Annotated in this window: 58 protein-coding genes, 1 tRNA gene and 1 pseudogene; 11 read left to right on the top strand and 49 right to left on the bottom strand. The window is 71.4% G+C overall.

Features of this window, described 5'->3' with window-relative positions:
- Positions 1-286, bottom strand: a 286-nt coding sequence (locus IDM29_RS00625; RefSeq protein ID WP_223147807.1) for a hypothetical protein, incomplete at its 3' end; no start/stop codon positions are given.
- Positions 287-317: 31 nt separating this feature from the next.
- Positions 318-2,015: an ABC-F family ATP-binding cassette domain-containing protein gene (locus tag IDM29_RS00630; RefSeq protein ID WP_182112016.1), complete on the bottom strand. Its 1,698-nt coding sequence runs from the start codon at positions 2,013-2,015 to the stop codon at positions 318-320.
- A 60-nt stretch (positions 2,016-2,075) separates the two neighbouring features.
- On the opposite strand from IDM29_RS00630, the gene IDM29_RS00635 reads away from it, so the two are divergent.
- The gene (locus IDM29_RS00635) at positions 2,076-2,570 is read left to right on the top strand and encodes a DUF5709 domain-containing protein (RefSeq protein WP_182112017.1); all 495 of its coding nucleotides are present in this window, start codon (positions 2,076-2,078) and stop codon (positions 2,568-2,570) included.
- 75 nt (positions 2,571-2,645) lie between these two features.
- On the opposite strand, the gene truA is transcribed toward IDM29_RS00635, so the two are convergent.
- Entirely contained in the window at positions 2,646-3,566 is a 921-nt protein-coding gene (gene truA, locus IDM29_RS00640) for a tRNA pseudouridine(38-40) synthase TruA (protein ID WP_182114283.1), read from the bottom strand.
- Positions 3,567-3,655: 89 nt separating this feature from the next.
- On the opposite strand from truA, the gene IDM29_RS16930 reads away from it, so the two are divergent.
- On the top strand, positions 3,656-4,453 hold the full coding sequence (locus IDM29_RS16930) for an ROK family protein (RefSeq protein WP_223147808.1): 798 nt from the start codon (positions 3,656-3,658) through the stop codon (positions 4,451-4,453).
- A gap of 59 nt (positions 4,454-4,512) precedes the next feature.
- Here the strand turns inward: IDM29_RS16930 and IDM29_RS17095 are convergent.
- From IDM29_RS17095 to IDM29_RS00860, 44 genes and pseudogenes are all read right to left on the bottom strand, one after another.
- Positions 4,513-5,181: pseudogene (locus IDM29_RS17095) on the bottom strand (alpha/beta fold hydrolase); the annotation flags it as partial.
- Between the two features lie 108 nt (positions 5,182-5,289).
- Positions 5,290-5,832: a 50S ribosomal protein L17 gene (gene rplQ / locus IDM29_RS00650; protein ID WP_182112018.1), complete on the bottom strand. Its 543-nt coding sequence runs from the start codon at positions 5,830-5,832 to the stop codon at positions 5,290-5,292.
- A 64-nt stretch (positions 5,833-5,896) separates the two neighbouring features.
- Positions 5,897-6,898 carry a DNA-directed RNA polymerase subunit alpha gene (locus IDM29_RS00655; RefSeq protein WP_182112019.1) on the bottom strand — a complete coding sequence of 334 codons (1,002 nt, stop codon included), beginning with the start codon at positions 6,896-6,898 and terminating at the stop codon, positions 5,897-5,899.
- Positions 6,899-7,070: 172 nt separating this feature from the next.
- Positions 7,071-7,475: a 30S ribosomal protein S11 gene (gene rpsK / locus IDM29_RS00660; protein WP_182112020.1), complete on the bottom strand. Its 405-nt coding sequence runs from the start codon at positions 7,473-7,475 to the stop codon at positions 7,071-7,073.
- A gap of 92 nt (positions 7,476-7,567) precedes the next feature.
- Complete coding sequence (gene rpsM / locus IDM29_RS00665; RefSeq protein ID WP_182112021.1) at positions 7,568-7,948, bottom strand: 30S ribosomal protein S13; 381 nt, start codon at positions 7,946-7,948, stop codon at positions 7,568-7,570.
- 205 nt (positions 7,949-8,153) lie between these two features.
- Entirely contained in the window at positions 8,154-8,267 is a 114-nt protein-coding gene (rpmJ, locus tag IDM29_RS00670) for a 50S ribosomal protein L36 (RefSeq protein ID WP_003956441.1), read from the bottom strand.
- A gap of 86 nt (positions 8,268-8,353) precedes the next feature.
- Positions 8,354-8,575, bottom strand: coding sequence for a translation initiation factor IF-1 (gene infA / locus IDM29_RS00675; protein ID WP_012867920.1), 222 nt, complete (start codon positions 8,573-8,575; stop codon positions 8,354-8,356).
- A gap of 235 nt (positions 8,576-8,810) precedes the next feature.
- Positions 8,811-9,632, bottom strand: a complete 822-nt coding sequence (map, locus tag IDM29_RS00680; protein WP_182112022.1) for a type I methionyl aminopeptidase — start codon at positions 9,630-9,632, stop codon at positions 8,811-8,813.
- Positions 9,633-9,645: 13 nt separating this feature from the next.
- Positions 9,646-10,236 carry an adenylate kinase gene (locus tag IDM29_RS00685; RefSeq protein WP_255491637.1) on the bottom strand — a complete coding sequence of 197 codons (591 nt, stop codon included), beginning with the start codon at positions 10,234-10,236 and terminating at the stop codon, positions 9,646-9,648.
- Positions 10,233-11,531, bottom strand: coding sequence for a preprotein translocase subunit SecY (gene secY, locus IDM29_RS00690; protein ID WP_182112023.1), 1,299 nt, complete (start codon positions 11,529-11,531; stop codon positions 10,233-10,235). The genes IDM29_RS00685 and secY overlap by 4 nt, the downstream gene beginning before the upstream one ends.
- A 176-nt stretch (positions 11,532-11,707) precedes the next feature.
- A complete protein-coding gene (gene rplO, locus IDM29_RS00695; RefSeq protein ID WP_182112024.1) occupies positions 11,708-12,439 on the bottom strand; it encodes a 50S ribosomal protein L15 in 732 nt (243 codons plus the stop codon).
- 2 nt (positions 12,440-12,441) lie between these two features.
- Positions 12,442-12,624 (bottom strand): 50S ribosomal protein L30, encoded by a 183-nt coding sequence (gene rpmD, locus IDM29_RS00700; protein WP_182112025.1) that lies wholly within the window; start codon positions 12,622-12,624, stop codon positions 12,442-12,444.
- Positions 12,624-13,262 carry a 30S ribosomal protein S5 gene (gene rpsE / locus IDM29_RS00705; RefSeq protein ID WP_182112026.1) on the bottom strand — a complete coding sequence of 213 codons (639 nt, stop codon included), beginning with the start codon at positions 13,260-13,262 and terminating at the stop codon, positions 12,624-12,626. Before rpsE ends, rpmD begins: the two co-directional genes overlap by 1 nt.
- Before the next feature lie 43 nt (positions 13,263-13,305).
- Positions 13,306-13,677 carry a 50S ribosomal protein L18 gene (gene rplR / locus IDM29_RS00710; protein WP_182114286.1) on the bottom strand — a complete coding sequence of 124 codons (372 nt, stop codon included), beginning with the start codon at positions 13,675-13,677 and terminating at the stop codon, positions 13,306-13,308.
- Positions 13,678-13,679: 2 nt separating this feature from the next.
- A complete protein-coding gene (rplF, locus tag IDM29_RS00715) occupies positions 13,680-14,216 on the bottom strand; it encodes a 50S ribosomal protein L6 (protein WP_182112027.1) in 537 nt (178 codons plus the stop codon).
- Positions 14,217-14,240: 24 nt separating this feature from the next.
- A complete protein-coding gene (rpsH, locus tag IDM29_RS00720) occupies positions 14,241-14,633 on the bottom strand; it encodes a 30S ribosomal protein S8 (protein ID WP_182112028.1) in 393 nt (130 codons plus the stop codon).
- Positions 14,634-14,704: 71 nt separating this feature from the next.
- Positions 14,705-14,890, bottom strand: a complete 186-nt coding sequence (locus tag IDM29_RS00725; RefSeq protein WP_182112029.1) for a type Z 30S ribosomal protein S14 — start codon at positions 14,888-14,890, stop codon at positions 14,705-14,707.
- A gap of 1 nt (position 14,891) precedes the next feature.
- Positions 14,892-15,461, bottom strand: a complete 570-nt coding sequence (gene rplE, locus IDM29_RS00730) for a 50S ribosomal protein L5 (RefSeq protein ID WP_182112030.1) — start codon at positions 15,459-15,461, stop codon at positions 14,892-14,894.
- Positions 15,461-15,802 (bottom strand): 50S ribosomal protein L24, encoded by a 342-nt coding sequence (gene rplX, locus IDM29_RS00735; protein WP_182112031.1) that lies wholly within the window; start codon positions 15,800-15,802, stop codon positions 15,461-15,463. The genes rplE and rplX overlap by 1 nt, the downstream gene beginning before the upstream one ends.
- Before the next feature lie 2 nt (positions 15,803-15,804).
- Entirely contained in the window at positions 15,805-16,173 is a 369-nt protein-coding gene (rplN, locus tag IDM29_RS00740) for a 50S ribosomal protein L14 (protein ID WP_182112032.1), read from the bottom strand.
- Positions 16,174-16,312: 139 nt separating this feature from the next.
- Positions 16,313-16,615: a 30S ribosomal protein S17 gene (rpsQ, locus tag IDM29_RS00745; RefSeq protein ID WP_182112033.1), complete on the bottom strand. Its 303-nt coding sequence runs from the start codon at positions 16,613-16,615 to the stop codon at positions 16,313-16,315.
- Between the two features lie 14 nt (positions 16,616-16,629).
- On the bottom strand, positions 16,630-16,872 hold the full coding sequence (gene rpmC / locus IDM29_RS00750; protein ID WP_182112034.1) for a 50S ribosomal protein L29: 243 nt from the start codon (positions 16,870-16,872) through the stop codon (positions 16,630-16,632).
- The gene (gene rplP / locus IDM29_RS00755; RefSeq protein WP_182112035.1) at positions 16,872-17,291 is read right to left on the bottom strand and encodes a 50S ribosomal protein L16; all 420 of its coding nucleotides are present in this window, start codon (positions 17,289-17,291) and stop codon (positions 16,872-16,874) included. Before rplP ends, rpmC begins: the two co-directional genes overlap by 1 nt.
- Positions 17,292-17,293: 2 nt before the next feature.
- Positions 17,294-18,121: a 30S ribosomal protein S3 gene (gene rpsC, locus IDM29_RS00760; protein ID WP_182112036.1), complete on the bottom strand. Its 828-nt coding sequence runs from the start codon at positions 18,119-18,121 to the stop codon at positions 17,294-17,296.
- Positions 18,121-18,489, bottom strand: a complete 369-nt coding sequence (rplV, locus tag IDM29_RS00765) for a 50S ribosomal protein L22 (protein WP_182112037.1) — start codon at positions 18,487-18,489, stop codon at positions 18,121-18,123. The genes rpsC and rplV overlap by 1 nt, the downstream gene beginning before the upstream one ends.
- A 64-nt stretch (positions 18,490-18,553) precedes the next feature.
- Positions 18,554-18,835 carry a 30S ribosomal protein S19 gene (gene rpsS / locus IDM29_RS00770; protein WP_182112038.1) on the bottom strand — a complete coding sequence of 94 codons (282 nt, stop codon included), beginning with the start codon at positions 18,833-18,835 and terminating at the stop codon, positions 18,554-18,556.
- 15 nt (positions 18,836-18,850) lie between these two features.
- Positions 18,851-19,693 (bottom strand): 50S ribosomal protein L2, encoded by an 843-nt coding sequence (rplB, locus tag IDM29_RS00775; RefSeq protein WP_182112039.1) that lies wholly within the window; start codon positions 19,691-19,693, stop codon positions 18,851-18,853.
- 34 nt (positions 19,694-19,727) lie between these two features.
- The gene (gene rplW, locus IDM29_RS00780; protein WP_182112040.1) at positions 19,728-20,030 is read right to left on the bottom strand and encodes a 50S ribosomal protein L23; all 303 of its coding nucleotides are present in this window, start codon (positions 20,028-20,030) and stop codon (positions 19,728-19,730) included.
- On the bottom strand, positions 20,027-20,725 hold the full coding sequence (gene rplD / locus IDM29_RS00785) for a 50S ribosomal protein L4 (protein WP_182112041.1): 699 nt from the start codon (positions 20,723-20,725) through the stop codon (positions 20,027-20,029). Before rplD ends, rplW begins: the two co-directional genes overlap by 4 nt.
- A 1-nt stretch (position 20,726) precedes the next feature.
- Positions 20,727-21,389, bottom strand: a complete 663-nt coding sequence (gene rplC, locus IDM29_RS00790) for a 50S ribosomal protein L3 (RefSeq protein WP_182112042.1) — start codon at positions 21,387-21,389, stop codon at positions 20,727-20,729.
- A gap of 11 nt (positions 21,390-21,400) precedes the next feature.
- Positions 21,401-21,709 carry a 30S ribosomal protein S10 gene (gene rpsJ / locus IDM29_RS00795; protein WP_019146773.1) on the bottom strand — a complete coding sequence of 103 codons (309 nt, stop codon included), beginning with the start codon at positions 21,707-21,709 and terminating at the stop codon, positions 21,401-21,403.
- A gap of 413 nt (positions 21,710-22,122) precedes the next feature.
- Entirely contained in the window at positions 22,123-23,313 is a 1,191-nt protein-coding gene (gene tuf / locus IDM29_RS00800) for an elongation factor Tu (RefSeq protein WP_182112043.1), read from the bottom strand.
- A 119-nt stretch (positions 23,314-23,432) separates the two neighbouring features.
- Positions 23,433-25,535 carry an elongation factor G gene (gene fusA / locus IDM29_RS00805; RefSeq protein WP_182112044.1) on the bottom strand — a complete coding sequence of 701 codons (2,103 nt, stop codon included), beginning with the start codon at positions 25,533-25,535 and terminating at the stop codon, positions 23,433-23,435.
- 95 nt (positions 25,536-25,630) lie between these two features.
- Positions 25,631-26,101 carry a 30S ribosomal protein S7 gene (gene rpsG / locus IDM29_RS00810; RefSeq protein WP_182112045.1) on the bottom strand — a complete coding sequence of 157 codons (471 nt, stop codon included), beginning with the start codon at positions 26,099-26,101 and terminating at the stop codon, positions 25,631-25,633.
- A 1-nt stretch (position 26,102) separates the two neighbouring features.
- Positions 26,103-26,474, bottom strand: a complete 372-nt coding sequence (gene rpsL / locus IDM29_RS00815; protein ID WP_149204202.1) for a 30S ribosomal protein S12 — start codon at positions 26,472-26,474, stop codon at positions 26,103-26,105.
- Between the two features lie 394 nt (positions 26,475-26,868).
- Positions 26,869-30,747 carry a DNA-directed RNA polymerase subunit beta' gene (locus tag IDM29_RS00820; RefSeq protein WP_182112046.1) on the bottom strand — a complete coding sequence of 1,293 codons (3,879 nt, stop codon included), beginning with the start codon at positions 30,745-30,747 and terminating at the stop codon, positions 26,869-26,871.
- A 108-nt stretch (positions 30,748-30,855) separates the two neighbouring features.
- Positions 30,856-34,362 (bottom strand): DNA-directed RNA polymerase subunit beta, encoded by a 3,507-nt coding sequence (gene rpoB, locus IDM29_RS00825; RefSeq protein WP_182112047.1) that lies wholly within the window; start codon positions 34,360-34,362, stop codon positions 30,856-30,858.
- Positions 34,363-34,675: 313 nt separating this feature from the next.
- Entirely contained in the window at positions 34,676-35,062 is a 387-nt protein-coding gene (gene rplL, locus IDM29_RS00830) for a 50S ribosomal protein L7/L12 (RefSeq protein ID WP_182112048.1), read from the bottom strand.
- Positions 35,063-35,152: 90 nt separating this feature from the next.
- Positions 35,153-35,683: a 50S ribosomal protein L10 gene (gene rplJ / locus IDM29_RS00835; protein WP_182112049.1), complete on the bottom strand. Its 531-nt coding sequence runs from the start codon at positions 35,681-35,683 to the stop codon at positions 35,153-35,155.
- A gap of 368 nt (positions 35,684-36,051) precedes the next feature.
- Positions 36,052-36,774: a 50S ribosomal protein L1 gene (gene rplA / locus IDM29_RS00840; RefSeq protein ID WP_182112050.1), complete on the bottom strand. Its 723-nt coding sequence runs from the start codon at positions 36,772-36,774 to the stop codon at positions 36,052-36,054.
- 104 nt (positions 36,775-36,878) lie between these two features.
- Complete coding sequence (gene rplK / locus IDM29_RS00845) at positions 36,879-37,310, bottom strand: 50S ribosomal protein L11 (protein ID WP_182112051.1); 432 nt, start codon at positions 37,308-37,310, stop codon at positions 36,879-36,881.
- A gap of 64 nt (positions 37,311-37,374) precedes the next feature.
- Positions 37,375-38,184 (bottom strand): transcription termination/antitermination protein NusG, encoded by an 810-nt coding sequence (nusG, locus tag IDM29_RS00850; RefSeq protein WP_182112052.1) that lies wholly within the window; start codon positions 38,182-38,184, stop codon positions 37,375-37,377.
- A 113-nt stretch (positions 38,185-38,297) separates the two neighbouring features.
- Complete coding sequence (secE, locus tag IDM29_RS00855) at positions 38,298-38,582, bottom strand: preprotein translocase subunit SecE (RefSeq protein WP_182112053.1); 285 nt, start codon at positions 38,580-38,582, stop codon at positions 38,298-38,300.
- A gap of 66 nt (positions 38,583-38,648) precedes the next feature.
- Positions 38,649-38,721, bottom strand: a tRNA-Trp gene (locus IDM29_RS00860).
- Positions 38,722-38,880: 159 nt separating this feature from the next.
- Here IDM29_RS00860 and IDM29_RS00865 point away from each other — a divergent pair.
- The 9 genes from IDM29_RS00865 to IDM29_RS00905 all read left to right on the top strand — a co-directional run bounded on the left by IDM29_RS00865 (position 38,881) and on the right by IDM29_RS00905 (position 48,048).
- A complete protein-coding gene (locus IDM29_RS00865; RefSeq protein WP_182112054.1) occupies positions 38,881-40,125 on the top strand; it encodes a pyridoxal phosphate-dependent aminotransferase in 1,245 nt (414 codons plus the stop codon).
- Positions 40,126-40,242: 117 nt separating this feature from the next.
- A complete protein-coding gene (locus IDM29_RS00870; protein WP_182112055.1) occupies positions 40,243-41,145 on the top strand; it encodes an ABC transporter ATP-binding protein in 903 nt (300 codons plus the stop codon).
- The gene (locus IDM29_RS00875) at positions 41,142-41,996 is read left to right on the top strand and encodes an ABC transporter permease (RefSeq protein ID WP_182112056.1); all 855 of its coding nucleotides are present in this window, start codon (positions 41,142-41,144) and stop codon (positions 41,994-41,996) included. Before IDM29_RS00870 ends, IDM29_RS00875 begins: the two co-directional genes overlap by 4 nt.
- Positions 41,983-43,272 carry a sensor histidine kinase gene (locus IDM29_RS17560; RefSeq protein WP_182112057.1) on the top strand — a complete coding sequence of 430 codons (1,290 nt, stop codon included), beginning with the start codon at positions 41,983-41,985 and terminating at the stop codon, positions 43,270-43,272. The genes IDM29_RS00875 and IDM29_RS17560 overlap by 14 nt, the downstream gene beginning before the upstream one ends.
- Complete coding sequence (locus tag IDM29_RS00885) at positions 43,269-43,928, top strand: response regulator transcription factor (RefSeq protein ID WP_220457967.1); 660 nt, start codon at positions 43,269-43,271, stop codon at positions 43,926-43,928. The genes IDM29_RS17560 and IDM29_RS00885 overlap by 4 nt, the downstream gene beginning before the upstream one ends.
- Positions 43,929-43,981: 53 nt before the next feature.
- Positions 43,982-45,013, top strand: a complete 1,032-nt coding sequence (locus IDM29_RS00890) for an adenosine deaminase (RefSeq protein WP_182112058.1) — start codon at positions 43,982-43,984, stop codon at positions 45,011-45,013.
- Positions 45,014-45,070: 57 nt separating this feature from the next.
- On the top strand, positions 45,071-46,087 hold the full coding sequence (locus IDM29_RS00895) for a hypothetical protein (RefSeq protein ID WP_182112059.1): 1,017 nt from the start codon (positions 45,071-45,073) through the stop codon (positions 46,085-46,087).
- Complete coding sequence (locus IDM29_RS00900; RefSeq protein WP_182112060.1) at positions 46,084-46,491, top strand: GntR family transcriptional regulator; 408 nt, start codon at positions 46,084-46,086, stop codon at positions 46,489-46,491. Before IDM29_RS00895 ends, IDM29_RS00900 begins: the two co-directional genes overlap by 4 nt.
- 66 nt (positions 46,492-46,557) lie before the next feature.
- On the top strand, positions 46,558-48,048 hold the full coding sequence (locus IDM29_RS00905) for an HNH endonuclease signature motif containing protein (protein ID WP_182112061.1): 1,491 nt from the start codon (positions 46,558-46,560) through the stop codon (positions 48,046-48,048).
- A gap of 15 nt (positions 48,049-48,063) precedes the next feature.
- Here IDM29_RS00905 and IDM29_RS00910 read toward each other — a convergent pair whose 3' ends face one another.
- Positions 48,064-49,209, bottom strand: coding sequence for a UDP-N-acetylmuramate dehydrogenase (locus tag IDM29_RS00910; protein ID WP_255491638.1), 1,146 nt, complete (start codon positions 49,207-49,209; stop codon positions 48,064-48,066).
- Complete coding sequence (locus tag IDM29_RS00915; RefSeq protein ID WP_182112062.1) at positions 49,206-50,459, bottom strand: MFS transporter; 1,254 nt, start codon at positions 50,457-50,459, stop codon at positions 49,206-49,208. The genes IDM29_RS00910 and IDM29_RS00915 overlap by 4 nt, the downstream gene beginning before the upstream one ends.
- Positions 50,460-50,526: the final 67 nt, after the last annotated feature.

Raw genomic sequence — 50,526 nt, forward strand, 5'->3', positions numbered from 1 at the left:
GGGGCGCGACGCCGGCGGCGCGGGCCACCGCCGCGACCGCGAGCACGTCGGCGCCGTCCGCGGGCGACGGGACCCCGCCCGCGAGCGCGAGGAGGGCCGAGCGGCTCGCCGACCACGACCACACGAGGAGCGCGACCGGGCCGAGGGCGACCAGGGCGCCGGCGACCTCGTTCGCCGGCTGCAGCACGGGCATCAGCAGCGGCATGGGTCCGGCGGCGGCGAGACCCACGAGCCAGCCGAGCACGAGGCCGACCACCACGACCCGGAGCCAGCGCAGGACGACCACGGGGCGACCGTAGCCGACGACGGGGTCGCGGTCAGCGCACGCGCTGCACCCGTCCGGTGTCCCAGACCGGCTCGACGGTCTCCAGCACCTCGCCGTCGGCGCCGAACACCAGGAACCGGTCGAAGCCGCGCGCGAACCAGCGGTCGTGGGTCACCGCCACGACGGTGCCCTCGAAGGCGGCCAGCCCGCGCTCGAGCGCCTCGGCCGAGTGCAGGTCGAGGTTGTCGGTGGGCTCGTCGAGGAGCAGGAGGGTCGCCCCGCCCAGCTCGAGCAGGAGGATCTGGAACCTGGCCTGCTGGCCGCCCGACAGGGTCCCGTAGCGCTGCTCGGCCGCGGCCACGAGCTCGTACCGGTCGAGCGCCTTGCTCGCCTGCTCGCGTCCCATGCCCATGCGACTGCCCTCGCCCCGGTGCAGGATCTCGAGCAGGGTGCGGTCCGCGAGCTCGGGGTGCATGTCGTTCTGCGCGAACCACCCCGGCCGCACCCGGGAGCCGAGCGTGACGCGGCCGGTGTGCGCCACGGCCGCCGGCCGGGAGCCGGCGGGAGCACCCTCGTGCACCGGCGCGTGCTCGCGGTCCGGGTCGGTGCCGCCGGCCGCGAGCAGGCGCAGGAAGTGCGACTTGCCCGAGCCGTTGGAGCCGAGCACGGCGACGCGCTCCCCGAACCAGAGCTCCGCGTCGAACGGGCGCATGAGCCCGGTGAGCTCGAGGCGCTCGGCGACGACGGCGCGCTTGGCGGTGCGGCCGCCGACGAGGCGCACCCGCACGTCCTGCTCGCGCGCCAGCAGGGGCGGCGGGCCGGCCTCCTCGAACTTGCGCAGGCGCGTCTGCGCCGCGGAGTACCGCGAGGCCAGGCCGTCGTTGAAGGCGGCCCTGGTCTTGAGCGTGTGGACGAGGTCACGCAGCTTCGCGTGCTCCTCCTCCCAGCGGCGCGTCAGCTCCTCGGCGCGCGCGACGCGGGCCGCACGCGCCTCGCCGAAGGTCGCGAAGCCGGCTCCGTGCACCCAGATCGTCGAGCCGGCGACGGACGGCTCGATGCTCGCGACATGCGTCGCGGTGCGCGAGAGCAGCTCGCGGTCGTGGCTGACGAACAGGACCGTCCTGCCCGAGGCGACCAGGGCGTCCTCGAGCCACCGCTTGGCCGGCACGTCGAGGTAGTTGTCGGGCTCGTCGAGCAGGAGGACCTCGTCGGGCCCGCGCAGGAGCGCCTCCAGGACGAGCCGCTTCTGCTCCCCTCCGGACAGCGTGCGCACCTCACGGTGCTGCGCGCGCTCGAACGGCAGCGACAGGACGGCCTCGGTCACGCGCTCCCAGCCGACCTCGGCGTCGTACCCGCCGACGTCGGCCCAGTCGGCCAGCGCCTGCGCGTACCGCATCTGGGTGGGGGTGTCGTCGGTCTCCAGCATCGCCAGCTCCGAGGCGGAGAGCTCCGCGGCGGCGTCGCGGACCGCCGCGGGCGCGAGGGATGCCAGGAGGTCCCGCACCGACCGCTCGTCCGCGATCCGGCCGACGTGCTGCCGCATGACGCCGAGGCCGCCGCTGCGGGACACCGTGCCGGCGTGGGGCGCCTCGTCGCCGGCCGCGATCCGCAGGAGGGTCGTCTTGCCGGCCCCGTTCGGTCCGACGAGCGCGACCCGCGCACCCTCGCCGACCCGCAGGTCCACGCCCGCGAGCAGCGGCCGGCCGTCGGGCAGCACGTAGCCGATGCCGCTGAGGTCCAGGTGTCCCATGACGTCCAGTCTCCCGCAGGTCCGGATGCGTCAGGACGCGGCCGGTGCGACGGTAGGGCCATGAGCACGTATGGCGACACCAGCGCGACCATGCCCGACCCGGAGAGCGCGGCGGAGGGCGACACCAACCAGCTGCAGCAGGACGACACGCTCCTGGACCGCGGCGTCGACAGCATCCTCGACGAGGGCTACTCGCCGCCCGAGCGCCGGCCCCAGTACCACCGCCTCGAGACGGAGGTCGAGCAGCTCGAGGGCGAGACGCTCGACGAGCGCCTCGCGCAGGAGGTGCCCGACGTCTGGGAGACGCAGGACGAGCCGCGCCCCTCCTCCGACGAGCCCGACCGGGCCGGTCGCCTCGAGGCCGCCGACTCGGAGCCCTCGGGTGCTGCGGCGACGAGCGTCATGGCGCAGGACGTCGGGATCGCGGGCAGCGCGGCCACCGCCGAGGAGGCCGCCGTGCACGTCGTCGACGAGGAGCTGGACGCCCGGGGCGCCACGTCCGACGACGGCGAGGTCCCGCCCGCGGGGCCCGTCACCACCGAGCGCATCCAGTAGGAGCCCACGGCCGCCGCGCAACCACGACGACGCCCCGGCGAGGACCCCACGGTCCGCGCCGGGGCGTCGTGCGTCTCAGCTCGTCCGGGCGGCCGGTCCGCTCGCGGCGTCGGCGCCCGCGCGGCGGGCCCGGGTCCGTGCCGCGCGCGCCGCGAGCTCCGCGTCGGGCGGGTACGCCACCTCCTCCAGGCACAGCCCGCCTGCGGGGGCCACGACGCCCTCGCGCCGGCCGCTGGCGAGCAGCCCGGCGGGCCAGTCCGCCGGGCGGCGCCCATCCCCCACGGCCGTCAGCGCGCCCACGAGCGCGCGCACCATGCTGTGGCAGAAGGCGTCGGCCTGCACGCCCACCACCACGAGGCCGACGTCGGGGCCGTGCGCGGGGCGCTCGACGGTGAGCACCTGCAGGGTGCGGATCGTCGTGGCCCCCTCCCGCGGCCGGCAGAAGGCCGCGAAGTCGTGCCGCCCGACGAGCGCCGCCGCCGCCTCCTGCATCGCCGCGGCGTCCAGGGCCACGCGGTGGCGCACGACGAGGTGGCGACGCAGCGGGTCCACGCGCGCCGGGTCGTCGGCGATCCGGTACGCGTAGCGCCGGTGCAGCGCGGAGAACCGCGCGTCGAAGCCCGGGGCCGCGGGCGCCGCCCGGTGCACGACCACGTCGGGCGGCAGCACGCCGGCGAGTCTGCGCACGAGCGCCTCCCCGGGCTCGCTCGTCATGCGCCCGCGCACGGCGTCCCACGCCGCGGGGTCGAGGTCCACGTGCGCCACCTGCCCGCGCGCGTGCACGCCCGCGTCGGTCCGGCCGGCCACCGTCAGGCGCGGCGGCGGGCAGCGCAGGACGGTCCCGAGGGCGGCCTCGAGCGTGCCCTGCACCGTGCGCAGCCCGGGCTGGGTGGCCCAGCCGGCGAACTCCGTGCCGTCGTACGCCAGGTCGAGGCGCACCCGCAGGGTCGCCGTCGCGCCGGAGGGCCCGTCGGGGGCCCCGGCCTCGCGGGACACGGCGTCGAGGGTCACGGCATCGGTCGTCACGGCGTCGGGCAGCGGATCGGCACTCACGGCGCCACGCTAGCCGCCGCTACTGTCGCCGGGTGACCACCTCCTCGGCGCCCGGCCCGCGCACGCTCGCGGTCGACTGCGGCGGCGGGGGCATCAAGGTCTCCGTGCTCGACGCCGCGGGCACGATGCACGTCCCGCCGGTGCGCGTCCCGACCCCGTACCCGCTCCCCCCCGAGCGGCTCGTGAGCACCGTCGTGGAGCTGGCCGCGTCCCTCCCGCCGGCCGACCGCACGACCGTGGGCATGCCCGGCATGATCCGGCACGGCGTCGTCATCGCCACCCCGCACTACGTGACCACCGCGGGCCCCCGGACCCGGGTGGACCCCGACCTCGTCGCCGCGTGGGCGGGCGTGGACATGGAGTCCGCCCTGCGGCGCGCCCTCGGGCACCCCGTCCTGGTGCTCAACGACGCCGAGGTGCACGGCGCGGGCGTCGTGTCCGGCAGCGGTCTCGAGCTCGTCCTCACCCTGGGCACCGGCCTCGGCTCGGCGCTGTTCGACGGCGGCGCCCTGGCCCCGCACCTGGAGCTCTCCCACGCCCCCGTGCGGCGCGGCACCACCTACGACGCGTACCTGGGCGAGCACGAGCGGCGCCGCCTCGGCGACGGGCCGTGGTCGCGCCGCGTGCGCCGCGCGATCGAGGGTCTGCGGCCCGTGGTCCTGTGGGACCGGCTCTACCTGGGCGGCGGCAACGGTCGCCTCGTGCGCCCGGCGGTGCTCGCCGCCCTGGGCGACGACGTCGTGGTCGTGCCGAACTCCGCGGGCATCGTCGGCGGGGTCCGGGCGTGGTCGCTGCGCTCCCCCGGCGACCGGTCCGCACCCCCTGGCTGAGCCGCGGCCTCGACGGCGTCCACCTCGGCGGCCGCCGCGAGCAGCACGCGGTTGAACTCGACCGGGCGGACGAGGCTGACGAGGTGCGTCGCGCGCGGGATCGTGACGAGCCGCGCCGTCGGGCACGCGGCCACGTACGAGCGCTCCTGGGTCCGGAAGTGGTCCCACGCCCCGTTGACGACCCAGACCGGGCACCGCAGCGTCGCGAGGTCCTCGAGCGGCCGGAGCCGCCGCACCGCGCCGAGCATGTCGACCATGACGTCGAGCGCGTAACCACCCTCGGCCAGGTCGAGCGCCGCCTGCCGCGGCAGCGCCCGGTCCACGGCGAGCTGGTTCAGCCGCGCGCCCTGGTCGGGCAGCCGCGCGATGATCCGCGCGAGGCGCTCCCAGGCGCCCGTCACGGGGATGTCCGGCACGGTGCTGCAGCCCGCGGCCACGAGCCCCGCGACCCCGTCGGGACGCCGCGCGGCCGCGGCGATGCCGACGTACCCGCCCAGCGACAGACCGACCAGCAGCACACGCCCGCCGAGCTCGGCGATCCCGTCGTCGACCGCCGCGAGGCTGGACTCCACCGTGAACGTCTCGCCGCGTCGCCGGCCGTGCCCGGGCAGGTCGATCGCCAGGGCGCGACGCCCGGAGCGTTCGAGCGCCTCGACCTGCGCGCGCCACATGGTGCGCGAGGCTCGCGCGCCGTGCAGCAGGAGCACCGGGACCGGTGGCGTCGTCACGTCACCACCCTACGTCAGGCCTCCGCGGGCGACGGCCGCCGGGAACGACGCAGGGCCCGGACCGTGACGGTCCGGGCCCTGCGTCGTGCTGCGACACGCGTCGCGAGGTCAGGCCTTGGCGGCGTCCTCGTCCTGCGTGGCCTCCTCGGCCGTCGTCGGCTCGTCCGTGGTGTCCTGGACGTCGGTCGTGTCCTGGACCTCCTCGGCGGGCGCGGCGGCCGGCGCGGCCTTCTTCGGCGCGGCCTTCTTCGTGGCCTTCTCGGCCTCGCGCACGGTCGCCTGCTTCGGGCTCACCGGCTCCATGACGAGCTCGATGACCGCCATGGGGGCGTTGTCGCCCTTGCGGGAGCCGATCTTGGTGATGCGCGTGTAGCCACCCTGACGCTCGGCCATGGCGGGCGCGATCTCCGTGAAGAGCTCGTGCACGACGCTCTTGTCCCGCACGGTCGCCAGGACGCGGCGGCGCGCGTGCAGGTCCCCGCGCTTGGCGAACGTGATGAGACGCTCGGCGAGCGGGCGGAGCCGCTTCGCCTTGGTCTCGGTGGTCGTGATCCGGCGGTGCTCGAACAGGCTCGTCGCCAGGTTGGCGAGCATGAGCCGCTCGTGCGCCGGACCGCCGCCGAGCCGCGGACCCTTGGTGGGCGTAGGCATGGTCTGTACTCCTCAGTTCTCGAAGATCACCGGACCGACCGCACGGGGCCGGTCCGCCACGGCGTCAGGACAGCTCGTCCTCGGTGAAGTCACCGTCGTAGTAGTCGGCGGTGGAGGGGTCGAAGTCGATCGGGCTGTCCTTGAGCGACAGGCCGAGCCCGGCGAGCTTCTCCTTGACCTCCGTGATCGACTTCGCGCCGAAGTTGCGGATGTCCAGGAGGTCCGCCTCGCTGCGCGCCACGAGCTCGCCCACCGAGTGGATGCCCTCGCGCTTGAGGCAGTTGTACGAGCGGATCGTGAGCTGCAGCTCCTCGATCGGCAGCGCCAGGTCGGCGGCGAGCGCGGCGTCCGTCGGCGACGGGCCGATCTCGATGCCCTCGGCCTCGACGTTGAGCTCGCGCGCCAGGCCGAACAGCTCGACCAGCGTCTTGCCGGCGGAGGCCAGCGCGTCGCGCGGCGTGATCGCGGCCTTGGTCTCGACGTCGACGATGAGCTTGTCGAAGTCCGTGCGCTGCTCGACACGGGTCGCCTCGACCTTGTAGGTCACCTTGAGGACGGGCGAGTAGATCGAGTCGATCGGGACGCGGCCGATCTCGGCCTCGTACGACTTGTTCTGCTGCGCCGAGACGTAGCCACGGCCGCGCTCGACCGTGAGCTCGACCTCGAGCTTGCCCTTGGCGTTCAGCGTCGCGATGTGCAGGTCGGGGTTGTGCACCTCGACACCGGCCGGCGGCGTGATGTCCGCGGCCGTGACGGCGCCCGGACCCTGCTTGCGCAGGTACATCACGACGGGCTCGTCGTTCTCCGAGGAGACGACGAGCTCCTTGATGTTGAGGATGATCTCGGTGACGTCCTCCTTGGCCCCGCTGACGGTGCTGAACTCGTGCAGCACGCCGTCGATGCGGATGGACGTCACGGCAGCACCCGGGATGGACGACAGGAGCGTCCGGCGCAGGGAGTTGCCGAGGGTGTAGCCGAAGCCGGGCTCGAGCGGCTCGATGACGAACCGCGAGCGGTGCTCGGAGACGACCTCTTCGGTCAGGGTGGGGCGCTGTGCGATGAGCACGGTGTGTTCCTCTCAGTGTGCGTCCGCCATATGACGCATCACGTGTGCCTGCCGGTCTCTGTCCACCGGTCAGGGTCCTACGGGTCGAGCGGTCCGGCGCGGTTGCGGCGCCGCACGCACCGGTGGGCGGACCGCGCCGGGGCACGGTCCGCCCACCCGGTGGGTGGCGGTGTCAGACGCGGCGGCGCTTCGGCGGACGGCAGCCGTTGTGCGCCTGGGGCGTCACGTCCTGGATCGAGCCGACCTCCAGGCCTGTGGCCTGGAGCGAGCGGATCGCGGTCTCACGGCCGGAGCCGGGACCCTTGACGAAGACGTCGACCTTCTTCATGCCGTGCTCCTGCGCGCGGCGGGCGGCCGCCTCGGCCGCGAGCTGCGCCGCGAACGGCGTGGACTTGCGCGAGCCCTTGAAGCCGACCTGGCCGGACGAGGCCCAGGCGACGACGGCACCGGACGGGTCGGTGATCGACACGATGGTGTTGTTGAAGGTGCTCTTGATGTGGGCGACGCCCACGGCGATGTTCTTCTTCTCCTTGCGGCGCGGCTTGCGCGCCGCCGAGGTGCGGGTCTTGGGAGGCATGTCTTCCTTCTCGAGGTCTGAGGTCGTCGGACCGGGGAGCACTGCGAGCGACCTGTGGCGTCACCGCCCGGTGCTCACGCCCGGACTGCTGGCTACTTGCGCCCGGCCTTCTTCTTGCCGGCCACGGTGCGCTTCGGACCCTTGCGGGTGCGGGCGTTGGTCTTGGTCCGCTGACCGCGCACGGGCAGCCCGCGGCGGTGCCGGATGCCCTCGTAGCTGCCGATCTCGACCTTGCGGCGGATGTCGGCCGCGACCTCGCGGCGGAGGTCACCCTCGAGGCGGTAGTTGCCCTCGAGGTAGTCGCGCAGGGCGACGAGCTCGGCGTCGCCGAGGTCCTTGACGCGAAGGTCGGGGCTGATGCCCGTCGCGGCGAGCGTCTGCTGCGCGCGCGTGCGGCCGACGCCGTAGATGTAGGTGAGCGCAACCTCGAGCCGCTTGTCGCGGGGGAGGTCGACGCCGACGAGACGTGCCATCCAGATGACTCCTGTACTGCGTCGGAGGTCCTCCGCACGGTCCTCCCGCTGCTGCGGGCCCCGGCCTCCGACCGGGGGTTGCGCCTGCCGGACCCGGGGGTCCGGCCAGGAGCGCTGACCGTGCGCTGTCCCGGTCACCGCGGGTGCGGTGCCGGTGGTCGACCACGTCGACCTGCTCCCGGCTCGGGGCCGGGACGCCGGGGACTCAGCCCTGGCGCTGCTTGTGGCGCAGGTTGTCGCAGATGACCATCACGCGACCGTGCCGGCGGATCACCTTGCACTTGTCGCAGATCTTCTTGACGCTGGGCTTGACCTTCATTGCTCGTTCCTCCGCCACCGCACGCGCGCACGAGCGTGCGACGGGCGGCAGTGTCGATCGGGGGTGACCTCGCGGCCACCGGCGGACTACTTGTAGCGGTAGACGATCCGGCCGCGGGACAGGTCGTACGGGCTCAGCTCAACGACCACCCGGTCCTCGGGGAGGATCCGGATGTAGTGCTGACGCATCTTGCCCGAGATGTGGGCGAGCACCTTGTGACCGTTGGCCAGCTCCACGCGAAACATCGCGTTCGGCAGGGCCTCGACCACGCTGCCCTCGATCTCGATGACACCGTCCTTCTTTGCCATTTCCTCCGCTAACTCTGTGACGACACGACGCCCCTGCCCGCCCCCACCACGGCTGGCCGTGGTGCGGTGGCCCACGCCGGAGCGCGGGTCGTCGAGCTGGGATTCGGGCCCGGGCGTCCCGCCGCCGGTGGTGGCGTCACGGGGACGCACGGACCGACATCGGGGGCACACGCACCCAACGGGCTATCCTACGGCACGTTCACCACTTCGGGAACCGCGCACGAGGTGCCACGGATCACTGCCACGGGGTGACGGTGACGCCCCACTCCGCGAGCCGTTCGGCTCCGCCGTCCGCGGCCGTGAGCACCCAGATGCCCTCGGGGCCGATGGCCACGGTGTGCTCCCAGTGCGCCGCGCGCGACCCGTCCTCGGTGACGACGGTCCAGTCGTCCTCGAGGACCTCGGTCAGTCGCGAGCCCCGCGTGAGCATCGGCTCGATCGCCACGCACAGGCCGGGACGCAGCTTGGGCCCCTTGTCCCGGGCCCGGTAGTTGAGGACCTCGGGCGGCTGGTGCATCGCCGTGCCGATCCCGTGCCCGACGTACTCCTGCACGATCCCGTAGGTCACCGGCGCGCTCGCCACCACGTCCTCGACGGCGTCGCCGACGACGGCGAGCCGCTCCCCCGTCGCCAGGGCGGCGATGCCGGCCCACATGGCGCGCTCGGTGGTCTCGCTCAGCGCGACGTCCGCGGGGTCCGCGTCGTCCAGCACGACGGTGAAGGCCGCGTCGCCGTGCCAGCCGTCCACGACGGCACCGCAGTCGACCGAGACGACGTCGCCCGGCTCGAGCACGCGCGACCCCGGGATCCCGTGCACGATCTCGTCGTTGACCGAGACGCACAGCGTCGCGGGGTAGCCGTGGTACCCGAGGAACGACGGCGTCGCCCCGGCGTCACGGATCACCGCGGCCGCGATCTGGTCCAGGTCCGCCGTGGTCAGGCCCGGTCGGACGGCCTCGCGGACCGCCGCGTGGGCGTCGGCCACGACGAGGCCGGCCCGGCGCATGGCCTGCACCTGGTCCGCCGTCTTGTACTCGATCCGGTCGCGACCGAACATGCCCATGCCTCCGTCAGACCGTCCCGCGCAGCAGGGCGCCGTCCAGCGCCGCGACGAGCCGCTCCGTGACCTCGTCGATGCCGCCGATGCCGTCGACGCGCACGAGGAGCCCGCGCGTCTCGTACGCCGACGTCAGGGGCGCCGTCTGCTCGGCGTAGATGTCCAGGCGACGGGCGATCGACTCGGGGGTGTCGTCCTCGCGCCCCTCGATCGCGGCGCGCTTGGCGAGCCGCGCCAGCAGCTCGTCGCGGTCCGCCGCGAGCTCGACGACCGCGTCCAGGGCGAGCCCGCTCTCGGCGAGGATCGCGTCGAGCTCCGCCACCTGCGCCGCGTTGCGGGGGTACCCGTCGAGGATGAAGCCCTCGCGGACGTCCTCCTGCGCCAGGCGGTCGCGCACCATGTCGTTCGTCACCGAGTCCGGGACCAGCTCGCCGCGGGCCGTGTACGACTGCGCGAGCACACCGAGCTCGGTGCCGCCCTTGATGTTCGCGCGGAAGATGTCACCGGTCGAGATCGCCGGGACGCCGAGCCGCTCGGCCAGGCGCGCGGCCTGCGTGCCCTTGCCGGCGCCCTGCGGGCCCATGATCACCAGTCGTGCCGTCACCTCAGGAACCCCTCGTAGTGCCGCTGCTGGAGCTGCGACTCGATCTGCTTGACCGTCTCCATGCCGACGCCGACCACGATGAGGATCGAGGCACCGCCGAACGGGATGTTGGTGCCGACGTCGAGGAGGATGAACGCGAACAGCGGGATCATCGCGACGAACGCGAGGTAGATCGACCCCGGCAGCGTGATCCGCGAGATCACGTAGTCGAGGTACTCCGCCGTCGGACGCCCGGCACGGATGCCGGGGATGAAGCCGCCGTACTTCTTCATGTTGTCGGCGACCTCGTCCGGGTTGAACGTGATGGCCGTGTAGAAGTAGGCGAAGAAGATGATCAGGACGATGTAGAGCGCGATGTTGAGCGGCGCGTCCGGAGCCGCGAGGTTCACGATCACCCACTGCACCCACGCCGCGTTCTGGTCGCCGAACTGGGCCGCGAGCCCCGGGATGGCCAGGAGCGACGACGCGAAGATCACCGGGATGACGCCGGACATGTTGATCTTGATCGGGATGTAGGTGCTGGAGCCGCCGTACATCTTGCGTCCGACCATGCGCTTCGCGTACTGGACCGGGATCCGCCGCTGGGACTGCTCCACGAACACGACGAGCCCGATCACCAGGATGATCACGAGCATCACGATCGCGAACTTCATGAAGCCGTTGTCGCCGCCCGCGATCGACCACATGGCGGTCGGGAACGTCGCCGCGATCTGCGTGAAGATCAGCAGGGACATGCCGTTGCCGATGCCGCGCTCGGTGATGAGCTCGCCGAGCCACATGATCAGCGCCGTGCCCGCCGTCATCGTGACGATCATGAGCAGGAGGGTCACGATGCCGTCGTTCGGGATCACCGGCACGCTGCAGCCCTGGAAGAGCAGGCCGTTGCGCGCGACCGTGATGATCGTCGTCGACTGCAGGATCGCGAGGCCGATCGTCAGGTAGCGCGTGTACTGCGTCAGTCGCGCGGTACCGGCCTGACCCTCCTTGTGGAGGGCCTCGAAGTGGGGGATCACCACGCGCAGCAGCTGGGTGATGATGCTCGCGGTGATGTACGGCATGATCCCGAGCGCGAACACCGCCAGCTGGAGCAGCGCGCCGCCGCTGAAGAGGTTGATGAGCCCGAGGAGGTCGTTCGCGTTCTGCGACTCCTCGACGCACTGCTGCACGTTGCGGTAGTCGACGCCGGGCGTCGGGATGAACGAGCCGACCCGGAAGATCGCCATGATCGCGATCGTGAAGAGCAGCTTGCGCCGCAGATCTGGGGTCCGGAACGCCCGGGCGAATGCGCTGAGCACCTGTCCTCCTGCTCCGCCCGCGGGCGGTGTCGTCGTGCCGGCCAGCCCGGCGCCGGGCCCCTCGCCCCGCGAGGTGCACGCCCGCACCGGACGCGACCCCTGGGAACCCTAACCGAGGTCTGTCACCGGACGGCACAGGGGCCGGGTCGCGAACGCAACCCGGCCCCTGCCCCTGCTCAGTCCTGGGTGATCGTGCCGCCGGCGGCGACGATCTTCTCGGCCGCGGAGGCCGAGACCTTCTGCACGGAGACCGTGAGCTTGACGCTCAGGTCGCCGTCGCCGAGCACCTTGACCGGCTGGCCCTTGCGGACCGCGCCCTTGGCCACGAGGTCCTCGACCGTGACGTCCCCACCCTTGGGGTAGAGCATCGCGAGCTTGTCGAGGTTGACGACCTGGTACTCCGTGCGGAACGGGTTCTTGAACCCGCGCAGCTTCGGCAGGCGCATGTGCATGGGCATCTGCCCACCCTCGAAGCGCTCGGGCACCTGGTACCGGGCCTTGGAGCCCTTGGTGCCGCGACCGGCCGTCTTGCCCTTCGACGCCTCACCGCGACCGACACGGGTCTTCGCGGTGTGGGCGCCGGGGGCCGGACGCAGGTGGTGGACCTTGAGCGTGCCGCCGGCACCGGCCGTCGTGGCGCTGCCCGAGGCCTTGGACCTGGACGACGCCGTGCTCGACGCCTTCGCCGTCGTCGCCGGCTTGTCCGCCGCAGCCGCCTTCGTGGCCTTGGGGGCCTTGGCGGGCTTCTCGGCCGCCGCCGCCGACTCGGCCTTGGGGGCCTTCGCCTTGGAGGCCGCCTTGGTCGAGGCGGCCTTGGCCGTCCCCTCCCCGGCAGCGGCCTTCTTGGTGGACTTCTTGGCGGGCGCCTCAGCGGCCGTCGCGTCCTTGTCCTTCTTGGTCTCTGCCATGGTCACTCGACCTCCTCGACGGTGACCAGGTGGGTCACCGTGGCGACCATGCCGCGGATCTCAGGACGGTCCTCCTTGACGACGACGTCGCCGATGCGCTTGAGGCCGAGGGTCCGCAGCGTGTCGCGCTGGTTCTGCTTGCCGCCGATGGCGGACTTGGTCTGGGTCACCTTGAGCCGGGCCATCAGGCACCTGCCTTCGCGGCGAGGCCCTCGGCACGCGCCCGCAGCATCGAGGCCGGGGCCACGTGCTCGAGCGACAGGCCACGGCGGGCGGCCACGGCCTCGGGCTCCTCGAGCCCACGCAGCGCGGCCACCGTGGCGTGCACGATGTTGATCGCGTTGGTCGAGCCCATGGACTTGGACAGGACGTCGTGGATGCCGGCGCACTCCAGCACCGCGCGGACCGGACCACCGGCGATGACACCGGTACCCGGGGACGCGGGGCGCAGGAAGACGACGCCCGCGGCGGCCTCACCCGTGATCGGGTGCGGGATGGTGCCCTGGATGCGGGGGACGCGGAAGAAGCTCTTCTTCGCCTCCTCGACACCCTTGGCGATCGCCGCGGGGACCTCCTTGGCCTTGCCGTAGCCGACGCCGACGGTGCCGTCACCGTCGCCCACGACGACGAGCGCCGTGAAGCTGAAGCGACGTCCACCCTTGACGACCTTGGACACCCGGTTGATGGTGACCACTCGCTCGACGAAGGCGCTCTTCTCGGCGGCGTCTCCACGACGGCCGCCGCCGTCACGACGACCGCCGTCGCGGCGGTCACCGCCGGCGCCGCCCTGGGCGCCCGTGTTGCTGCGCTGCGGTGCAGCCATCAGTGCTTCCTCTGCTTCCGTACGGACAGGACTCGGGTCGCGGTCACAGGACCAGACCGCCCTCGCGGGCACCGTCGGCGACAGCCGCGACCCGCCCGTGGTACTTGTTGCCGCCCCGGTCGAACACGACGGCCTCGACACCGGCCGCCTTGGCGCGCTCGGCGATCAGCTCGCCGACGCGACGCGCCTTGGCGGTCTTGTCGGCCTCGAGCCCACGCAGGTCGACCTCGAGCGTCGAGGCCGACACCAGCGTGCGGCCGACGGTGTCGTCGACGACCTGCGCCACCATGTGGCGGGACGAGCGCGAGACCACCAGACGCGGACGGGCGGGGGTGCCGGAGACCTTCTTGCGCAGGCGCAGGTGGCGGCGCGCACGCGCGACGGACTTGCCCTTGCCACGGATCGTGAGTGCCATCGTCACTTACCAGCCTTTCCGGCCTTGCGGCGGACGACCTCGCCCGCGTAGCGCACACCCTTGCCCTTGTAGGGCTCGGGCTTGCGGATCTTGCGGATGTTCGCGGCGACCTCACCGACCTGCTGCTTGTCGATCCCGCTCACCGAGAAGCGCGTGGGCGCCTCGACCGCGAACGTGATGCCGGCCGGGGCCGAGACGACGACCGGGTGGCTGAAGCCGAGGGCGAACTCGAGGTCCGAGCCCTTGGCCGTCACGCGGTAACCGGTGCCGACGATCTCGAGGCGCTTGGTGTAGCCCTCGGTCACGCCCACGACCAGGTTGGCCAGCAGGGTGCGGGTCAGTCCGTGCAGCGAGCGCGAGGCGCGCTCGTCGTCCGGGCGCGTCACCACGAGGGTGCCGTCGTCCTGGGCGACCTTGATGGGCGCGGGGACGGTGTGCGTCAGGGTGCCCTTGGGGCCCTTGACCGTCACCTCTGCGCCGTCGATGCTCACGTCCACGCCGGCCGGGACCGGGACGGGGACCTTGCCGATTCGAGACATGGTCTTCTCCTCTCGGTTCTCGGGTTACCAGACGTAGGCGAGGACTTCCCCACCCACGCCCTTCTTGGCGGCCTGCTTGTCGGTGAGCAGGCCGGAGGACGTGGACAGGATCGCCACGCCGAGGCCGCCCAGCACGCGGGGCAGGTTGGTCGACTTCGCGTAGACACGCAGGCCCGGCTTGGACACGCGGCGCACGCCGGCGAGCGACCGCTCGCGGTTGGGGCCGAACTTCAGCTGGATCGTGAGGCTCTTGCCCACGGGGGCGTCCTCGACGGACCAGCCGGCGATGTAGCCCTCGGCCTTGAGGATGTCCGCGATGTGTCCCTTGAGCTTGCTGTAGGGCATCGTCACGGAGTCGTGGTACGCGGAGTTCGCGTTCCGCAGACGGGTGAGCATGTCTGCGATCGGGTCAGTCATCATCGGGCTGTCGCCCTTCCTCGCCGCGGTATCCGTACGCGCTCGTGCGCGCCGGACCTACGGCGTCGTCGTTACCAGCTGCTCTTGGTCACACCGGGAAGCTCGCCGCGGTGCGCCATCTGGCGCAGGCAGATGCGGCAGAGGCCGAACTTGCGGTACACGGAGTGCGGGCGTCCGCACCGCTGGCACCGGCTGTACGCGCGCACGGCGAACTTCGGCTTGCGCGCCGCCTTCTGGATCAGGGCAGTCTTCGCCATGTCAGTTCTCCTTGAAGGGGAAGCCCAGACGGCGGAGCAGCGAGCGGCCCTCGTCGTCGGTGGTCGCGGTCGTCACGACCGTGATGTCCATACCGCGCACCCGGTCCGTACGGTCGGGGTCGATCTCGTGGAACATCACCTGCTCCGTGAGGCCGAAGGTGTAGTTGCCGTGGCCGTCGAACTGCTTGGGCGACAGGCCGCGGAAGTCGCGGATGCGCGGGAGCGCGAGCGAGACCAGGCGGTCCGCGAACTCCCACATCCGGTCGCCGCGCAGCGTGACGTGCGCGCCGATCGGCATGCCCTCGCGCAGCTTGAACTGGGCGATCGACTTGCGGGCCTTGGTGACCTGCGGCTTCTGGCCGGTGATCGCCGTGAGGTCCTTGATGGCGCCCTCGATCAGCTTCGAGTCACGCGCGGCCTCGCCGACGCCCATGTTGACGACGATCTTGACCAGGCGCGCGACCTGGTTCACGTTCTCGTGGCTGAACTCCTCGCGCAGCGCGGGGAGGATCTCCTCGGCGTAGCGAGCCTTGAGCCGCGGGGTGGTCTTCTCGACAGTCTCGGTGCTCATCAGATGTCCTTACCGGAACGCTTGGCCACGCGGACCCGGACGTTGCGGGTGCGGCCGTCGCGCTCGATCTGCTCGGTGCGGTAGCCCACCCGGGTGCCCTTCTTGGTCTCCGGGTCGACCAGCATGACGTTGCTCACGTGGATCGGGGCCTCGACGGTCTCGATGCCACCCGTGCGCGCGCCGCGGCTCGACTGCCCCGCCTTGACGTGCTTGGTCACCCGCTGCACGCCCTCGACGATGACGCGGTCGGAGTCCTTGACGACCTCGAGCACCCGTCCCTGCTTGCCGCGGTCGCGGCCCGAGATGACGACGACGAGGTCGCCCTTCTTGATCTTGGCCATGGTCAGAGCACCTCCGGCGCCAGCGAGATGATCTTCATGAACTTCTTGTCGCGCAGCTCGCGGCCCACCGGGCCGAAGATGCGGGTGCCGCGAGGCTCGCCGTCGCCCTTGAGGATCACGGCGGCGTTCTCGTCGAACTTGATGTACGAACCGTCGGGCCGGCGGCGCTCCTTGGTGGTGCGCACGATCACGGCCTTGACGACATCGCCCTTCTTGACGTTGCCCCCGGGGATGGCGTCCTTGACGGTCGCGACGATGACGTCGCCGATTCCGGCGTAGCGACGGCCAGAGCCACCGAGAACACGGATGCAGAGGATCTGCTTCGCCCCCGTGTTGTCGGCGACCTTGAGTCGCGACTCCTGCTGGATCATCTTTCCCTACTCCTGTCGTCTGCTGGTTCTCGCTGCGCTGCTCGCAGGCGAGCCTTGCCGAACGGATGTGTGTGGTCGGGCCGCTGGTCGGTGACCCGCTGGTCCGTGCCCCGGTCGCCCGGGGCACGTGCCTGCAGGACTACTTCGCCTTCTCCAGGATCTCCACCACACGCCACCGCTTCGTGGCGGACAGCGGGCGGGTCTCCATGATGAGGACCAGGTCGCCCGCGCCGGCCGCGTTGGCCTCGTCGTGCGCCTTGACCTTGCTCGTCCGCCGGATGACCTTGCCGTAGAGCGGGTGCTTGACCCGGTCCTCGACCTCGACCACGACGGTCTTGTCCATCTTGTCGCTGACCACGTAGCCGCGCCGCGTCTTGCGGTACGGGCGCGCTGCCGTGGTCGTCTCCGCGGTCGCCGCCGCTGCGTTCTCGTTGCTGCTCATGTCAGACCTCTCGCTCACTCAGCGCTGGCGCTGGGCGCGGTACGGATGCCGAGCTCACGCTCGCGCAGGATCGTGTAGATCCGCGCGATGTCACGACGCACGGCCTTCAGCCGACCGTGGCTCTCGAGCTGCCCGGTCGCGGACTGGAAGCGGAGGTTGAACAGCTCCTCCTTGGCCTTCTTCAGCTCGGCGACGAGCGCGTCGTCGTCCTTGCCGTCCAGCTCGGTCGGAGCAAGCTCCTTGGAACCGATAGCCATCAGTTGCCACCACCCTCGCGCACCACGAACCGGCACTTCATCGGGAGCTTGTGCATCGCACGCCGCATCGCCTCACGGGCGAGGGGCTCCGGGACACCGGCGAGCTCGAAGAGCACGCGGCCCGGCTTGACGTTCGCGATCCACCACTCGGGGGAACCCTTACCGGAACCCATGCGGGTCTCCGCCGGCTTCTTGGTCAGCGGACGGTCAGGGTAGATGTTGATCCAGACCTTGCCACCACGCTTGATGTGGCGGGTCATGGCGATACGAGCAGCCTCGATCTGGCGGTTCGTGACGTAGGCGGGCTCGAGAGCCTGGATGCCGTAGTCGCCGAACGAGATCGCGGTCCCACCGGTCGCCTGGCCCGAGCGCGACGGGTGGTGCTGCTTGCGGTGCTTGAGCCTGCGCGGGATCAGCATGCTCAGGCCTCCGTTCCGGTCGAAGCCTCGCCGGCGGGAGCGGCAGCGGCGGCCGGCTGGGCCGGAGCCTCGGACGCGCCCTCGGCACGGTCACGGCGCGGACCACGAGCCGGACGGTCCCCACGGTCGCCACGGGGGCCACCACGGGGCGCACGCGGGCCGGCCGTGGCCTGCTCGCGAGCGAACTCCTTCTCGGTCATGTCGCCCTTGTAGATCCAGACCTTGACACCGATCTGGCCGAACGTCGTCTTCGCCTCGAAGAGGCCGAAGTCGATGTTCGCGCGGAGCGTGTGCAGGGGCACGCGGCCCTCGCGGTAGAACTCCGACCGGCTCATCTCGGCGCCGCCGAGACGGCCCGAGCACTGGACCCGGATGCCCTTGGCACCGGCGCGCTGGGCGGACTGCATGCCCTTGCGCATCGCCCGGCGGAAGGAGACACGGCTCGCGAGCTGCTCGGCGATGCCCTGCGCGACCAGCTGCGCCTCGATCTCGGCGTTCTTGACCTCGAGGATGTTGAGCTGGACCTGCTTGCCCGTGAGCTTCTCGAGCTCACCGCGGATGCGGTCCGCCTCGGCGCCGCGGCGGCCGATGACGATGCCCGGACGCGCCGTGTGGATGTCCACGCGGACGCGGTCGCGGGTGCGCTCGATCTCGACCTTGGCGATGCCGGCGCGCTCGAGGCCCGTCGACATCAGCTTGCGGATCTGGACGTCCTCGCGCACGTAGTCGCGGTAGCGCTGCCCGGGCTTGGTGCTGTCGGCGAACCAGCGCGACCGGTGGTCGGTGGTGATGCCGAGGCGGTACCCGTGCGGGTTGACCTTCTGTCCCACTATCGGGTCCTCTCCTTCTTCTCGACCGGCGCCACGACCACGGTGATGTGGCTCGTGCGCTTGAGGATCTGGCTCGCGCGCCCCTGGGCACGCGGGCGGAATCGCTTGAGGGTCGGGCCCTCGTCCACGTACGCCGCGGAGACCACGAGCGTCGAGACGTCGAACGCCACGTTCGCGCGGTCCGCCTTGACGCGGGCGTTCGCGATCGCGCTCTCGACGACCTTGAGGACCGTCTCCCCCGCAGCCTGCGGCGCGAACTTCAGCGTCGCGACGGCCTGCTCGGCCTGCTTGCCACGGATGAGGTCCACGACGCGCCGGGCCTTCTGGGGCGTGACACGGACGAACCGCGCCTGCGCCTTGGCTTCCATTGCTGTCCTGCCTTCTTCTGTCAGTGGATGACGTCCCGCACGAGTGTCGTCGGTGACCGCGAGGTCAGCGACGACGACCCTTGCGGTCGTCCTTCTCGTGGCCGCGGAAGGTCCGCGTGGGGGCGAACTCGCCGAGCTTGTGGCCGACCATCGACTCGGTCACGAAGACCGGGACGTGCTTGCGACCGTCGTGCACGGCGAACGTGTGGCCGAGGAAGTCCGGCGTGATCATCGAGCGCCGGGACCAGGTCTTGATGACCGTCTTGGTCCCCTTCTCGTTCTGGACGTCGACCTTCTTCTGAAGGTGCCCGTCGACGAAGGGGCCCTTCTTCAGGCTGCGAGGCATGTGTCAGGCTCCTTCTCAGCGCTTCTTGTTCTTGCCGGAACGCCGGCGACGGACGATGAGCTTGTCGCTCGGCTTGTTCGGACGGCGCGTGCGGCCCTCCGGCTGGCCCCAGGGGCTCACCGGGTGACGACCACCGGACGTCTTGCCCTCACCACCACCGTGCGGGTGGTCGATCGGGTTCATCGCGACACCGCGGACGGAGGGGCGCTTGCCCTTCCACCGCATGCGGCCGGCCTTGCCCCAGTTGATGTTCGACTGCTCGGCGTTGCCCACCTCGCCGACCGTCGCGCGGCAGCGCAGGTCGACGTTGCGGATCTCGCCCGAGGGCAGACGCAGCTGGGCGTACGGCCCGTCCTTGGCGACGAGCTGCACGGACACGCCGGCCGACCGCGCCATCTTCGCGCCGCCACCGGGCTTGAGCTCGATGGCGTGGATGACGGTACCGGTCGGGATGTTGCGCAGCGGCAGGTTGTTGCCGGGCTTGATGTCAGCGCCGGCTCCGGCCTCGACCACGTCACCCTGCGACAGCTTGTTCGGCGCGATGATGTAGCGCTTCTCGCCGTCCGCGTAGTGCAGGAGCGCGATGCGCGCCGTGCGGTTGGGGTCGTACTCGATGTGCGCGACCTTGGCCGGCACGCCGTCCTTGTCGTGGCGACGGAAGTCGATCACGCGGTAGGCACGCTTGTGCCCGCCGCCCTGGTGGCGCATGGTCACGCGACCGGTGCTGTTGCGGCCACCGGTCTTGTGCAGCGGCCGGACCAGCGACTTCTCGGGCTCGGAACGCGTGATCTCGACGAAGTCGGCCACGCTCGAGCCGCGGCGCCCGGGCGTCGTCGGCTTGTACTTGCGGATTCCCATGGAGGTCAGTCCCTTGTGTCTCGTCGGTCCGGCGTCAGCCGACCGGTCCGCCGAAGATGTCGATGGTGCCCGAGCGCAGCGTGACGATCGCCCGCTTGGTGTCCTTGCGCTTGCCCAGGCCGAACTTCGTCCGCCGCGACTTGCCCTTGCGGTTGATCGTGTTCACCGAGGCGACCTCGACGTCGAACACCTGCTCGACGGCGATCTTGATCTCCGTCTTGTTGGCGCGGGGGTCCACCACGAAGGTGTACTTGCCCTCGTCCAGGAGGCTGTAGCTCTTCTCGGAGACGACCGGCGAGATCAGGATGTCGCGCGGGTCCTTGTTCACGGTGGTCACTTCGTCTCCTCAGCGTCCTGCTCGGCCTCGGTCGACGTCGCGACGGCCTTGGCCGCCTTTCCCGTCGGGCGAGCGAGGAAGGCCTCGAGCGCGCCACGGGTGAAGACGACGTCGTCGGAGACGAGCACGTCGTAGGTGTTGAGCTGGTCCGCGAGGAGCAGGTGGACCTGCTCCGCGTTGCGCAGCGACTTCCAGCTGGCCTCGTCGCCCCGCTCGAGCACCACGAGGACGTGGCGCCGCTGCGAGATCGCGGCGAGCGTCGAGATCGCCGTGCGCGTCGACGGCACGCCACCGTCGATGGCGAAGCCCTCGACGACGTGCACGCGGCCCGCGCGGGCGCGGTCCGAGAGCGCGCCGCGCAGGGCGGCCGCCTTCATCTTCTTGGGCGTGCGCTGGCTGTAGTCACGCGGCTTCGGGCCGTGCACCACGCCACCACCGGCGAACTGAGGAGCGCGGGTCGAACCCTGACGGGCGCGGCCGGTGCCCTTCTGCTTGTAGGGCTTGCGGCCACCGCCGGAGACCTCGCCGCGCCGCAGCGTGGAGTGGGTGCCCTGCCGCGCCGCGGCGAGCTGGGCCACCACGACCTGGTGGATCAGCGGGACGTTCGTCTGGACGTCGAACACCTCGGCAGGAAGCTCGGCGGTGCCGGCCTTCTTGCCCGTGGCGTCCAGCACGTCAACGGTCAGCGTCGTCATGTCACGCCCCCTTCGCGGCACTACGCACGAGGACGACGCCGTTCTTGGGGCCGGGAACGGCGCCCTTGACGAGCAGGAGACCCCGCTCGACGTCGACCGCGTGAACGGTCAGGTTCTGGGTGGTCTGACGGACGTGGCCCATACGACCGGCCATGCGCAGACCCTTGAAGACGCGCGAGGGCGTCGACGCGCCGCCGATCGAGCCGGCCTTGCGGTGGTTGCGGTGCGCACCGTGGGAGGCGCCGACGCCGGAGAAGCCGTGACGCTTCATGACACCGGCGGTGCCCTTGCCCTTGGTGGTGCCCACGACGTCGACCCGCTGGCCGGCCGTGAAGGCCTCGGCCGTGATCTCCTGGCCGAGCACGAACTCGCCGGCGTCGGAGGTGCGGATCTCGGCGAGGTGGCGCCGCGGCGTGACACCCGCCTTCTCGAAGTGGCCCTTGAGGGGCTGGCTCACCTTGCGCGGGTCGATAGGCCCGTAGGCCAGCTGGACCGCGGTGTAGCCGTCGGTGTCGGCGTCGCGCACCTGCGTCACCACGTTGGTGCCGACCTGCACGACGGTGACCGGGACGAGGCGCCCGGCCTCGTCCCACACCTGCGTCATGCCGAGCTTGGTGCCCAGCACCGCCGTGACGGGCTTCGCGTTCTGGGGAAGAGTGGTCATCGTGATCTCCCTCAGAGCTTGATCTCGATGTTCACGTCCGCGGGCAGGTCGAGTCGCATGAGCGAGTCGACCGCCTTCGGCGTGGGATCGATGATGTCGATGAGGCGCTTGTGGGTGCGCATCTCGAAGTGCTCGCGGCTGTCCTTGTACTTGTGAGGCGACCGGATCACCACGAACACGTTCTTCTCGGTCGGCAGCGGCACCGGACCCACGACCGTCGCACCAGCGCGTGTCACCGTGTCGACGATCTTGCGCGCCGAGCTGTCGATGACCTCGTGGTCGTAGGACTTGAGCCGGATGCGGATCTTCTGTCCCGCCATGGCGTCGTCTGACTCTCTCTCTCGAACCGCTAGCTGTCCGACCCCCGCACTCGGGCGTGTCGCTCTTGGCGACATACCTTCGCGCTGCGCACCGTGAGGAGCGAGGTCGTTGGATGCTGTGTGGACCCGGCTCCCGTCACCCGCGGTGATGCTGCGGGCGAGGCACCTGGTCCTCAACGTCTGTCGTTCGTACGTGGCTGCCGGCCCCTCGCCTGACCACCGCGCCTCGGAGAACCCGTCCCGAGGACGGCTCCCAGCAAAGCGCAGCGCACGGCGGCGCCGGGCAACCTGAACAGTGTGCCATTGCAGGGCCCCGATCACCAACTCGGGGTCCCGTGGCGCAGGTCACAGCCGCGCCGCACAGCTGCCGGACATGGCGAGGGCCCGGGCTGACGCCCGGGCCCCCGCTCACATCACTTGATGATCTTCGTCACACGGCCCGAGCCGACGGTCCGGCCACCCTCACGGATGGCGAATCCGAGGCCCTCCTCCATGGCGATCGGCTGGATCAGCTCGACCGACATCTCGGTGTTGTCGCCCGGCATGACCATCTCGGTGCCCTCGGGCAGCGTGATGACGCCGGTGACGTCCGTGGTGCGGAAGTAGAACTGCGGGCGGTAGTTCGAGTAGAAGGGGTTGTGACGCCCACCCTCGTCCTTGGCCAGGATGTAGACCTGGGCCTCGAAGTTGGTGTGGGGCGTGATCGAACCCGGCTTCACGACGACCTGGCCGCGCTCGACGTCCTCACGCTTGATGCCACGGAGCAGGAGGCCGCAGTTCTCGCCGGCCCACGCCTCGTCCATCTGCTTGTGGAACATCTCGATGCCCGTGACCGTGGTCTTCTGCGCCGGGCGGATGCCGACGATCTCGACCTCGGAGTTGATCGCGAGCTTGCCGCGGTCGACCTTGCCGGTCACGACGGTGCCACGGCCCGTGATGGTGAAGACGTCCTCGATCGGCATGAGGAACGGCTTGTCCATGTCACGCACCGGCTCCGGCACGGACTCGTCGACAGCCTCGAGCAGGTCCTCGACGGACTTGACCCAGGTCGGGTCGCCCTCGAGCGCCTTGAGGCCCGAGACGCGCACGACGGGGGCGTTGTCGCCGTCGAAGCCCTGCGAGGAGAGGAGCTCGCGCACCTCCATCTCGACGAGCTCGAGGATCTCCTCGTCGTCGACCATGTCGGACTTGTTGAGCGCCACCAGCAGGTACGGCACGCCGACCTGGCGGGCGAGCAGCACGTGCTCACGCGTCTGGGCCATGGGGCCGTCCGTCGCGGCGACCACGAGGATCGCGCCGTCCATCTGCGCGGCACCCGTGATCATGTTCTTGATGTAGTCCGCGTGACCGGGCGCGTCGACGTGAGCGTAGTGACGCTTCTCCGTCTGGTACTCGACGTGCGCGATGTTGATCGTGATACCGCGCTGCTTCTCCTCGGGCGCCTTGTCGATCTCGTCGAACGGCGTGAAGGGGTTCAGGTCGGGGTACTTGTCGTGCAGCACCTTCGAGATGGCAGCGGTCAGCGTCGTCTTGCCGTGGTCGACGTGACCGATGGTCCCGATGTTGACGTGCGGCTTGGTCCGCTCGAACTTGGCCTTCGCCACTGGTGTCCTCCTCGGACTGGGTAGTTGCGCCGAACGATGCAGGTGCCGGCTGACTCCTGCGGGGCGTGCGGGTCGCTACAGGTTGTTGGTGGAACTGGACTTGCTGACGACCTGTGGGACTACTCGCCCCGGGTCTTCTTGATGATCTCCTCGGCAACATTACGAGGGACCTCGGCGTAGCTGTCGAACTGCATCGAGTACACCGCGCGGCCCTGCGTCTTGGAACGCAGGTCGCCGACGTAGCCGAACATCTCCGACAGCGGGACGAGCGCGCGGATGACCTTGACGCCCGTCGCGTCCTCCATGGACTGGATCATGCCTCGGCGAGAGTTGATGTCGCCGATGACCTCACCCATGTAGTCCTCGGGGGTACGCACCTCGACGGCCATGACGGGCTCGAGGAGCACGGGGTCCGCCTTGCGGACCGCCTCCTTGAGGATCATCGAACCGGCGATCTTGAACGCCATCTCCGAGGAGTCGACGTCGTGAGCGGCACCGTCGAGCAGCGTCGCCTTGATCCCGACGAGCGGGTAGCCGGCGAGGACGCCGAGCTCCATCGCGCTCTGGATGCCGGCGTCGACGCTCGGGATGTACTCGCGCGGGACGCGGCCACCGGTGACGGCGTTGACGAACTGGTACAGCTCGCCGTCCTCGGCCTCGAGCGGCTCGAAGGTCATCTGGACCTTGGCGTACTGCCCGGAGCCACCGGTCTGCTTCTTGTGCGTGTAGTCGATCTTCTCCACCTTGCGGCGGATCGTCTCGCGGTACGCGACCTGCGGCTTGCCGACGTTGGCCTCGACCTTGAACTCGCGCCGCATGCGGTCGACGAGGATGTCGAGGTGGAGCTCGCCCATGCCGCCGATGACGGTCTGGCCGGTCTCCTCGTCGAGCTTGACGCGGAAGGTCGGGTCCTCCTCGGCGAGCTTCTGGATGGCGACCGACAGCTTCTCCTGGTCGCCCTTCGTCTTCGGCTCGATGGCCACGTCGATGACGGGCTCCGGGAAGGTCATCGACTCGAGCACGACCGGCGCGGCCGGGTCGCACAGGGTGTCACCCGTGGTGACGTCCTTGAGGCCGATGAACGCGTAGATGTGGCCGGCCGTGGCCTCCTCGACCGGGTTCTCCTTGTTGGAGTGCATCTGGAAGAGCTTCCCGATGCGCTCCTTCTTGCCCTTGGTGGAGTTGACCACCTGGGCACCGGAGGGGACCTTGCCCGAGTAGACGCGGACGTACGTCAGCTTGCCGAAGAAGGGGTGCGAGGCGACCTTGAACGCCAGGGCCGAGAACGGCTCCGTCGCGTCCGGGTGGCGCTCGACGACGAGCTCGGGGTCCTTGGCGTCGTGGCCCTCGATGGCCGGCACGTCGAGAGGCGACGGCAGGTAGTCGATGACCGCGTCGAGCATGGGCTGGACGCCCTTGTTCTTGAACGCCGAGCCGCACAGCACCGGGTAGGCCTGCGAGGTGATCGTCAGCGTGCGGATGCCCGCCTTGATCTCCTCGACCGTCAGCTCCTCGCCGCCGAGGTACTTCTCGAGCAGCTCCTCGCTCGCCTCCGCGACGGCCTCGATGAGGTCGGCGCGGTACTGCTCGGCCTTCTCGACCAGGTCGGCAGGGATCTCCTCGACGGAGTACTCCTCGCCCAGCTTGGTCTCGCCGTGCCAGACGAGCGCCTTCTGCTCGATCAGGTCGACGACGCCCGTGAACTCGCTCTCCGAGCCGATCGGCAGCTGGATGACCAGCGGCTTGGCCTTGAGGCGGTTCACGATCGTGTCGACCGTGAAGTAGAAGTCCGCGCCGAGCTTGTCCATCTTGTTGACGAAGCAGATGCGCGGGACGTTGTACTTGTCCGCCTGGCGCCACACCGTCTCGGACTGGGGCTCGACACCCTCCTTGCCGTCGAAGACCGCCACGGCGCCGTCGAGCACACGCAGCGAGCGCTCCACCTCGACCGTGAAGTCGACGTGGCCGGGCGTGTCGATGATGTTGATCTGGTTGTCCTTCCAGTAGCAGGTCGTCGCGGCCGACGTGATCGTGATGCCGCGCTCCTGCTCCTGCTCCATCCAGTCCATCGTCGAGGCGCCGTCGTGCGTCTCACCGATCTTGTAGTTGACCCCCGTGTAGAACAGGATCCGCTCGGTGGTGGTGGTCTTGCCGGCGTCGATGTGCGCCATGATGCCGATGTTGCGGACCTTGTTGAGGTCGGTCAGCACGTCAAGTGCCACGGTGTGAAGCCCTTCTTGGAGCAGTCGGTGATGGCCGGGTCGGGCCTGTGGTGGCCGTCCCCGGCCGAGCGACGGTCGCCCGCCGGGACCGCGGACTACCAGCGGTAGTGCGCGAAGGCCTTGTTCGACTCGGCCATCTTGTGCATGTCCTCGCGGCGCTTGACCGCGGCACCGAGGCCGTTCGAGGCGTCCAGGATCTCGTTCATGAGGCGCTCGGTCATCGTCTTCTCGCGGCGGGCGCGGGAGTAGTCGACGAGCCACCGCAGGGCGAGGGTCGTCGCGCGGACGGGACGGACCTCGACGGGGACCTGGTAGGTCGCGCCACCGACGCGGCGGGACTTGACCTCGAGCGACGGGCGCACGTTGTCGAGCGCGCGCTTGAGGACGACGACGGGGTCGCCGCCGGTCTTCTCGCGGGCACCCTCGAGCGCGCCGTACACGATCGACTCCGCGACGGACTTCTTGCCGTCGAGGAGGACCTTGTTGACGAGCTGGGTGACGACGGGCGACCCGTAGACGGGGTCGACGATGAGCGGCCGCTTCGGGGCCGGACCCTTACGAGGCATCTCAGTTACCCTTCTTCGCGCCGTAGCGGCTGCGCGCCTGCTTGCGGTTCTTGACGCCCTGGGTGTCGAGGGCACCGCGGACGATCTTGTAGCGGACGCCCGGGAGGTCCTTCACACGGCCGCCGCGCACGAGCACGATCGAGTGCTCCTGCAGGTTGTGGCCGACGCCGGGGATGTACGCGGTGACCTCGACCTGGCTCGAGAGCTTCACGCGTGCGACCTTGCGCAGCGCGGAGTTCGGCTTCTTCGGGGTCGTGGTGTAGACGCGGGTGCACACACCGCGCCGCTGCGGGCTGCCCTTGAGGGCCGGCGTCTTGGACGACGTCGTCTTGGACGTCCGTCCCTTGCGCACGAGCTGCTGGATCGTGGGCACTACGTCTCCGTCTTCTCGGTCTGACTCTGGTCGGCCGGCGATTGCCGGTCATGAGGTCCGGCCGGTGCCGGACCTGGGGTCTTGCGTCCTGCGCCGCCGACTCCGACCCACGCACCCGGGCGTGTCGAGCCGGTGAGCGCGGCACCGACCGCCAGGATCTTCTGGACGGTGGGGTCCGCGCGGCGGTCACGCCACCCGTCATCGCGACGACGCTCCCCCCGGACTCCCGGGGACGTCGCGCGCGATGCACGCGCGAGGGCCCGACGGCGCGGGCACAGGGACTTACGTTACCTGCTGCTCTGCGAGAGCGTCAAAGTGACCTCGGTCGCCCCGACGCCCGCGGGGGACGTGAGGGACCCACCTCGCGATGGGCCCCTCACGTCCGGACGTCACGTCAGCGCAGGTCGCCGAAGTCGATGTCCTCGAGCGGGATCGCCTCTCCGGAGCCCATGCCGAGCGGCGGGAAGTCGATCTCGTCGTAGCCGAAGCTCGGGTAGAGCTCGGCCTTGGCCTCCTCGGTCGGCTCGACCGCGACGTTCCGGTACCGGGGAAGACCGGTACCCGCCGGGATGAGCTTTCCGATGATGACGTTCTCCTTGAGGCCGAGGAGCGGGTCGGACCGACCGCTCATCGACGCCTCGGTGAGCACGCGCGTCGTCTCCTGGAAGGACGCCGCCGACAGCCACGAGTCCGTCGCGAGCGACGCCTTCGTGATGCCCATGAGCTCCGGGCGGCCCGACGCGGGCTGGTTGCCCTCGGCGACCGCGCGGCGGTTGGCGTCCTCGAAGCGGCCACGCTCGGCCAGCTCGCCCGGGAGCAGGCCGGTGTCGCCGGAGTCGAGCACCGTCACGCGACGCAGCATCTGCCGGACGATGACCTCGATGTGCTTGTCGTGGATGTCCACGCCCTGCGAGCGGTAGACCTCCTGGACCTCGTCGACGAGGTGCTTCTGCGTGGCACGCGGGCCGAGGATGCGCAGGACCTTCTTCGGGTCCACCGCACCCTGGGCGAGCTGCGCGCCGACCTCGACGTGGTCGCCGTCCTGCACGAGCAGGCGCGAGCGCTTCGTGATCGGGTAGGCGATCTCCTCGGAGCCGTCGTCGGGCGTGAGGACGATGCGCCGCACCCGGTCCGACTCGTCGATCGTGACCCGGCCCGAGAACTCCGCGATCTGCGCCTCACCCTTGGGGGTGCGGGCCTCGAAGAGCTCCTGGACACGCGGCAGACCCTGCGTGATGTCCTCGGCGGACGCCACACCACCGGTGTGGAAGGTACGCATGGTGAGCTGCGTGCCGGGCTCACCGATGGACTGCGCGGCGATGATGCCGACCGCCTCACCGATGTCCACGAGCTTGCCGGTCGCGAGCGACCGGCCGTAGCACTTGGCGCACGTGCCGACGCGCGACTCGCAGGTCAGGACCGAGCGAACCTTGACCTCCGTGACGCCGGCCGCGAGGGCCGCGTCGATGACCAGGTCACCGGCGTCGTCACCAGCACGGGCGATGACGGTCCCGTTGGGCGCGACGACGTCCGTCGCCACGCTCCGCGCGTAGATGCTCGTCTCGACCTTGTCGTGGCGGCGCAGCGTGCCGTCGGGCATGGCCTCGGCCACGGGCAGGGTCAGGCCCCGCTCGGTGCCGCAGTCCTCCTCGCGGACGATGACGTCCTGGGACACGTCCACCAGACGACGCGTGAGGTAGCCCGAGTCGGCGGTTCGCAGCGCGGTGTCCGCCAGACCCTTGCGGGCGCCGTGCGTCGCGATGAAGTACTCCAGGACCGACAGGCCCTCGCGGTAGTTGGACTTGATCGGGCGCGGGATGATCTCGCCCTTGGGGTTCGCCACGAGGCCGCGCATACCGGCGATCTGGCGGACCTGCATCCAGTTACCACGCGCACCCGAGCCGACCATGCGGTTGACCGTGTTGCGGGCGGGGAAGTTCTTCTGCATCGCCTTGGCGACCTCGTCGGTCGCCTGCGTCCAGATCTCGATGAGCTCCTGGCGGCGCTCGTCGTCCGTGATCAGACCACGCTCGTACTGGCCCTGGATCTTGGTGGCCCGCGCCTCGTGCTCGGCGAGGATCGCCGCCTTCTCCCCCGGCGTCGCGACGTCGGAGATGGCGATCGTGACGCCGGACCGGGTGGCCCAGTGGAAGCCGGCCTCCTTGAGCGCGTCCAGGCTCGCCGCGACCTCGACCTTGGGGTACCGCTCGGCCAGGTCGTTGACGATGGCGGACAGGCGCTTCTTGTCGACGACGCCGTTGATGTACGGGTAGTCGACCGGGAGCAGCTCGTTGAACAGCGCGCGCCCGAGGGTCGTCGGGACGAGCGCCGTGTCACCGGGGGCCCAGCCCTCGGGCAGGCCGAAGTCGCCCTCGCCGGGGACCAGGTCGTTCATCCGGATCGTCACGACCGCGTTGAGGTCCAGGCTGCCCTGGTCGAAGGCCATGATCGCCTCGGCCACGGAGCTGAACTGCCGGCCGGCGCCGGGCGCGTCGTCCTTGTCCGACGTCAGGTGGAACAGGCCGATGATCATGTCCTGCGAGGGCATGGTCACCGGACGGCCGTCCGACGGCTTGAGGATGTTGTTGCTCGAGAGCATGAGGATGCGGGCCTCGGCCTGCGCCTCGGTGCTCAGGGGCAGGTGGACGGCCATCTGGTCACCGTCGAAGTCGGCGTTGAACGCGCCGCAGACGAGCGGGTGCAGGTGGATCGCCTTGCCCTCGACGAGCTGGGGCTCGAACGCCTGGATGCCCAGGCGGTGCAGCGTGGGTGCACGGTTCAGCAGCACCGGGTGCTCGGTGATGACCTCCTCGAGCACGTCCCAGACCTGGGGCCGGGCGCGCTCGACCATGCGCTTCGCGGACTTGATGTTCTGCGCGTGGTTGAGGTCGACGAGCCGCTTCATGACGAACGGCTTGAAGAGCTCGAGCGCCATCTGCTTCGGCAGGCCGCACTGGTGCAGCTTGAGCTGCGGGCCGACGACGATGACCGAACGGCCCGAGTAGTCGACGCGCTTGCCGAGCAGGTTCTGGCGGAAGCGCCCCTGCTTGCCCTTGAGCATGTCCGAGATGGACTTGAGCGGCCGGTTGCCCGGGCCCGTGACGGGGCGTCCGCGGCGGCCGTTGTCGAACAGCGCGTCGACGGCCTCCTGGAGCATCCGCTTCTCGTTGTTGACGATGATCTCGGGCGCGCCGAGGTCGAGCAGCCGCTTGAGGCGGTTGTTCCGGTTGATCACGCGCCGGTACAGGTCGTTGAGGTCCGACGTCGCGAACCGGCCACCGTCGAGCTGCACCATCGGGCGCAGGTCCGGCGGGATGACCGGGACGGCGTCCAGCACCATGCCCTGGGGCGTGTTGCTGGTCGTCAGGAACGCGTTGACCACCTTGAGCCGCTTGAGCGCGCGCGTCTTGCGCTGGCCCTTGCCGTTCTTGATGGTGTCGCGCAGCGACATGGCCTCGGCCTCGAGGTCGAAGTCCTGCAGGCGCTTCTGGATCGCCGCAGCGCCCATCGCACCCTTGAAGTAGTTGCCGTACCGGTCCGTCAGCTGGCGGTAGAGCAGCTCGTCGCCCTCGAGGTCCGCGACCTTGAGGTTCTTGAAGCGGTCCCACACGGCCTCGAGGCGGTCGAGCTCCGCGTCGGCACGCTTGCGGATCTGCGCCATCTCGCGCTCGGCGGAGTCACGGACCTTGCGGCGCGCGTCGGCCTTGGCGCCCTCGGCCTCGAGCTCGGCCAGGTCGGCCTCGAGCTTGCGCGCACGCTTGTCGATGTCGACGTCGCGGCGGGTGGTGATCTCCTTCTTCTCCAGGTCGATCTCGTTCTGGAGGTTGGGGAGGTCCTCCTGCCGGCCCTCGTCGTCGACCTCGGTGATCATGTAGGCCGCGAAGTAGATGACCTTCTCGAGGTCCTTCGGGGCGAGGTCGAGCAGGTACCCGAGGCGCGACGGCACGCCCTTGAAGAACCAGATGTGCGTGACCGGGGCGGCCAGCTCGATGTGCCCCATGCGCTCACGACGCACCTTGGACCGCGTGACCTCGACGCCGCAGCGCTCGCAGATGATGCCCTTGAAGCGCACGCGCTTGTACTTGCCGCAGTAGCACTCCCAGTCCCGCGTGGGACCGAAGATCTTCTCGCAGAAGAGACCGTCCTTCTCGGGCTTGAGGGTCCGGTAGTTGATGGTCTCGGGCTTCTTGACCTCGCCGTGGGACCAGGTGCGGATGTCCTCCGCGGTCGCCAGGCCGATGCGCAGCTCGTCGAAGACGTTGACGTCGAGCAAGGTGTCCTACTTCCTTCGTCTGTCTGTGTTCACCGTGACTGTGTCGGCCGGTGAGAGCCGGTGGCGTGACCCGCCGGGACGCGTGTGCGTCCCGGCGGGCCCGCGAGGTCAGATCTCTTCGATGCTCGAGGCGTTGGGGCGGCGGGACAGGTCGATGCCCAGCTCCTCCGCGGCCCGGTAGACCTCGTCGTCGTTCTCCTTCATGTCGATGGAGACGCCGTCCGAGGACAGCACCTCCACGTTCAGGCAGAGCGACTGCATCTCCTTGAGGAGGACCTTGAACGACTCCGGGATGCCCGAGTCGGGGATGTTCTCGCCCTTGACGATGGCCTCGTACACCTTGACGCGTCCGGGGACGTCGTCCGACTTGATGGTCAGGAGCTCCTGCAGCGTGTAGGCGGCGCCGTACGCCTCCAGGGCCCACACCTCCATCTCGCCGAACCGCTGACCGCCGAACTGCGCCTTACCACCGAGCGGCTGCTGGGTGATCATCGAGTACGGGCCGGTCGAGCGCGCGTGGATCTTGTCGTCGACCAGGTGGTGCAGCTTGAGGATGTACATGTAGCCGACCGAGACCGGGTCCGGGAACGGCTCGCCGGAGCGGCCGTCGAACAGCCGCGCCTTGCCCGTCGAGTCGACCATGCGGTCGCCGTCGCGGTTCGGCGTGGTGACGTCGAGCAGGCCCGTCAGCACGTTCTCCGGCACACCGTCGAACACGGGCGTCGCGACCGGGTTGCCCGGCTCGTTGCGCACGGCGGCCGGCGGCACGTCCTTGACCCACTCGGCCGAGGCGTCCGCGGCCGAGATGTCCCAGCCCTGCTTGGCGATCCACCCGAGGTGGGTCTCGAGCACCTGACCGACGTTCATGCGGCCGGGCACGCCGAGCGGGTTGAGGACGACGTCGACCGGCGTCCCGTCGGCGAGGAACGGCATGTCCTCGACCGGCAGGATCTTGGAGATGACGCCCTTGTTGCCGTGGCGGCCGGCGAGCTTGTCGCCGTCCGTGATCTTGCGGCGCGCGGCGATGTAGACGCGGACCAGCTCGTTCACGCCGGCGGGCAGCTCGTCGCCGTCCTCACGGTTGAACGTGCGGACCTCGATGACCGTGCCGGACTCGCCGTGGGGCACCTTGAGGGACGTGTCGCGCACCTCGCGGGCCTTCTCGCCGAAGATGGCGCGCAGCAGGCGCTCCTCCGGGGTGAGCTCGGTCTCGCCCTTGGGCGTGACCTTGCCGACCAGGATGTCGCCGGCCGCGACCTCGGCACCGATGCGGATGATCCCGCGCTCGTCGAGGTCCGCGAGGACCTCCTCGGAGACGTTCGGGATGTCCCGCGTGATCTCCTCCGGGCCGAGCTTCGTGTCGCGCGCGTCGACCTCGTGCTCCTCGATGTGGATCGAGGACAGGACGTCGTCCTGCACGAGGCGCTGCGACAGGATGATCGCGTCCTCGTAGTTGTGGCCCTCCCACGACATGAACGCGACCAGGAGGTTGCGGCCGAGCGCGAGCTCGCCCTCGTCCGTGGCCGGTCCGTCGGCCAGCACGGAGCCGACCTCGACGCGGTCGCCCTCGTTCGCCAGCACGCGCTGGTTGTAGGACGTGCCCTGGTTGGAGCGACGGAACTTCGCGATGCGGTACGTCGACGTGGTCGCGTCGTCGTTGCTCACGGTCACGAGGTCCGCCGAGACCTCGGTGACGACACCGGGCTTCGTGGCGACGATGACGTCGCCCGCGTCGACCGCGGCGCGCCGCTCCATGCCCGTGCCGACGAGCGGCGCCTCGGACCGCACCAGCGGCACGGCCTGCCGCTGCATGTTGGCGCCCATGAGCGCGCGGTTCGCGTCGTCGTGCTCGAGGAACGGGATCATCGCGGTCGCGACCGACACCATCTGGCGCGGCGAGACGTCCATGTAGTCCACGTCGGTGCCCGGGACGTCGATGGCCTCGCCGCCCTTGGTGCGCACGAGCACCATCTCCTCGGCGAACTGGCCGTTCTCCTTGAGCGCGGCGTTCGCCTGGGCGATGACGTAGCGGTCCTCGTCGTCCGCGGTGAGGTAGTGCACCTCGTCCGTGACGCGACCGTTGGTGACCTTGCGGTACGGCGTCTCGACGAACCCGAAGGCGTTGATCCGGCCGTAGGTCGCGAGCGAGCCGATCAGGCCGATGTTCGGGCCCTCAGGGGTCTCGATCGGGCACATGCGCCCGTAGTGGGACGGGTGGACGTCACGGACCTCCATGCCGGCGCGGTCACGGGACAGACCGCCCGGGCCGAGCGCGGACAGGCGACGCTTGTGCGTCAGTCCGGCCAGCGGGTTGTTCTGGTCCATGAACTGCGACAGCTGCGACGTGCCGAAGAACTCCTTGATCGACGCCACCACGGGGCGGATGTTGATCAGGGTCTGCGGCGTGATCGCCTCGACGTCCTGCGTCGTCATGCGCTCGCGCACGACGCGCTCCATCCGGGACAGGCCGGTGCGGACCTGGTTCTGGATGAGCTCGCCCACCGCACGGATGCGACGGTTGCCGAAGTGGTCGATGTCGTCCGTCTCGACGGGGAGGTCGATCGCCTCGCCGGCACGCGTGCCCGGCAGGGTGGTGATCTCGGCGTGGAGGGCGGCCATGTACTTGACGGTCGCGACGATGTCGGAGACCGACAGGACCGAGTCCGTCAGGGGCGCGTCGATGCCGAGCTTCTTGTTGACCTTGTAGCGGCCGACCTTGGCGAGGTCGTAGCGCTTCGGGTTGAAGTAGAAGTTCTCGAGCAGCGCGCGGCCGGCCTCGATCGTCGGCGGCTCGCCCGGGCGGATCTTGCGGTAGATGTCGAGGAGGGCCTCCTCCTCGGTGTTCACGTGGTCCTTCTCGAGCGTCTCGAGGACGGCCGGGAACTGCGCGAACTCCTCGCGGATCTGCGACTCGGTCAGGCCGAGGGCCTTGAGCAGGACCGTGACCGACTGCTTGCGCTTGCGGTCGACGCGCACGCCGACGGCGTCGCGCTTGTCGATCTCGAACTCGAGCCAGGCGCCGCGCGACGGGATGATCTTCGCCGTGAAGATGTCCTTGTCGGACGTCTTGTCCGCGGTGCGCTCGAAGTACACGCCCGGCGAACGGACGAGCTGCGAGACGACGACGCGCTCGGTGCCGTTGATGATGAAGGTGCCGCGCTCGGTCATCAGCGGGAACTCGCCCATGAAGACCGTCTGGCTCTTGATCTCACCGGTCGTGTAGTTCACGAACTCCGCGGTGACGAACAGCGGCGCCGCGTAGGTGAAGTCCTTCTCCTTGCACTCCTCGGCCGTGTACTTCGGCGGCTCGAAGCGGTGGTCCCGGAAGGACAGCGACATGCTGCCGCCGAAGTCCTCGATCGGGGAGATCTCCTCGAAGATCTCCTCCAGGCCCGACGTCTCCGGCACGTCCTGCCGCCCGGCCTCGACGGCGGCGGCGACACGCTCCTGCCATGCGGCGTTGCCGAGCAGCCAGTCGAAGTTCTCGGTCTGCAGGCCCAGCAGGTCGGGGACCTCGAGGGGCTCGTGGATCTTGGCGAAGGAGATGCGGCGAGATGCAGTGCGGTTCGCGATAGCGTCGGCGTTTGGAGCAGAAGGGGTGCGCGAGGCAGCCAAGAGGGGTCCTTCCCTGCGGATCGAGTGCACGCGCGCAGGTCATGGCCTACCCTCGCGGCCAGGCCGACGACGAGCGATCGGTCCCCGGGCAGAGCTCGGGCACGACGACTGACGCGGGACGGGTTGAGGGGTGCAGGCACAAGCCAGCGCAAAGCGCTAGCGTACTTGACGCTCCTGACAATGTCCACCGAGGTCATCGGACGACTTGACCCGGGGCTCGCGCCCGTGCTGACATCCTCGGCTGCGCTCCGCATGCGACGAGGCCCGCACCCCGAAGGGTGCGGGCCTCGTCGTCGTACGGGTCAGGCTGAGGTCACTTGACGGTGACCGTCGCGCCGGCACCCTCGAGGGCGGCCTTCGCCTTGTCGGCGGCCTCCTTGTTGACGCCCTCCAGGACGGCCTTGGGGGCACCGTCCACGAGGTCCTTGGCCTCCTTGAGGCCGAGGCTCGTGAGCGCGCGCACCTCCTTGATGACCTGGATCTTCTTGTCGCCGGCGGCCTCGAGCACGACGTCGAACTCCGTCTGCTCCTCGACCTCCTCGGCGGCGGCGGCCGCGCCGGCGGCCGGACCGGCCACGGCGACGGGAGCGGCAGCGGTGACCTCGAAGGTCTCCTCGAAGGCCTTCACGAACTCGGAGAGCTCGATGAGCGTGAGCTCCTTGAACGCGTCGAGGAGCTCGTCGGTGGTGAGCTTCGCCATGGTGGCGTGTCCTTCCTGATTGCCCTGCGCCGGCAGGGCCGGTGAGCAGGTGGGGTGGTGTGTCGAGCAGCTGACGTCAGGACCCGGAGGTCAGGCCGCCTGCTCCTCGGTCGCCCGCTTCTCGCGCAGGGCATCGATGGTGCGCACGGCCTGGGCCGTGGGCGCCGTGAACATGTATGCCGCCTGGTACAGCTTGGCCTTGAAGGCGCCGGCTGCCTTGGCGAGCAGGACCTCGCGGGACTCGAGGTCCGCGAGCTTGGTGATGTCCGCAGCGGTCAGGGCGCGTCCGTCGAGGACACCGCCCTTGATGACGAGCTGCGGGTTGGCCTTGGCGAAGTCACGCAGGCCCTTGGCCGCCTCGACCGGGTCACCGGTCACGAAGGCGACGGCCGAGGGGCCCGCGAGCTGGTCGTCGGCGATCTCGACGCCAGCCTGCTTGGCCGCGATGGCGGACAGCGTGTTCTTCACCACGGCGTAGGTTGCGTTGCCGCTGAGCGCGCGACGCAGCTGCTTGAGCTGCGCGACGGTGAGCCCGCGGTACTCGGTCAGCACGACGGCGCTCGAGTCACGGAACTGGTCCGAGAGCTCGGCTACCGCGGCTGCCTTGTCCGGCCTCGCCATGGCAATCCTTCCGGTGGTCGTACCGCAGTCGTCCTGGTCCTGGCCCCGGGAACGAGAAGAGCCCCGCGCAGGCGCGGGGCTCGGGGCGGACACGACGCGGGGCCCGCGTGTCTCCACGCGACCACCGGCACAGACCCGTCAGGGCCGTCCGATCTGAGTCACTCACCTGCGCCGGCCCCCGCTCGTGGCGGGACTTCGGTCCACCACCCACGCTCGCTCTCGCGCGCACGGGCAGCCGACGACCTGCGGTCTTGGGCTCGGTCAGCCTACGTCAGCCCGGCGCCCAGGCCAAATCGCGCCACCGCGGCCTCCCCCGGGGACGACGCAGGGCCCGGCAGCACGCTGCCGGGCCCTGCGTCACGCGAGGATCACGCCTCGTCGGTGTCCTCCACCGTGAGGTTGCGCGTCTTGTTCTGGTCGAGCGGGATGCTCGGGCCCATCGTCGTGGTGACGAACGCCTTGGTGATGTAGCGGCCCTTCGAGGACGCCGGCTTGAGCCGGAGGACCTCGTCGAGCGCCGCGGCGTAGTTCTCGACCAGCGCGACGTCGGAGAACGACGCCTTGCCGATGATGAAGTGCAGGTTCGCGTGCTTGTCCACGCGGAACTCGATCTTGCCGCCCTTGATCTCGGACACGGCCTTGGCCACGTCCATCGTCACGGTGCCGGTCTTCGGGTTCGGCATCAGGCCGCGGGGGCCCAGGACCTTGCCGAGTCGACCGACCTTGCCCATGAGGTCGGGCGTGGCGACGGCGGAGTCGAAGTCGGTGTACCCGGCCGCGACCTTCTCGATGAGCTCGTCGCCGCCGACCTCGTCGGCACCCGCCGCGCGGGCCTGCTCGGCACGCTCACCCGTGGCGAAGACGATCACGCGGGCCGTCTTGCCGGTGCCGTGCGGCAGGTTCACCGTGCCACGGACCATCTGGTCCGCCTTGCGCGGGTCGACGCCGAGGCGGAACGCCACCTCGACCGTCGCGTCGTACTTGGTGGGCGACGTCTGCTGCGCGAGACGGATCGCCTCGAGCGGCGCGTAGAGCCGCTCGCGGTCGATTGTCGCGGCGGCGGCGCGGTACGCCTTGCTGTGCTTGGCCATGGTCTGCTCCTTGCGCAGTCGTGGTCGACGGGCCGCCAAGGGCCCTGCCACTGAGGGTGGTGCGGCGGCCGTGCGGCCGTCGCGTCGTGCGTGGTCGGGAGGCGTCAGCCCTCGACCTTGATGCCCATGGAACGGGCGGTGCCGGCGACGATCTTGGACGCGGCCTCGATGTCGTTGGCGTTGAGGTCCTCGAGCTTGGTCTGGGCGATCTCGCGGACCTGCGCCTGCGTGAGCGTCGCGACCTTGACCGTGTGCGGCGTGGGCGAGCCCTTGGCGACGCCCGCGGCCTTCTTGATCAGCTCAGCGGCCGGCGGCGTCTTCGTGATGAAGGTGAACGAGCGGTCCTCGTACACCGTGATCTCGACCGGGATGACGTTGCCGCGCTGCGACTCGGTCGCCGCGTTGTAGGCCTTGCAGAACTCCATGATGTTGACGCCGTGCTGACCCAGCGCGGGGCCGATCGGCGGCGCCGGCGTCGCAGCACCAGCGTTGATCTGGAGCTTGATGAGGCCGGAGACCTTCTTCTTGGGGGGCATGATGCCTTCCGTTCTTCGTGGGCCGACGCCGTGGGCGATGACCCGGTTGCAGTGCTGGCGGACGTCAGATCTTGGCGACCTGGCCGAACGACAGCTCGACCGGGGTCTCCCGGCCGAAGATGGAGACGAGCACCTTGAGCTTCTGCTGCTCGGCGTTGATCTCGGAGATCGTCGCCGGGAGCGTGTCGAAGGGGCCGTCGGTGACGGTGACGGACTCGCCGACCGTGAAGTCCACCGCGATGGTCGGCGCCGCCGTGGCGGTGCGGGCCTTCTCGGTGGCGGGCGCCAGGGACGGCGCGAGCATCGAGTAGACCTCGTCGAGGGTCAGCGGGACCGGCTGGTGCGTGTGGCCGACGAAGCCGGTGACACCGGGCGTGTGGCGCACGGCGCCCCACGACTCGTCCGTGAGGTCCATCCGCACGAGCACGTAGCCGGGGATCCGGACGCGGCGCACGGTCTTGCGCTGCGCGTTCTTGATCTCCACGACCTCCTCCATGGGGACCTCCACCTGGTGGATGTAGTCCTCCATGTTCAGGCTCTGGGTGCGGTTCTCCAGGTTGGCCTTCACGCGGTTCTCGTAGCCCGCGTAGGAGTGGATGACGTACCAGTCGCCGGGCTGGCGCCGCAGCTCGGCCTTGAACGCGGCGACGGGGTCGACGTCCTCGTCGTCGTCGGCGTCGGACGCCTCCTCGGCGGCGGGCTCGTCGGTCTCGACGGGCTCGTCAGCCCCGTCCTGCGACTCGGTCTCGTCGGCGTCGACGGTCTCGTCGGCCTCGACCGGCTCGTCCGCGGACAGGGCGAGCTCGTCACCGTCGGGCGCGTCGACCACGACGGTCTCGTCCTGCTCGGTGGGCTCCAGCGACTCCTGCGACACGGGGTGAACCTGCTTTCTGCTGCCTGTCTGCGAACGTGCTGACTGTCCTGCTGCTGCCTGGTCCGTACGCCTGCCTCGGTCCTGCTGCGCGGCCCTCGTCGCCGTCGGCGGCCTCAGCCGCCGAACACCCAGCCGACCAGCGTGCCCACGCCCAGGTCGACCAGCGTCACGAACGCCATGACGACCGCGACGAAGACCAGGACGACGGCGGTGTAGCGCAGCAGCTCGGCACGGGTGGGCCGGACGACCTTCTTCAGCTCCGCGACGACCTGACGGACGAAGAGCGCGATGCGTGCGAACAGGCCGCGGCGCTCCTGGTCGCGTCCGCGCGGCGGACGCGAGGTGCCGCCGCCGGTGCCCTCGGCACCGGACGCGGCCGCGCGTGCGGATTCGCTCACAGTCAGTTCCCTACGTCTGGTCCCCCGGGAGGCCCGGAGGGCTGCCGTCACGGCCGCCGGATCACGCAGGGCAGGCGGGACTCGAACCCACAACCGCCGGTTTTGGAGACCGGTGCGCTACCAATTGCGCCACTGCCCTTCAGCTGGCCGACGACGCCCGGGACGTCCCGGGGCGCGGGACAGCCTGGCGGACGTCAACCACCAGCGGTCGAGTGTACGTGGTCCGCGGGGATGGGTCGAACCCGCCCGGTCGTCGGACGCCCGCACCCCCCGCGAAGGCCTCTGCCAGAATGGGCTGGTGAGCCAGACGCCTGCCGCCCCGTCCAGTTCCAGCCCGAGCACCGCGCGTCGCATCGCGACGCGGGTCGGCGCGATCGCGGAGTCCGCGACGCTCGCCGTCGACGCCAAGGCCAAGGCCCTCAAGGCGGCCGGCCGGCCGGTCATCGGCTTCGGCGCCGGTGAGCCGGACTTCCCGACACCGGACTACATCGTCGAGGCCGCCGTCGCCGCGGCCCGCGTCCCGGCCAACCACCGGTACACGCCGGCCGCGGGCCTGCCCGAGCTGCGCGAGGCGATCGCCGCCAAGACGCTGCGGGACTCCGGCTACGAGGTCTCCCCCGGCCAGGTGCTCGTCACCAACGGCGGCAAGCAGGCCGTGTTCCAGGCGTTCGCAACTGTCGTCGACGTCGGCGACGAGGTGCTGCTGCCCGCGCCCTACTGGACCACCTACCCGGAGGCGATCCGCCTCGCGGGCGGCGTCCCCGTCGAGGTCTTCGCGGGCGAGGACCAGGACTACCTCGTCACCGTCGAGCAGCTCGAGGCGGCGCGCACCGAGCGCACCAAGGCCCTGCTGTTCTGCTCGCCGTCCAACCCCACGGGCGCCGTGTACTCCCCCGAGCAGACCGCCGAGATCGGGCGGTGGGCGCTCGAGCACGGCATCTGGGTCATCACGGACGAGATCTACGAGCACCTCGTCTACGACGACGCCGTCTTCACGCCGATCGTGCGCGCGGTCCCGGAGCTCGCCGACACGACGATCGTGCTCAACGGCGTCGCGAAGACGTACGCGATGACCGGCTGGCGCGTGGGCTGGATGATCTCCCCGCCCGACGTCACGAAGGCCGCGACGAACCTGCAGTCGCACCTGTCCTCGAACGTCGCCAACGTCTCGCAGCGCGCCGCGATCGCGGCGCTGACGGGCGACCTGTCGGCCGTCGACGCGATGCGCACGGCGTTCGACCGGCGACGCAGGACCATGGTCGAGATGCTCTCGGCCATCGACGGCGTCGTGTGCCCGACGCCCAAGGGCGCCTTCTACGCCTACCCGAGCGTGCGCGGCGTGCTCGGGCGGACGATCCGCGGCGTCACGCCGACGACGTCGGCCGAGCTGGCGACGCTGATCCTCGAGCAGGCGGAGGTCGCCGTCGTGCCCGGCGAGGCCTTCGGTCCGAGCGGCTACGTGCGGCTGTCCTACGCCCTGGGCGACGACGACCTCGCCGAGGGCGTCGGACGGATCCAGGCGCTGCTGGCCGAGGCGGAGTGAGGCGGTCCGTCACGCGTCCGTGCTGACCGGCTGACCCGGGGGTCCACCGCTCGGTGGACCCCCGGTCCCGTCTCCCGGGGCTCATGCCCGTGCGGGTGCGCGCGGGAGGCTGGGGCCATGACGAACGCACCCGCGGTCCTGGTCCGGGACCTGCACAAGCACTACGGCGCCAAGCGCGCCGTCGACGGCCTGGACCTCGAGGTCCACGCCGGCGAGATCTTCGCCGTGCTCGGACCCAACGGAGCCGGCAAGACCACCACCATCGAGATCCTCGAGGGCTTCCGCGACCGCGACCGCGGCGAGGTGGCCGTCCTGGGCGTCGACCCGCAGCACGCCGACCGGGCGTGGCGCAGCCGGGTGGGCATCGTGCTCCAGAGCGGCGACGACCGGGCCGAGCTCACGGTCCGCGAGCTCGTGCGCCACTTCGCGACGTTCTACCCCCGTCCCCGCGACCCGGAGCAGCTGATCGAGGCCGTCGGCCTCACGGCGAAGGCCGGCACGCGCGTGCGCCAGCTGTCCGGCGGGCAGCGGCGCCGCCTCGACGTCGCGCTCGGCATCGTGGGGCGGCCCGAGCTGCTCTTCCTCGACGAGCCGACGACGGGGTTCGACCCCGAGGCCCGCCGGTCCTTCTGGGACCTGCTGCTCGGCCTGCGGGACGAGGGCACCACGATCCTGCTCACCACCCACTACCTCGACGAGGCCGAGCACCTGGCCGACCGCGTCGCCGTCGTCCGCGACGGGCGCGTGGTGGCGCTGGACGCGCCCGCCGCGCTCGGAGGGCGGGCCACGCACGAGGCGCTCGTGCGGTGGCGCGAGGACGGGGTCGTCCAGGAGCACCGGACGGCGACCCCGACGGCGCTCGTGGCCGAGCTGTCGCGCCGCTTCGCACCGGGCGAGGTCCCGGCGCTGGAGATCCTGCGTCCCACCCTCGAGGACGTGTACCTCGAGATGGTCGGCGAGGGCTCGCGCCTCGCCCCCACGCCCAGCCGTCCCGCCGACCTCGAGGAGGCCGTGCGATGAGCACCGCCGCGTCCACCACCGCGCCCGCCCGACCCGCGCACGGAACCCTGCCCTCTCCCCTGCGGCTCGCCGTCGGGCGCACCGGGCTCGAGCTCAAGGAGTTCTTCCGCGAGCGCGACGCGGTGGTCTTCATCTTCGCCTACCCGATCCTCATGATGGCGATCTTCGCGACCGTCTTCGACGGGCAGGTCCAGTCGGACGGCACGATCTCCGTGGAGTTCGCGCAGTACTTCCTGCCCGGCATCCTCGCGACCGGCATCATGCTGTCGAGCTTCCAGACCATCGCGATCGACCTCGCGGTGCAGCGCGACACCGGCGCGCTCAAGCGCCTGCGTGGCACGCCACTGCCCCCGGTCTCCTTCTTCCTGGGGAAGGTCGGGCAGGTCCTGGTCAACACGGCCGTGCAGGTCGGGCTGCTGCTCACGCTCGCGTTCGTGGTCTACGACGTGCCGGTGCCGGACGCCTCGCACTGGGCCACCTTCGCGTGGGTCCTCGTCCTGGGCACCGCCACGGGCACGATCTGCGGCGTCGGGTTCTCCTCGCTGCCCCGCACGGGCAAGTCGGCGAGCGCGGTCGTGACGCCGGTCGTCCTGGTGCTGCAGTTCATCTCCGGCGTCTTCTTCCCGTTCTACTCGCTGCCCGAGTGGATGCAGAGCCTCGCCTCGGTCTTCCCGCTCAAGTGGATGGCCCAGGGCATGCGCGCGGCCTTCCTGCCCGACGGCGCGGCCTCGCTCGAACCGGCGGGGTCGTGGGAGCTGGGCACGACAGCTGCCATCCTGTGCGCATGGCTCCTGCTCGGACTGGTCGTCGGTGTGCGCACGTTCCGTTGGCGCAGGCGTGACGACGGCTGAGCGGGCGCCCGGCACCGCGGAGCGCGCGGCCTTCTGGGGCCGCGCGCTGCGCGGCTGGGACGCGGCGTTCTACGCGATGATGGCGATCGCCGCCGCCGCCGTCGTCACCGGGTCCGGAACGGGCCGGAGCGTGGGGTGGCCGCTCGCACTCATGGCGGCCCTGGTCGCCGCCTACCTGCTGCTCGGCCGGCGCGCCGCCCGGGGCGGCGACCACCGGCTCGCCCTGACCTACCTCGGGGTCCTCGTCGCCCTGACCTCGGCGATCGTGCTGGTCAACACGATCGGCACGATCCTGCTGTTCATCGCCTACAGCCAGATCTGGTTCTTCGCGGACTCGCGCCGCCTCGGCGTCGTCTTCTCGGTCCTCCTGACGATCGGGGTCTTCGGCGCGCTCGTCCTGACCGTCGGCCCCGGCGGGGCGGAGCTCGCGAGCGCCGTGGCCCAGGGCGCGATCGCGCTGGCGTTCGCCGTCCTGCTCGGGCTCTGGATCACCGCGATGGCCGAGCAGAGCGAGGAGCGGGCGGAGCTCATCGAGCGGCTCGAGGCGGCGCAGGCGGAGCTCGGGCGCTCGCACCACGCCGCCGGGGTCGCGGCCGAGCGCGAGCGCATGGCGCGCGAGATCCACGACACGCTCGCCCAGGGGTTCACGAGCATCGTCATGCTGGCCCAGACGGCGACGGCCGACCTGCGGCGCGAGCGGCCGGACCAGGCCGCGGAGCGCATCGCACTGGTGGAGCGCACGGCGCGCGAGAACCTGGCGGAGGCGCGCGCGCTGGTCGCGGCGTTCGCCCCGGTCGGGCTGGACGGCTCGACGCTGGCCGAGGCACTGGGACGCCTCGCGCGACGCTTCACGCAGGAGACGGGAGTGCGCGTCGAGGTGGTCCTGGAGGGCTCCACGCCGCTGGGGCGCGACCACGAGGTGATCCTCCTGCGCGCCGCGCAGGAGGCCCTGGCCAACGTCCGTCGCCACGCGGACGCGCGCCAGGTCCAGCTGGTCCTCGCCGCGGGCCCGCTCGGCGCGCAGGACGGCAGCGCCGTCCACCTGGAGGTGGTCGACGACGGCCGGGGCATCGACCCGGACGCCGCCGAGGGCTTCGGCCTGCGCGGGATGCGCGACCGCGTGACGTCCGGCGGGGGCGAGGTCGCCGTCGTGCCGCGCGACGGCGGTGGGACGCGACTGCGCGTGACCCTGCCGGTCGGTCCCGTCGGTCCCGCCGGTGACAGCGACGGCGTGGCCACGGACCTGCGCGCGGCCGACGGCGGGGCGGCGTCGTGAGCGGCCCCGCGGGCGCGGGCGACGGGGCGGGCGTCGTGCGGGTGCTCGTGGCCGACGACCACCCCGTCGTGCGGGCCGGCATCGTCGGCCTGCTCGCGGGCGAGCCCGACCTCGTCGTCGTCGGCGAGGCCGGCGACGGCGCGCAGGCCGTGGCCCTCACGGCCGAGCTGCGGCCCGACGTCGTCCTCATGGACCTGCGGATGCCCGTGCTCGACGGGGCCGGCGCGACGGCGCAGGTCCTCGCCGCCCAGCCGGGCGTGCACGTGGTGGTGCTGACGACCTACGAGACCGACACCGACATCCTGCGCGCGGTCGAGGCGGGCGCGACCGGGTACCTGCTCAAGGACGCGCCGCGCGACGACCTGGTCGACGGGGTCCGCATGGCGGCCCGGGGCCAGACGGTGCTCGCGCCGTCGGTGGCGCGGCGGCTCGTGACCCAGGTCCGCCGCCCGGACGAGCGGCTCACCGCGCGCGAGCTCGAGGTGCTGGCCGGCGTCGCGCGCGGCGGGACCAACGCGCAGATCGGCAGCGAGCTGTTCATCGCCGAGGCGACCGTCAAGACCCACCTGCTGCGGATCTTCGCCAAGCTCGGGGTCGACGACCGGACGCACGCCGTGACCGTGGCGCTCGCGCGGGGCATCCTGCGCCAGCCCTGACGGCCCGGGTGGGCCGTCAGGTCGAGGGTCCCGGCGCCTGGCAGACTGTCGAGGTGCGTGACCTGGCGAGTCTTCCCAAGGCCCACCTGCACCTGCACTTCACCGGGTCCATGCGCCCGAGCACCCTGACCGCGCTGGCCGCGGCCCGCGGCGTCCGTCTCCCCGCCGCGCTCGCCGAGGCCACGACGCAGGTGACGAGGCCCCCGGCGGACGAGCGGGGCTGGTTCCGCTTCCAGCGCCTGTACGACGCCGCCCGCGCGTGCGTCAGGTCCGAGGCGGACATGCGGCGCATCGTCGCCGAGGCCGCGCAGGACGACGCGGCCGAGGGCTCGGGGCGCCTCGAGATCCAGGTGGACCCGACGTCGTACGCGCCGTTCACCGGCGGCATCACGCCCGCGCTCGAGATCGTGCTCGACGAGGCGCGGGCCGCGAGCGCGCGGACGGGCGTGGAGGTCGGCGTCGTCGTCGCCTCGTCACGCGTGCGCCATCCGCTCGAGGCGCGGACCCTCGCGCGACTCGCCGCGCGCTACGCCGGCGACGGTCCGGGCCAGGTGGTCGGCTTCGGGCTGAGCAACGACGAACGGCGCGGGAGCACCCCGGACTGGGCCCCGGCGTTCACGATCGCGCGCCGCGCCGGCCTCGCGTCGGTGCCCCACGGCGGCGAGCTGCTGGGGGCGGGGCACGTCGCGCAGGTGCTGGACCACCTCGCCCCCGACCGTCTGGGGCACGGCGTCCGCGCGGCCGAGGACCGGCACGTGCTCGAGGAGGTCGTGCGCCGCGGCGTCGCGCTCGAGCTCTGCCCCGCCTCGAACGTCTCGCTCGGGGTCTTCGCCGAGGACCACCAGGTGCCGCTGCGCACGCTGACGGACGCGGGCGCGACGCTGGCGCTCGGGGCCGACGACCCGCTCCTGTTCGGGTCGCGGCTCGTCGACCAGTACGAGGTCGCCCGCACCGTGCACGGGTTCGACGACGCGGCGCTCGCCGAGCTCGCGCGCGGGTCGGTCCGGGCGTCCCGCGCCGGGGAGACGACGCGCGCGCGACTGCTGGCCGGGATCGACGCGTGGCTCGCCGTTCCGGAGGCTTGACCGGTTCGACGCCCTGGTGCAATGTATCAATCCATTGATTCATTGCGAGGAGGCGCCGTGTCCCGGACCGGCCAGGTCGAGCTGTTCGTCCCGCCCCTCTACGACCTCCTCTGGGCGGTCGTGGGCTTCGGCACCCCCCTCGCGCTCGTCGCGGCGATCGTGGTCGTCGCCCTGCGCGGCGGGCGCGGGCGGTCGGGCGGGATCAGCCGTACCGCATCCGTCGCCCGTCGGCACGCCGTCGGGGTGCACCTCGCAGCCTGGGTGGCAGCCCTCGTGGCCCTGCCCCTCATGGGCTACGGCGGCCTCCCCGGCCCACCCGAGGCGGTCCGCGCGTACGCGACGGCCCTGGGCGGCTCGAGCTCCTTCGACAGCGGGTCCCTCGTCGCCCTCGTACCCGCAGGGGTCGGGCTCGCCTTCCTCCTCGTGCACGCGGTCGGCGAGCTCACGTGGCCCCGACCGACGGGCACCGTGCGGCGCGCGACCCTTCGACCCCGCCGCGTGGTCGACGTGGCGCCCGCGGGCGCCCGGCGGGTCACCTGGGCATGGGGCGCGGTGCTGTTCGTGGTGCTCCTGGCCTGCGGGCTCACGGCCGAGCCCGACGGACGATCGCTCGGGCGCACCTCCGGGGCCTGGGTCGTCAGCCACTCCCCCTTCCCCGGGTGGCACTACGGGGTCTCGCTCCTCGCAGCCGCGGCGCTCGTCCTCGGGGCGCAGGAGGGCGTGCTGCGGCTCATCACCCGGCGACCGGCGGTCGCCGACGCCGCGGAGGCGTGGGACCTCGGCCTGCGCCGCCTCAGCGCACACCGGGTGCTGCGCGGCACGCAGCTGGTCCTCGGCTGCACGGTCGGCGCCGTGCTCGTGGTCGCGGGCACGAGCGTCCGGGCGGTCGGCGACGACCACGCTCCCGGTGCGGCGGCCGGCGGCAGCACCGCCTACGTGCTGGGCGGCACCGCCCTGGTGGTCCTGGGCCTGGCCTCGCTCCTGGTCGCGATGGCGCTCACGCTCCGGCAGGGCGACGCGGTCGCCGCGCCCGCGGTCGACGCGGACGACGCCCTCCACGACGCAGCGCGATGAGCCTGCGCATTGAGGTCGACCTGGCCTCCGGCGTGCCGCCGTACGAGCAGATCCGGCTCCAGGTGCTGGCGCACGTCTCCGCCCGGAGGCTGCGCGCGGGCGACCGGCTGCCGACGATCCGCGCGCTCGCGACCGACCTCGGCGTCGCGTCCGGCACGGTGGCGCGCGCCTACCGCGAGCTCGAGGCGGCCGGCGTCGTCACGACGCGGCGGCGCGTGGGCACCGTCGTCACCGACGTCACGCCGTCGGGCGACGCAGGTCTGCGGGACGCGGCGCGCCGCCTGGTGGAGGAGGCGCGATCGGCGGGGCTCGACGACGACGCCGTCCTGGGCCTGGTCCGTGGCGCGCTGCTCGGCGGTCGTGACGACACGCGGCCCACGGAGGGGGCTCGTCACAGGGAATGAGCCCTTGTCCGTCGTGTCTGGATCCGGTAGCATTCGAACAGACGTTCGAGTGATCCGGAGGCGGGCATGGCGGTGCTGGCGGCGGTGGAGCCCTTCGGGGTCGCCGCGCCGGCGCGCGTGGTGACGGACGTGCGCGGGCTCGTGGAGCGGGTCAAGGCGGTCGGTGGTGCGGCGGGTGACTGGTCGGCGCTGGAGCGGCGTGAGGTGCTGGCGGCGCTGGACGCAGCGGTCGGTGCGCTGACGGTGGTGCGGGGCGAGGTGCTGCTCGCCGAGCGGGACAGCGGGACGTGGCGGGCGTCGGGTGATCCGAGCTTCGAGGCGTGGCGGGGTCGCACGTCGCGGTCGGGGGCGCGGGCGGTGCTGACCCAGGTCCGCCAGGCCGACGCCGCCACCCGCTTGCCTCAGTTCGGGGACGCCGCCCGCGAGGGCGCGGTCACCGTGGACCACATGGAGGCGCTCGGCCGCGTGGTCGCCGGCGCGTCGGGGGCGGTCAAGGACGCCTTGGCTTCTCCGGAGCGGCAGGCGCAGCTGGTGGAGACCGCGCGGCGGGTCGATGCGGGGACCTTCGCCCGGGCAGTGGCGCAGCTCGCCGCCGAGGTCGACCCGCTCGCCCACGAGCGCGGGCACCAGGCGCAACGTGCGGCACGGTTCCTGACCCTGGCCGACACCCCCGAGGGCACCCGCATCAAGGGGCTCGTCGACCGCATGGCCGGGCACCGGCTGCGGTTGGCGCTGGAGGCGGTGTCGCCGCGACCCGGCAAGGACGACGACCGCTCCCACGAGCAACGCCGCGCCGACGCCCTGGACACCATCGCCGAGAAGATCCTGGCCCTGCCCGAGACCGGCAGCGGCGCCGCGGTGCGACCCCACGTGTCCTTCCTCATGGACGCCCAGACCTGGGCAGGCCTGCGCGCACTGCGCGCCGCGGGCAAGCTGGACGCGACCGGCGCGGCTGCGAGCGGCGCGACGGAGCACCTGAACCCCGACACCGCGTCGTTCGCGCCGGTCACCCTGGAGGACGGGACCCCGGTACCGATCAGCGAGGTCGCCCGCGCCCTGTGCGACTGCGACCTGACCCGCGTGGTCATGGACGCCGACACGATGCCCCTGGACATCGGACGCACCCAACGCACCTACACCGGCGTCCAACGCCGCGCCGTCATCGCCCGGGACCGCGGATGCTCGTGGCCCGACTGCGGCGCCGAAGCCCGCTGGGGCGAGGTCCACCACATCCGCTGGTGGGAACGCGACAACGGACCCACCTCGCTCACCAACGGCGTGCTCCTGTGCGTCTTCCACCACCACGAGGTCCACCGACGCGACCTGACCATCACCCGACAACCCGGACCAGGACGCCGACCCCGGTACACCTTCCGTGACCAGCGCGGGCGACCCGTCGCCGTGCCGGGAGATGCTCGGGCGAGCCTCGATCCGGCTCGCGCGGCCGAGCCGAGCGGTGCGGCCGGTCCCAGTCGTGGCGACGAGGCGGGTGAGATAGCGAGGGCCTCGGCGACACGGGAAGGCGGCGTACCGCCCGACCTCTTCGCCCTCGGGTGAGCGAGACCCGGAAGGTCAGAGCGAGCAGCCGACGAGCACCGGCTCGGGCTCGAGCTCGATGCCGAAGCGGTCACGCACGCCGTCGCGCACCTCGCGCGCGAGGGCGAGGAGCTGCGCCGTCGTGCCGTCGCCGCGGTGCGTGAGGGCCAGGGGGTGCTTGGTGGACAGGCCCACCGGACCGGGGAGGCCGAAGCCCTTGCCGAAGCCCGAGTGCTCGATCAGCCACGCGGCGCTCGTCTTGACGAGCGTCTCGTCGACCGCGCCGAGGCTCGGGCCCGTCGTGGCCTCCGGCCGGGACGAGCGCACGGCGAACCGCGGGGCGCCGGCCGGCAGCGCGTCCGCGACCTCAGCGGTCACGACCGGGTTGGTGAAGAACGATCCGGCGCTCCACGTGTCGGGGTCCGCCGCGTCGAGCACCATGCCCTTGCCGGCACGCAGCTCGAGGACGGCGGCGCGGACGTCCGCCGACGGCGCCCGCTGCCCGACCTCGATACCGAGCCGCCGCGCGAGCTCCGGGTAGGCCACAGGCGCCGACAGGGTGCCGAGGCGCAGCTGGAAGCCGACGTCGAGCACGACGTAGCGCGGCGTGGGCGCGAAGGCGGAGGGGCCGCCGTCGTCGGCGCGCAGCGAGCGCTTGAGCACCGACGTGCGGTACCCGAGCTCGAGGTCCACGGGCGCCATGGTGCGCACGCGCCCCCGCTCGCGGTCCCACACGCGCACGGTCGAGAGCGCGCCCCCGACGTCCTGCCCGTAGGCGCCCACGTTCTGCACGGGCGTCGCCCCGGCGGAGCCCGGGATGCCCGCGAGCGCCTCCACGCCGACCCAGCCCTCCGCGACGGCGCGGTCGACGACGTCGACCCACGGCGTCCCCGCCGGGACGCGGACGCTGGCACCGCCGCACGTGTCCGCGCTCTCGACGACCACGCCCGTGCGGACGTCGCGCACGACGACGCCGGGGAAGCCGGCGTCGGCCACGACCAGGTTGGAGCCGCCGCCGAGCACGAGGAGCGGCTCGCCGGCGGCATCGGCCTCGCGCACGACCGCCACGAGGTCCGCCTCGGACGACGTCTCGACGTAGCGGCCGACGGGACCGCCGAGGCGCAGCGTGGTCAGGGAGGCGAGCGAGGGCCCCGCGAGGGCAGCGGGCACGACGGTGGTCACCGATCCAGGCTAGCCCCGGCTCCCGCCGCGCCGGCGCCCGCCGGCAGCGGACGGGCGGCGGGAAGCGCCAGCAGCCCGATGACGACCGGGACGGCGATCGCGAGGAGGGCCTGCCGGTAGCCGACGTGCTGGGCCAGGAGCCCGAGCAGCGGCGGTCCGACGAAGAACGCCGAGTAGCCGATCGTCGCGACCACGGCGACGCGCGGGGCGGCGCGGCGCGGGTCGTCGGAGGCGGCGCTCATGCCGACGGGGAAGCCCAGGGCCGCGCCCATCCCCCACAGCACGACGCCGACCAGCGCGACGGCGAGGCTGGGGACAAGGCCGAAGATCAGCAGCCCGACGAGAGAGAGGCCCGCGGAGAGCCGGAGCACCAGCAGGCGGCCACAGCGGTCGAGCAGCCCCGTGCCCAGCAACCGCATCGCCGTCATCGCGGTGACGAAGATGCCGAACCCGAGCGCGCCGGTCGCGTGGCTGGTGCCGAACCCGTCCACCACGGCGAGGCTGATCCAGTCGTTGGCGGCGCCCTCCGTGAGGGCGGCCGCGAGGACGACGAGTCCGATGAGCAGCGTCCGCGGCTCGCCCCAGGCGCCGAGGCGGCTGCGGCGCGCGACGGGAGCCCCGTCGGGCACCGGCTCGTCCGTGGGCGCGTCGTGGGTGCCCTCGGGCAGCAGGTGGCGGGCGCAGACGACGATGCCGACCCAGCTCAGCACGAGCACGACGCCCAGGTGCGCCACCACCGGTGCGTGCAGCCACGCGGCGACGGCCCCCACGCCGGCACCGGCCATGGTGCCGAAGGAGAAGCCCGCGTGGAAGCGCGGCATGATCGTGCGCCCAAGCCGCTGCTCGACGGCGGCACCCTCGAGGTTCATCGCCGCGTCCCAGACCCCGGTGCCGACACCGCAGAGGACGAGCGACGGCACCACGAGCCACAGGGAGCCCAGCGCGACGCCCGTCGCCGCGAGGAGCAGGCCCGCCACGTTGACCGTGGCGAAGGCAATGATCGTGCGTCGCGCACCCAGGCGCTGCACCACGAGCCCGGACAGCGGCAGCGAGCAGAGGGAGCCGATCGAGCCCACGAGCAGCAGCAGACCGAGCTGCTCGGGCTCGAGGCCCAGCTCGTCACGCACCGCGGGCAGCCGCGCCGCCCAGCTCGCGAAGTTGAAGCCGTTGAGCAGGAAGGTGATGAACACGGCGGTCGACGCCGCGCGCACCACGGCCGCGCTCGGCGTGGCCGCGGCCGGCGCCGTCATCGGGCGGCCGCCACGAGGTCGCGCTGCCCGACGGGCACGGCCGGAGCGGCGGCCCCCCCGAGCGCGC

The sequence above is a fragment of the Actinotalea sp. JY-7885 genome (assembly GCF_014525465.1).
GTDB lineage: Bacteria > Actinomycetota > Actinomycetes > Actinomycetales > Cellulomonadaceae > Actinotalea.

What these genes read in the sequence shown, in the direction of transcription:
- IDM29_RS00630 (WP_182112016.1), bottom strand. Translation starts at nt 2,015, where the DNA reads ATGGGACACCTGGACCTCAGCGGCATCGGCTACGTGCTGCCCGACGGC.
- IDM29_RS00635 (WP_182112017.1), top strand. Translation starts at nt 2,076, where the DNA reads ATGAGCACGTATGGCGACACCAGCGCGACCATGCCCGACCCGGAGAGC.
- rplQ (WP_182112018.1), bottom strand. Translation starts at nt 5,832, where the DNA reads ATGCCTACGCCCACCAAGGGTCCGCGGCTCGGCGGCGGTCCGGCGCAC.
- rpsK (WP_182112020.1), bottom strand. Translation starts at nt 7,475, where the DNA reads ATGCCTCCCAAGACCCGCACCTCGGCGGCGCGCAAGCCGCGCCGCAAG.
- rpsM (WP_182112021.1), bottom strand. Translation starts at nt 7,948, where the DNA reads ATGGCACGTCTCGTCGGCGTCGACCTCCCCCGCGACAAGCGGCTCGAG.
- rpmJ (WP_003956441.1), bottom strand. Translation starts at nt 8,267, where the DNA reads ATGAAGGTCAAGCCCAGCGTCAAGAAGATCTGCGACAAGTGCAAGGTG.
- infA (WP_012867920.1), bottom strand. Translation starts at nt 8,575, where the DNA reads ATGGCAAAGAAGGACGGTGTCATCGAGATCGAGGGCAGCGTGGTCGAG.
- map (WP_182112022.1), bottom strand. Translation starts at nt 9,632, where the DNA reads ATGTTCGGTCGCGACCGGATCGAGTACAAGACGGCGGACCAGGTGCAG.
- rplO (WP_182112024.1), bottom strand. Translation starts at nt 12,439, where the DNA reads ATGGCAGAGACCAAGAAGGACAAGGACGCGACGGCCGCTGAGGCGCCC.
- rpmD (WP_182112025.1), bottom strand. Translation starts at nt 12,624, where the DNA reads ATGGCCCGGCTCAAGGTGACCCAGACCAAGTCCGCCATCGGCGGCAAG.
- rpsE (WP_182112026.1), bottom strand. Translation starts at nt 13,262, where the DNA reads ATGGCTGCACCGCAGCGCAGCAACACGGGCGCCCAGGGCGGCGCCGGC.
- rplR (WP_182114286.1), bottom strand. Translation starts at nt 13,677, where the DNA reads ATGGCACTCACGATCCGTGGCAAGGGCAAGTCCGTCGCGCGTGCGCGC.
- rplF (WP_182112027.1), bottom strand. Translation starts at nt 14,216, where the DNA reads ATGTCTCGAATCGGCAAGGTCCCCGTCCCGGTCCCGGCCGGCGTGGAC.
- rpsH (WP_182112028.1), bottom strand. Translation starts at nt 14,633, where the DNA reads ATGACTGACCCGATCGCAGACATGCTCACCCGTCTGCGGAACGCGAAC.
- IDM29_RS00725 (WP_182112029.1), bottom strand. Translation starts at nt 14,890, where the DNA reads ATGGCGAAGACTGCCCTGATCCAGAAGGCGGCGCGCAAGCCGAAGTTC.
- rplE (WP_182112030.1), bottom strand. Translation starts at nt 15,461, where the DNA reads ATGAGCACCGAGACTGTCGAGAAGACCACCCCGCGGCTCAAGGCTCGC.
- rplX (WP_182112031.1), bottom strand. Translation starts at nt 15,802, where the DNA reads ATGGCCAAGATCAAGAAGGGCGACCTCGTCGTCGTCATCTCGGGCCGC.
- rplN (WP_182112032.1), bottom strand. Translation starts at nt 16,173, where the DNA reads ATGATCCAGCAGGAGTCGCGACTCAAGGTCGCCGACAACACGGGGGCG.
- rpsQ (WP_182112033.1), bottom strand. Translation starts at nt 16,615, where the DNA reads ATGAGCAGCAACGAGAACGCAGCGGCGGCGACCGCGGAGACGACCACG.
- rpmC (WP_182112034.1), bottom strand. Translation starts at nt 16,872, where the DNA reads ATGGCTATCGGTTCCAAGGAGCTTGCTCCGACCGAGCTGGACGGCAAG.
- rplP (WP_182112035.1), bottom strand. Translation starts at nt 17,291, where the DNA reads ATGCTGATCCCGCGCAGGCTCAAGCACCGCAAGCAGCACCACCCGTCG.
- rplV (WP_182112037.1), bottom strand. Translation starts at nt 18,489, where the DNA reads ATGGAAGCCAAGGCGCAGGCGCGGTTCGTCCGTGTCACGCCCCAGAAG.
- rpsS (WP_182112038.1), bottom strand. Translation starts at nt 18,835, where the DNA reads ATGCCTCGCAGCCTGAAGAAGGGCCCCTTCGTCGACGGGCACCTTCAG.
- rplB (WP_182112039.1), bottom strand. Translation starts at nt 19,693, where the DNA reads ATGGGAATCCGCAAGTACAAGCCGACGACGCCCGGGCGCCGCGGCTCG.
- rplD (WP_182112041.1), bottom strand. Translation starts at nt 20,725, where the DNA reads ATGACGACGCTGACCGTTGACGTGCTGGACGCCACGGGCAAGAAGGCC.
- rplC (WP_182112042.1), bottom strand. Translation starts at nt 21,389, where the DNA reads ATGACCACTCTTCCCCAGAACGCGAAGCCCGTCACGGCGGTGCTGGGC.
- rpsJ (WP_019146773.1), bottom strand. Translation starts at nt 21,709, where the DNA reads ATGGCGGGACAGAAGATCCGCATCCGGCTCAAGTCCTACGACCACGAG.
- rpsG (WP_182112045.1), bottom strand. Translation starts at nt 26,101, where the DNA reads ATGCCTCGTAAGGGTCCGGCCCCGAAGCGGCCGCTCATCGTCGACCCC.
- rplL (WP_182112048.1), bottom strand. Translation starts at nt 35,062, where the DNA reads ATGGCGAAGCTCACCACCGACGAGCTCCTCGACGCGTTCAAGGAGCTC.
- rplJ (WP_182112049.1), bottom strand. Translation starts at nt 35,683, where the DNA reads ATGGCGAGGCCGGACAAGGCAGCCGCGGTAGCCGAGCTCTCGGACCAG.
- rplA (WP_182112050.1), bottom strand. Translation starts at nt 36,774, where the DNA reads ATGGCCAAGCACAGCAAGGCGTACCGCGCCGCCGCCGCGACAATCGAC.
- rplK (WP_182112051.1), bottom strand. Translation starts at nt 37,310, where the DNA reads ATGCCCCCCAAGAAGAAGGTCTCCGGCCTCATCAAGCTCCAGATCAAC.
- IDM29_RS00870 (WP_182112055.1), top strand. Translation starts at nt 40,243, where the DNA reads ATGACGAACGCACCCGCGGTCCTGGTCCGGGACCTGCACAAGCACTAC.
- IDM29_RS00875 (WP_182112056.1), top strand. Translation starts at nt 41,142, where the DNA reads ATGAGCACCGCCGCGTCCACCACCGCGCCCGCCCGACCCGCGCACGGA.
- IDM29_RS00900 (WP_182112060.1), top strand. Translation starts at nt 46,084, where the DNA reads ATGAGCCTGCGCATTGAGGTCGACCTGGCCTCCGGCGTGCCGCCGTAC.
- IDM29_RS00905 (WP_182112061.1), top strand. Translation starts at nt 46,558, where the DNA reads ATGGCGGTGCTGGCGGCGGTGGAGCCCTTCGGGGTCGCCGCGCCGGCG.
- IDM29_RS00915 (WP_182112062.1), bottom strand. Translation starts at nt 50,459, where the DNA reads ATGACGGCGCCGGCCGCGGCCACGCCGAGCGCGGCCGTGGTGCGCGCG.